We start from the raw sequence: 57,671 nt of genomic DNA, 5'->3' as shown, positions 1-57,671 counted from the left end.
TCGAAGTTCAGGGTGAACCCGATGGCGTGACCTCCATGCATAACGCGTGGAGTGCGGACAGCCGCCACTTCTTCACGGTGGACCGTGTCGACAACCGGATGGTGATCGTGGACACGCAGGACTGGAGCACCGTCAAAGTGGACTCGCCCAGCGCACCGCATTATCCGGTCCCGAGCCCGAATGGGGAGGAACTCTGGCTCGTTCACGAGGGCGATGACGAGCACGGGCCCGGTGTTGTGGTCTTCGATCTAACCCAGGATGGTTATCCGGAGCTTACCCGGCTGTCCATGCCGCTGACCGGCGAGGAAGTCGAGGAGGCGCACCACGGCAACTTTACCCAGGACGGCAGCCTGTTCATGGTCCTGAACCGCGGCCCGGGCGGGGACGCCAGGGGACGCGAGGTGGCGTTCTTCGACGCGGAAAGCAAGGAACTCGTCCACCGGGTGACCACCGCGAGCAATGGCGTGGGACATTCCTACAATAGTCCTGATGGACGTCACGTGGTGGTGACCAACTATGGCAACAACGTCATCACCATCATCGACCTCGAAGAGATGCGCACGGTGGCTGACCTGACCATTGGGGAGGGGCGCATGGGGCATGTCGCCTTCACCGAAGACGGTCGCTACGGGTATGTCTCCAACGCGGGTGACGGCAATCTTCACAAGGTCGACATGGAGACCTTTGAAGTGGTCCGCGAGATCGAGACGGGGGGTCGCTCGGGTGGCGGCCAGGTACTGAACGTCTGGACTAACGTCTTCGAGGAGCTGCCTCGGTAGTGCCCGGCTCCCGCAGCCTGCGCAAGAATGGGGTGCCGGAAAGGCCTTTCCGGCACCCCTTCTTTTCCCGCGTCTTCGGCTGCCGAGGAAGCGCTGAACATGGCTCAGGCCTCGATCATCGGGTGTGGCCCCTGTTGCGTACCCCGTTCCTGGCGCAGAGGCAGCCGAATCCTCACCTGTCCCCCTGGCCCCGGACCCAGCTCGATATCCCCATTGTGCGCGCGGACCACCCGCAGCACGCTGGCCAGCCCCAGGCCCGTTCCACCCTGCTTCGTGGTGAAGAACGGCTCGAACACCTGCTCGCGTTCGTTACTGGAGAAACCGGGGCCGTCGTCCAGGACCTCGATCCGGCAATCGCCGGGAGTTTCTGCGATCCGCACGCGAATAGAGCCTTCCGGCGACGCCTGGGCGGCGTTGTCAATGAGGTTGTCGAGCATTTGCTCGGTCAACACCGGATCCAGTTCCACGGTTGTCTGGGCACCATCCGCCTCGGGCTCAAGGTGAATGGGGATCTGCCAGCGTCGGGCCTGGCGCGTCACGACCCCTGCGACCAGGGCATGCAGGTCGACCTGCTGGAGCCGGGGGCTCACGGGCCGCCCGTATTCCAGCAGTTCCTGGACCGTGCGCGAGCAGCGTTCGGTGTGATGGTCAATCATGTCGACCATTTCGCGCTGTTGCTCGCTCAGCGTACCGTCGCGCTGCAGGGTCGCCGTTACACTGCTGATCACGGTCAGTGGGTTGTTGATGTCGTGCGCCACCCGGGCGGCCACTCGTCCGATCGCAGAAAGCTGCTCCTGATGCTGCATGCGGCGCTCAACGTCGCGCAGGCGAGCCAGGTCCTGAGACATCTCGTTGAAGGCTTGCACCAGGCGGGAGAACTCGCCGGAGCGCCGTGGCAACGGTGCCTGATATCCAAACTCCCCGCGGGCGATGCGCCCCAGATGCTCGACAAGGGCCCCGACCGGGCGCAGCTGGATACGCAGTACCACCACCAGCGCAAAGGCCAGCAGGACGGCAGCTATCGCCAGGGTGATCGTGAGCAGGGTCTTGACCTCGTCGAGCGCGCGCGCAACCGTATCCGGCGCCCGGACGTCCAGGGCCGCTTGCGAGGGATCCGGATCGCCGGTCAGTTCGATCCGCCGGGTATCGGACCCCACCGAAGTACCAGCGGCGCGATCGATGCGTGCCGAGTGCGTTTCGCGCAGGGAGGTCACCAGTTCCTCAAGCGGGGTGGCCGTTACCAGCCAGGCGATATCCACGTTATTGTGTTCGATCGGGGCCTGGGCGACGAGCCAGAATGCGCCTTCCTCGAACACCACGGAGGCACCCGCGCCGTCGGCATGTGGAACGAAGGCCGTGGAGTCGGAGGGGCGGCTGGACGCGATCTCGCGCTTGTCGCTCGCCGCCCAGAGGGCTACGCGCTTGAGCTCGAATGCATCGGCCTGCCGGCTTACTGCTGCCGCCGGGTGATGCCGTTCACCTTCCAGATAGAGGTGATAGTAGGTGCTGTTGATCAGGTCGGCGTCTCGGGCCAGCAGTCCGGTCAGGCTGGACAGGCGCCGGAGTTCTTCCTGGATGCGTCCATCGACTTGATCCGCCAGTCGGTCAAGCCGTTCCTGGTGCAGGTCATCAAACTGGCGGCTTACGACCTGATCAATGCCCAGGAACAGGGCGCTGTGGATGATCGCTGTGACCGTAATGACCCCCAGGATCACGCGGATCAGCAGCGATCGCCGGCGTGTGGGTCGGCCGCCTTTGCCGCGAGTGATCATCGACCATCGGCCGCGAATGACGCCTTCCGCCATAGTCAGTCCTCACCGCCCGGGTGCTTGCCGGGCAGGCCCTGCGTTGTCTGAATCCCGTATTGCGTCACCAGGCGGCTCGCTCAATGACTCAAGCTTGACTCAAGGAGTCAGATCGGTTGCGGAAGGCGATACCCAGCCTCTTGTGCCGATACCGGAATCAGCCTGCGGGCCACGACCGACTGCCCGGCAGGGCTGTACAGGTAGTCGAAGAACGGGCGCATCACCGCTTCCTGCCACCGATCGGACACTACCGCCAGCGGCCCATACAGGGGGTAGTCGCCAGCCTGAACTGCGGCCGCGGACGGATCCACACCATCGATTTTCAGGCTGCGCAGTTCCCCGCGCTCGACTCGATCCGCCGCGAACACCCAGCTCACCACCGCGATCGAGGACTCGAAGCGCGCCAGGGTGTCGGTCAGGTGCTCGTCGGTGTCGATACTCATGCCGCGGGGGGACCACTGCTGTGCGTTATCGAACAGAACGTCCCGAACCGGCTCGCGGTAGTCCGGACAGTGATCGCGGTAGAGAACCGCGATTGGGCGGTCCGGCCCGCCCACTTCCGACCAGCGTCGAATGCGGCCCGCCATGATCGCCTTCAAGTCATCCATCGACAGCCCGTCAATCCCGACTTTGGGGTGCGTTACCACGACCTTCAGGTCCCGGGCGACCAACAAATGGAAGAAATCGCGAGCCCTTGTCTCTTCCACCGGGCAGCAGAGCCCGCCCAGATGGGCCGTACGGTGCTGAACTGCCCCGATGCCATCATCGCATCCACCACCGTAGACGATGAACGGACGACCGGTGTCGTCGCGATAGTGCTCGGCCAGTTCGCGGAACGCGCCGTAGGTCAGAAGGTGGGTACCCTGGTAGACCAGTTCGCCATCCGTACGATGTTCGACCGGCTGGGGCGCGCCCCGCGAGCCGGCGCAATTGCATCCGCCCTGAGCCAGGCCAGCCTGCCAGTCGGCGCTTTCGGGGCTCAGCGCGCGCGCGATGCCATGACCCAGCAGCGGCCCGAGTACGGCCACGGCAGCCGCATTGCGGATGAACATGCGACGATTCATGCATAGACTCTTTTCAAGCGTTGAGCTTTTGTTCTACACCGTTTCCCAGTCGCACGTCCAACCCAACCCGGAACTCCGATGCCTGAATCTCCATCCATCCCCCTCAATGAATCAACGTCCGCATCGCCCATCCACCATGGGGATGCGGCAAGGCCGATCCGGGTCCTCGTACTCGAGGACGAGCCTGATGTGGCCCGCATGCTGAGCTGGGCCATCAAGGACAGTGGACGCTACGAGGTGACACTGAACAGCGACGCGTCTGCTCTGGAGGACTCGCTGGAGGAGGTGGAGCCGGATCTGGTCCTGACCGATCTCATGATGCCGGGTCGCGATGGCTTCGACGTGATCCAGACCGTCAAGGAGCGCGACCCCGACCTCCCGGTGGTCGTCATCAGTGCCTACGCCAGTCTGGAAAATGCGGTCGAAGCCGTGCGCATGGGTGCCTTCGACTTTCTCCCCAAACCGTTTCGGCCCGAGAACATCGAGCTGATGCTGGCGAAGGTGCAGCGCACCCATGACCTGCGACTGCGCGCCGATCGAGCCACCCGCTCAGCCCAGTCCTGCGACCCCTGCCTGAGTGCGTTGCGCGGTTCCAGCCCGATCATGCAGCGCCTGCGCGAATGGATCCTCAAGGTCCGTGACACCCAGGCCAACGTCGTGATCGAAGGCGAGAGCGGCACCGGCAAGGAACTCGTGGCGCAGGCGCTGCATGCGGGGCGTGGGCCCTTCGTGGCCATCAATGTGGCCGCGATTCCCCAGGACCTGGCCGAGGCGGAGCTGTTTGGGTATCGACGCGGCGCATTCACCGGGGCCGACCGCGATCATCCGGGGTTGCTGGTCGAGGCCTCCGGCGGCGTCCTGTTCCTCGACGAAATCAACGCCATGCCCCTGGGCCTTCAGGCCAAGCTGTTACGGACCCTCCAGAACCGCAGCGTGCGGGCGCTCGGCTGCACCGAGGATCGCCCGCTGGATTTCCGGCTGGTTACCGCCACCAACCAGCCGCTGGAACAGGCGGTCGAGGAGGGAACCTTCCGGCGCGACCTGTTCCACCGGATCAATGTCCTCGGCGTGCAGCTGCCGCCACTGCGGGATCGCACGGAAGACATCCCCGAGCTGTCCGAGAGCTTCGTGCAGCGCTATGCCCGCACCCACGGACGACCGGTAGTGCGGCGCCTTGCCCCAGAGGCCATCAGCGCCCTGCTCGGCTATGAGTGGCCGGGCAATGTGCGGGAACTGGAGAACTTCATCGAACAGGCCGTGATCCTGTGCCCCGACGGGCTGACCAGCCTGCCGCTGGGCGTGTTTCCCGATGCCATTGGCGGCGGAGGCTGGCGGGCCGGCGCGGAGCCCGGTCTGCCCGACCCCGGCGATACGGGTGCAACGCTGGCCGCCGTCGAGCGCCGCTACATCGAGGCGGTGCTCCGCGAGACCGGCAACAACAAGGCCCAGGCCGCCCGGGTGCTGGGCATCGACTACAAGACCCTGCTGCGCAAGCTCGCCGCGTGGAAGGACGATCCGCGTGGCGCTTCCCCGAAGGACCCGTTCGAACCACCGCTCTGAGATTGTGCGGACCCGGGCTTTTGGGTCTGGAATCTCTTGCGTATGTGATGGGTGGGCCACTGTACGGATGACGCCCCGCCTGTGGGGCATTTTGCCCCAGGCGCCCACCATGGGCACGGGCTAAACGCCCCGAATGCCGTCCGCGCTTTCCTCTTCCGACCGCATTCTCGCTGGAATTCATTGATTGGCACGCGCCCTGCAATGGGTGACGTTGGGCCGGGCGCCGCGTCCGTGCGTCATGCGGGCCCAGACGAAACCAAAAACAACAGGAGAAACCCACCATGATGAGGAGCGCGCTGTTTCTGGCCGGCGGTCTGACAATGCTGGCCGTGCCATTCGCCGTAGCTGATACGCCGGACTCGATTTCGGGACTTCCGGGTAATGCACTGATCGATGAAGGCTTTGACGTAAAAACGGCCTGGCCCTATCCGACCGAAAACGCGGGGACCTATGAACTGCGGGAGCACGGGCGTGATCTGCGCCAGTGGCTGACCCTCAGCTATGACGATCACCGCGGTGTGCCGGAGCCGACCGAGGTCGAGTTCGAGGGCCCGGTGGACGGAGATGCGGAGCGTGGCGAGGAGATCTTCAAGACGACCGCCGAGGGCAACTGCGTAGCCTGCCATCACGTTGAAGGCGTCGCTCAGACCGGGTCGGTCGGACCGTCACTGGCGGATTACGCCGCCCGCGGCCTGCCTGACGAGTACACCTACCAGATGCTCTACGACGCGCGCGTGTTCTTCGAGGGAACGCTGATGCCGCCATTTGGTGCCTTCAAGAACCTCACCGAACAGGAAATCCACCACGTGATGGCGTTTATGGCCACCCTCAAGTAATCCGGCATCGGAGGAACTCAGAATGAAACAAAAACAGATTGCGACCGCTAGTGCAGCGGTGCTGACCCTCGCCCTCTCCGGGGCATGGATCGTTCAGGCCATCGCCGACGAAACCGTATACCGCGAATACCAGCCCATGCTGGACTATGGCGATGACCCGCATGTGTCGGACGATCACACCGGGACCTACACGTACTGGAAGGACCGCGGGGCAGTTGATCCCGACATGGTCTCGTCCGAAAGCGAGCAATGGAAGACCAACTGGAAATTCATGGATCCGCCGTTTGACCAGTCCTTCCACGGAGGGCATCTGGCCGAAGACCGTGGTGCCGACCTGTTCGCGGGACTCAACGGCAACGGCGACTTCGCAGCCTGTCTCGGAGCAGAGGACGGCGACCTCACCGGCCTGCGGGCCAACCATTACCCACAGTTCAACGAAGAACTGGACCGGATCATGAACCTCGAAATGATGATCGAGCACTGCGCCGCCGAGCAGGGCAAGACGCTCAAGCATGGCAGCTACGACAATTCCGCGATCTCGGTTTATGTCACGACCTACAGCAACGACATGCCCATTCGTATCGACGTCAGCGAAGGCGAGCTCAAGGAGGCCTACGAGCGAGGTCAGGAGCGCTTTCATCTACGCACCGGACGGATGAACATGGCGTGTGCAAGCTGCCATACGACAACAGCCGGTGAGCGTCTACGCGGGCAGGCGCTGACCACCCACTACGGTGATGCCTCCCACTGGCCCACCTACCGCACCAAGGATGAACTGCAATCCCTTCAGGTGCGTTTCACCGAGTGCAATCGCAATTCGGGAACGCAGCCCCTGGAGCTGGGGGCCGACGCCTACAACGACATCGAGGTCTTCCTGAACGCACTCAGCAACGGCTACGAGGTCGCCGTACCCAGCGCGCGCGACTGAACAAACCTCCTCGCAGGGAAGCCAGACCCCCTCACACGGGTCTTTATTTCGGGCCAGCCATCGTGCTGGCCCTTTTCTTTGCTGGCTGATAGGCCATTTTATATGTGCCCGGCTACGCGAGGCGTGGGAGGGCTCAAGCCCCGTCACTTGCATTCCCGGCAACCGTCGATATGGGCTGGCGGTTCAGCCAACGGCCGCCTCGAAAGAGGTTGCCAGGCCTTGTCCGCGCTCAATCCCAGCGGCTGCGGGCGTCCCGGTAAAAGCCGGGGTCGTCGCTGGTGGCGCCCTGCAGGGTGCAGACGGCTGCCGCGAAGACCAGCGCGCGTTCGAGGGTGGCAGGCCAGTCCCAGCCTTGCCGCATGCCCAGCAGGACGACACTGGCGAAGGCATCGCCGGCACCGACCGCGTCGCGGAAGCCTTCGACCGCAGGGGCCGGAGCCTGCCTGGACTCGCCGCCGACGGTGTGGATCGCAGCGCCGTCGGCACCGTGAGTGAGGATCAGGGCCGAGCGGATGCGGGCGCGTTCCAGCAGGACGAAGGGGCGGTCTTCGGCCGCTGCATCCGGTGCCAGGATCGCGGCTTCGTCGGTGTTCAGCTTGACCACGTCGGCACCACGTATCAGGGCCAGCACGTCGTCCGTTTCGTACCAGGGCGCGCGCAGGTTGGCGTCCACAAAACGGCTCTGGGCGCGTGCCTGCAGCCGCTCCAGCAGGTCGCGATTGCCGGAGCGTAACGCCAGGGTGCCGTGGTACAGGAGTGGGCTGGTGTCGGGCAGTTGCTCGGCCCAGTCCGCCGGTACCGCGTCGTAGGCCTGGTCGGGGACGATCGTGTAGGCGGGCTCGCCGTCTTGAAGCTCGACTCGCACCTGCCCGGTGGCGGCCGAAGGGTGCCGGTACAGGCCTTGGTCATCCATGCCGATGGCGGCCATCCGCTGACGGATCTCCTGGCCTGCCCGGTCGTTTCCGATGCCACCTACGAAGCAGGCAGCCTGGCCCAGTTGATGCAGGTTCCAGGCGACGTTGAAGGGCGCGCCACCGAGCACCCGGGTGCCGTCGGGGAAGACATCGAACAGCGCCTCGCCAAAGATCAGGCTGGGGGCCTGCGTGCCGCTCACGGTCCGGCCCTTTCGATACGGTCCCGACCCCGCTTCTTGGCCTGCAGCAGGGCGTGGTCTGCCGCATCGAAGATGGCCTCCGGCGTATGGGTGGGATCGACCCCGGCCAGACCGGCCGAGATCGTGACCTTGAGCCGCTTCTTCCCGGCGCGGACGATCAGCCGATCCACCGCCTCGCGGATGGTGTTGGCCTGGGTCTCGGCGACACCGGGTTCGTGGTGGATGATCATCACGAACTCCTCCCCACCGTAGCGCGCGACGAAATCCGGCTCGCGGACGCCTTCGGCCAGGATCTCGGCGACCGCCCGCAAGACCTTGTCCCCTGCCGAGTGGCCGTATTCATCGTTGATAGACTTGAAGTGGTCGATGTCCCAGACGAGCAGCGAGGCCGATCCGGAACGTTCGATCTCCCGGGGGAGGTCGCGTAGACGCTCTTCAAACGCGGTGCGGTTGGGCAGCCCGGTGAGGCTGTCCCGTGTGGCCTCGGCGCGCGCTTGTTCCAGCCGGTTGCGCAGCGCTTGCACTTGCGTTTCCAGATTGCGGCCCTTGGAGCGCAGGAGGCGGTTGCGTTCCAGCGCAGCCAGAAGCTCACTCTCTTGTGTGTCACGGAAGGCGCTAACGCGCTCGACCATGCGATCCAGTCCGCGGGTGACTTCGGTGCGCAGGGTGGGCAGGTCATGGACGTCGACCACCCGGCCCTTGATGTGCTCCACATCTCCGGAGATCCCGGCATGCAGCTCGGACACCGACTCGCGGGCCCGCTGGCCCCTTGCCTCGTCCTCGGACAGGGCCGTGTCCACATCCTCCAGCCGGTGCCAGATCTCGCCCACCACTTCCGTGAGCTCTTCGCGCTCGGTCATGGCCTGCTTGCATTTGTCGTGCAGGACCGAGAACAGGCGGCCCAGGGTGCGTTCGATTTCGGCCTTGTCGCGGCGGTCGGCGGCGCGAGCCAGGGCCTCCACCTCGGGATCGAGGAACTCGAACCCGTTCAGACCCCGCCTTACGACCTCCAGGATGCCCTCCGCCAGGTCCTGACGATGATCGCTGGAGCGGACGGCATCCGCGAGCTGTCCGCTCAGGCGGTCCAGCCAGGCGGTATCGCCGGGATCGGATTCGATCGCCCGGGTCAGATCCCGCACCGCGCCTTCCAGGGCGGGTGCCTTGGCGGCTACAACGGCGAGAGACCGCAACGCTACACGGCGGGTGGCATCTTGTACCGCACGTTCCCGGTCCAGCGATCGTTCCAGATCGATGATGGTCTTGCGCAGGTCGCTGTCGGACATCGGGAAATCCCGGAAAGGTGGCGCGTCAATTTAAACGCGGAATTGGGTTGGATGCTACTGCTTCAAGCCTACTGCTATGTCTTGATCGGTTTAGTGCGATGGATCATGAAGGGCCTGGCGTTGAGGTAACTCGATTTCGATGCCGACCGGAAGATGGTCGGACAGCGCTACGTTGTAGACCCGGACATCGCTTACATGAAGGTCGGGCGTAAGCAGGATGTGGTCGAACACCAGGCGCGGATCCCAGGCGGGATAGGTCGCGGGGCAGGCCATGGGCTCCATCAGACCGGTGCGAGCGATGAGTTGGCGCAACTCCACGCTGTCCTGCTGGCAGTTAAGATCGCCCATCACCACGGCATGTGGCAGGTCCTGAATATGCTCGGCGACGTAGGCGAGCTGCGATTTTCGGGTGCGCTTGCCCAATGCCAGATGCAGCAGGAACAGTACCAGCTCCTCGCCATCCCCCATCGCGTAGCGGGCCTCAATGGCCCCGCGTCCGGGCAGAGCGCCGGGCAGCCGATGCATCTCGACGCGATCCGGTTCCAGGCGCGAGAACAGCGCGAGGGAGTGTTTGGCGAACTGGCCCAGATCGCGGTTGATGCGGTTATAGGTATGGGGGAACTGAGCCCGTTCGGAGAGATAGGACGCCAGATCGACGAAGTTGCTGCGCAGGCTCCCGCCATCCAGCTCCTGAACGCCCACGATGTCGAATTCGGATATGAAGCGCGCCACGCGGTCGAGATTGTCCATCCGCCCCCCGTAGGGCAGCACGTGTTTCCAACTATTGGTTACGTAGTGGTGCAGGCGGGAGGAGTGAATGCCGACCTGGGCATTGAAGCTCAGTAGCCTCAACCGCTGGTTGCCGGGTTCGTGCTGGTAGCCCAGCTGTTCGGGGATGGTGTTGTTAGTCGAACCGGAGACGTCGGACGCAGGGTCCGATGCGTGGTCATGCGTGGGCGCGATCGAACTCATCGCGGGTGTTCTCCTGCTGGCGGGAAAGTCCGTGTTGTCAGAATGGACAAACGAGCTCGCCCAAACGTTCCGTCAGCTTCATGTTCTCACTGTAGTCGACCGGGCAGTCGATGACCGTTACGCCGGGGCTCACCAGGGCCTCGCGCAGCGCCATCTCCAGGCTGTCGCCGGGTTCGATGCGCACGCCCTGGGCTCCGAAGGACTGTGCCAACTGGACGAAATCGGGGTTGCCGAACTCGACGAAGGCCTTGCGGCCGTACTCGCGGACCTGCTTCCACTCGATGAGGCCGTAGGCGTTGTCGTTCCAGATCAGTACCACGAAGTTCAGGCCCAGGCGTACCGCGGTTTCCAGTTCCTGCACGTTCATCAGGAAGCCGGCATCGCCGGTGACGGCGACCACCTGGCGTTCCGGGTAGAGTTTCGCGGCCGCGATGGCGCCCGGCAGTGCAATCCCCATGCTGGCAAAGCCGTTGGAGATCAGGCAGGTGTTGGGCAGCTCGCAGCGGAACATGCGCGCCATCCAGAGCTTGTGCGCCCCCACATCGGTGATCATGATCGCGTCGAGATCTGCGGCGGTGCGCAGGTCCCAGATCAGCTTTTGCGGCTTAAGCGGCACCTGGGTATCGTCGCGGTGCTCGTTCATGTCCGCGATCAGGCTCTGGCGCAGTGGCCGCAGGATGGTCTCCTCGCGCGGGCTCACCTGCTCGGCCAGTCGGTGCAGGCAGGTCACCAGGTCGCCCAGCACCTCGGCGGTCACATTGTAGTGGCCGTCAATCTCGGCCGGGGCCGAATCAATATGGATCAGGGTACGATCCGCGTCCGGGTGCCAGAAGCTGGGCGGATATTCGACCAGGTCGTAGCCGATACAGACGATCACATCCGCCTTGTGGAAGCCGAAGTTCACAAAGTCCTGGCTCTGCAGGCCCACCGAGCCCAGCGCCAGCGGATGTCGGAAGGGCAGTACGCCCTTGGCCATGAAGGTGTTGGCGACGGGGATATTCAAGGCGCTGGCGAGCGCCGCCAGGGCGCCACTGGCGCCGGAGCGGATGACGCCGTTGCCGGCGAGGATCAGCGGATGGTGGGCCTCGTTCAGCAATCGCGCAGCCGCTTCCAGGGAGGCCTCGGCGGGAACAGCGGCGGGGCCCGAATGCACCGGTAGTGGCGGATTCGGGCACGGCATCGACGCGATGTTCTCCGGGAGCTCGAAGAAGCTGGCGCCGGGCTTGCCGCCTTCGGCCCACTTGAAGGCCTTGCGCACGATCTCCGGGAGGATCTCCGGCTCGACAACACTGGAGCTGTATTTGGTGATTGGCTGAAAAAGCCCCTTCAGGTCCAGGACCTGGTGGGATTCCTTGTGCAGCCGGTGGGTGCTGGCCTGGCCGGCAATGGCGACCAGGGGCGCATGATCCATGTTGGCGTCCGCGACGCCGGTGATCAGGTTGGTCGCTCCCGGTCCGAGGGTCGCCAGGCAGACCCCCGCGCGACCCGACAGCCGACCGTGCACGTCGGCCATGAAGGCCGCGCCCTGCTCGTGGCGGGTCGTGACGAATTCAATGGGGGAATCGGCGAGGGCATCGAGAACCGCCATGTTCTCTTCGCCTGGGAGACCAAAGATGCGTTCAACGCCCTCCTGTTCCAGGCATTCGACCAGGCGTTGTGCAGTGCTGGGATCGTTCATGGCCGCGTGGCCAATCGTGTGCCGGCCACGCGGGATGTAGCCCCGTTAGCCGCGGGCACGTTCGATCAGGTAGTCAGCAACCTCCAGCATCTCGTCGTGACCGCCGGCCATGCTGGCGGAGACGATGGCCTCGCCGTTGATGACCAGCGTGGGCACGCCGCCCACTCCATAGTCCTGTACGGCCTCGGTGGCCTGCACGACACGGCGCCGGATCTCGTCCGAGCGCATGGTCTCGCGGAACTCGTCCGCGTCCAGGCCGCGCTGGTTGATGAAGCGCAGGATCGCGCTCTCCGAGCGCATCTGTCGACCCTGGTCGTGGATGGCGTCGTAGAACGCCTGGTGGACGTCGTCCAGCACGCCCAGTTTTTCGGCGGCGTAGAACACGCGGGCGTGCAGGGCCCAGACGTCGTTCATCGGCGCCGGCAGGTATTCAAACTGCACGTCGTCGGCCAGTTCGGGCTTCCAGGCCTGGACCTTGGGCTCGAAGGAATAGCAGTGCGGGCAGCCGTACCAGAAGACCTCGACGACCTGGATCTTGCCGTCTTCCAGGCCGGTGTCGACCGGCGGCTGGATGGCTCGGTAGTGCTGACCTTCGCGGAATTCCGCGGCCAGGCTGGTGACGCTGGCGAGCAGCAGGCCGGCCCCACCCAGGGCCCCCATGAATTCACGACGCTTCATTTACAGCTCTCCGTAGGAATGCAGCCCGGACAGGAACATATTCACGCCCAGGAAGGTAAACGTGGTCACGAACAGGCCGATGATGGCCCACCAGGCCATGACCGGACCGCGCCAGCCCTTGGTGAAGCGCATGTGCAGCCAGGACGCATAGGTCAGCCACAGGATCAGGCTCCAGGTCTCTTTCGGGTCCCAGGTCCAGTAGCCGCCCCAGGCCTCGGCCGCCCACATGGCACCGAGCACCGTGGCGATGGTGAAGAAGGCGAAACCGATCGCGATTGCCTTGTACATCACGCTATCCAGCGCGTCCTTGGAGGGCAGCCGATGGGTGATCGGGGCGTCCGGACGGGTGCGTTCGAAGCGGTGCTTGACCAGGTACGCCACGCCCAGCATGGCCGCGATGGCGAAGCCGCCGTACCCGACGAAATTGGTGGGCACGTGGATCTTCATCCACCAGCTGTTCAGAGCGGGCACCAGCGGTTCGATCTCTGCGGCCCCTCGATCGTAGGCGTACCACAGCAGGAAGGTCACCGATGCGGCAATCACCAGCATCACGAACGCGCCCATGGTCCGCTGACCGGTGCGGCTTTCATAGTACAGGTACATCAGCGTGGTCATCAGCGCGAGCAGGATGAACACCTCGTAGAGGTTCGCCACCGGGATGTAGCCCCAGCTCGGGTCGGTCAGGTAGATCTCGCGCCAGCGAACCAGCAGTGCCATCAGGCCGGCACCCGAGCCGACCCAGGCGAAGGCCGCGCCGGCGCGGCTCGGGAAGGTGGAGCTGGAGAACAGACCCATTACGTAGGCCGCGGTGGCCAGGTAGAGCATCACGCTCATCCACATCACCCCGGCCTGACCGGAGCCGATGTAGTTCAGCCAGAAGTTGGTTTCTCCTCGCGTGAGGTCATCGCCATACATCCAGATACTGAACAGTGCGAGGGACCCGACGATGATCGAATATGCCTGCCAGGGCCGCCAGAACCAGCCCATCCAGGAGCTGGCGACGACCGCTAGGATCAGGCCTCCAACGTCGTAGCGGTCCATCATGTGACCGTATAGCGAGTAGGCAATCACACCCGTGGCGACCATAAGGGCGAAGTACGCCCAGTCGCGCAGCTGAATGCGCCGGAAGATGCTCGGCCGTTCGAAATCCAGGGCCTCGTGGGGTACGGACATGGGTAGTGCTCCTCCGACTTCTCGCTGACTCAGTCGTTCTTGTTGGTGTTAGAACCGGTGGTTTTTTGGCCATCGTCCGCGTTCTGCTGATCGATGATCCACCGCTTAAGATGCGCGAAACGCTCTTCAAATTCCACTTTATGGCGATTGCTGGTGCCTGCCATGGTGACATGGGTTCCTTGGCCATCCTCGCGCCGTCGCGCGATGATCCACAACCGTTGATACGACACGTAGAACAGCAGGAAAATCCCGACGATCAACATTACGCTGCCGGTGTAGACCGTGCTTTGTCCAGGAGCCCTTGCGATCTGCAGGCCCGAGGCCTCGCGGTGCTCGAAGTCCTTCAAGTGGAAGAAGAACGGCGACTGGTACAGGCTGATCGCATTGATTGCCGAGATGGTGTCTTCCAGGAAGCGCTGCTCTTCTTCCTGGATCGAGACTACACCCTCGTCCTGCAGGACTTCCATGTAAAGCCCCTGGAGGCCCGCGTGCAGGATGCGGATCATCAGGTCACGCACGTCGTCCAGACGCTCGGCCGGGACTCGGCGTTCAATCTCGTTGTGCACGGCCGTGTAGCCGCCTTGAGCGAACAGGCCCATCAGCTCGGCGGTGGTGCTCGCGATCGCCTGAGTCTGCTCATTCGGGACGGTTTCGTCGTCGCGGGCCACCTGGCGGGCGATTTCGTTCCGTACCTCGGGCTTGTGCAGCATGGCCAGGTAGGTGCGGAAGCGGTCAAGCGAATCATCGGCGTCCGCCGGCAGGAACAGGTAGTGGAACTCGTCTGCCGGACTCTCGCGTACGCCGCTGAGGAAGTACATGGCGCCTTCCTGCAATGCGGGGCGCTTGTAGTTGCGGTAGTACAGACCGTGGCCGGTGCGGTCCATCAGGCGGAAGTCGAAGCTCGGCCCCATGTGCCGGTTCTCGCGCACACCTTCTTCGTTGAGAAGCTGGATCACGTTCTCCACCTGGAAGTTGATGAACTCGATCGTGCGGGTGTTACCGTCCGGGGTCGGGATATCCATCTCCTGGAACACTCGGCCGGGCACTTCCAGTTCGCGCAACGCCTCGGCACCCAGCGGGATTGCATCGATATCCAGCCGGGTTCCGCCGTCGGCAAAGCTCGCCTGGTAGATCGCGAAGCCCTTGTAGATCAGCGGGTGGTTGACCGAGATGGTGTGGCGCAGGGGTTCGTCCCGGTCCGGGTCGTGGATGATCAGGTCGGATTCGTAGGAGCTTTCGGCGCCCGTGGAGAAACGCTCGATGCGGAATTCTTCCAACTCGATACGGAACGGCAGCTCCTGTACGAAGTAACCCTCGCGCATGGGCAGGAACACGACGTTGGCTGAGGCGCCCTCGGGGATCTCGACCGATCCACGGAAGGACGGATTCCATTCCGGAATCCAGGCCGAGCGCGGGACCTCGGAGATCGGCACGCTGCGGGTCTCGATCTCCAGATTCCCCAGCCACTCGTTAATCTTGAGCAGGGTGGTGCCGTCGGCCAGTGCGCCGACACAGATGACGACGATGCCGACATGGGTCAGCAGGTAGCCCATGCGGTTCCATCGCCCGCGCATCGCGGCAATCACGGTCTGGCCGTCGGAGTTCTTTTCGCGCGCCTTGAAGCCTTGGGCCTTCAGCACCCGGTGGGCGTGTTGGACAAATTCATCCTGGGGCTGGTCCAGGTCGCCGGCTGCACTCGAATGGAACGAGAGCAGGGACTTTTCCTTTACCTGAAGGTTGTAGCGGCGCAGGTCTTTTAGCAGGCCCGGGGACTGGCGGTAGACACAGAACGAGGTGGAGACGACCAGAAAGCCCACCACCAGAAGGAACCAGGTCGCCGAATACACCTGATAGAGGCCCATCCCGGCAAAGATTTCGTGCCAGAACGGCCCGAAGTCCATCAGGTACTCGGTGTAGGGTTCGTTCTGCACCAGGACGGTGCCGATTACCGACGCGATGGCCAGTGCCACCAGCAGGGTGATCGCCAGGCTCATTGAGCCCATGAAGTCGACAAGAATGCGGCTTCGCCGCGGCTTGCGCGCGGTTTTCTGGCGGGATGCGGGGACCGTTCCGGTGGTCGCGGCCTGATCGTTATTCGACATTCTTAAACCTGCTTTAACCCTGGCGACTATGCGAAGCAACCCGACGGGGGTTCAATTTCCACGATAAACAGCGCGGGCGTTGCCCGGCGCACTGGATGGACCCATGACGAGCCCGGGAGTTCGTCATGCCCCACCATGACGCACGCGGTTGCAGGGGCATTCCCGCACAGGCCATTTTTTGCCCAATGAAAAGGGGCGGCCGAAGCCGCCCCTTCCCTGGGTCCTACGCGCCGCCAGTCCAGCGCGGCGCTGCACTGCGGTCCGTATCAGTTGCCGGACTGCAGGCCAGCCATGTACTGGGACACGGCTTCGATGTCGGAATCGGACATGTTGCGCGCGACATTGCGCATCATGCGGCCGTTGTCATTGGCGCGGTCGCCGCTGCGGAAGTAGCGCATCTGGTCAGCGCTGTACTGCGCATGCTGACCGGCAACGGCCGGGAACATGGCTTCCGGGTTGCCCTGACCGTTCGGGCCATGGCAAGCGATGCAGGCGGCAACGTTCTGCGACGGGATGCCGCCGCGGTAGATCTGCTCGCCGCGCTCGACGACGTCTTCGTCGGCGGTTTCACCGGACATCTCCTGTTCGGCGTAGTAGGCCGCCAGGTCACGCATGTCCTGCTCGTCGAGGTCGGCGACCTGGCCCAGCATCAGGCTGTTCTCGCGGCGCTCGGACTTGTAGTCCTGCAGCTGCTTGACGGTGTACTTCGGATGCTGACCCGCGAGCTTGGGCCACTCCGGGTTGGTCGAGTTGCCGTCAGCCTGGTGGCAGGCCGCGCAGGACTGGGACAGTTCCTGGCCGCGCTGAGGATCGCCCGCCTGGGCCGCCGACAGCGGGAGCAGCAGGGATACGGACAGGGCAGCAAAGAGAGCGGAAAGCTTGTGGTTCATGATGGAAGAATCTCCTGCTTGTAAATGCGTCCCGGGTTTCGACCCGTTCCTTGTGCCCTGTGGCAGGGCGATCTGTACCCGCGCCCCATCGGCACGGCGTGCAACATAAGGGGCGCAGTTTATAGCACAATGCTAAATTGCGCTCAAAAATATCCCTAGCCCTGTACTCGGCCAAAGACCCCTGTGAGCCTTCTATGCAGCCCCGATTCCGTGAGACCGCCTTCCTTCAGGGCGTAGCCCAATTGCATCAGTTGCCGGCGGATACCGGGGTCGAGATCGCCTTTGCCGGGCGTTCCAATGCGGGCAAATCCAGCGCCCTCAATGCCTTGTGCGGCCGCAAGGCGCTGGCGCGGGTCGGGCGCACGCCTGGGCGCACCCAGGAGATCAACCTGTTTGGTTTGCCGCCGAACGAGAATTCGCGCCTGGTGGATCTTCCGGGCTACGGCTATGCGAAGGTCTCGGCGGGCAAGCGCGCCGAGTGGGATCAGCTCCTGGGCGGCTATCTGCAGAAGCGCCAGTGCCTGATCGGACTCGTATTGATCATGGATATCCGCCGACCCCTGACCGACCTGGACCGCCAGCTCCTGGACTGGGTCCCGCTGGAGCGCTGCCGGTTGCACTGCGTGCTGACCAAGGCGGACAAACTCTCCCGCCAGGAGGCCGACAAGCAGTTGCGCAAGGCCCACGGTGAGCTGGAGGCGATGGGCATCGAGGCCTCCCTGCAGACGTTCTCCTCTCTGAAGAACCAGGGTGTCGATGACTTGCGCGGCCTGCTGGGCGACTGGCTCATCGAGCATGCGGCCGGAGATCTTGCAGCCGACTGAAGTCCGCCTCGGGAGCTGGAGGGGCGTAGACAAAAAGAAGCCCCGGCCTTGGGGTAGGACCGGGGCTAACTTCGGCCTCTACAGGGGGGGGAGAGGCCTATTTGCCCGCTCAGGGAGAAAAGCGGGCCGCGCTGGGCTAGAGCGCTTACTGGATGAGAAAGCGGCGCACGGGCAAAGTTCCGGCGGGTTTCGCTGCAAATGCGATTTTTTTCACAGTTTCCTGCTTCGTCCGCGCCGAACACGTTTCGCGGCGCCCCCGGGCGATTCATTCCTCTTCCGATTCCGCGTTCATGTGGGCTTTGAGTGACTCCAGCAGTTGGGCCGACGACGTCCCGTGCGGGTAGATCTCCAGTAGTTCGCCGTCCGGGCCGACCAGGTAGGTCGACGAGCTGTGGTCGATTACGTAGCCCATCGCCGAATCCGTCTCCGCCCGCTCGAAGAACACGCCATAGCTCTGCGCCGCCGCGTGCACCTGGTCTTCCGGCCCGGTCGCGGCGTGAATGGCTTCGTGGAAGTGGCCGACATAGTTGGCCAGGTGGTCGCGCGAATCCCGCTCGGGGTCCACGCTGATCAGCACACCGTTGACCTGGCCTCGCAGGTCATCCGGCAGTTGGTTCAGGGCGCCGCTGATCCAGCCCAGGCTGGTCGGGCAGGCATCCGGACAACTGGTGTACCCGAAGTACAGCCATACGTACTGGCCCTTGTAGTCGTCTAGATCGAAGCGCTCGGCATGAGTGGCCACTGGCAGCTCGATGGCCCCGCCGCGGACCTCGTCCGCCACCGGCAGCTGTGCGTGGCCCGGTTGCGGGTGAGGTGGCTCCCCAGGGTTCAGGGTGACGAATACGAGCAGGGCCCCGGCTGCCAGAACGGCCAGACCCCAGAAAACACTGCTGATCGGGATTCGTTGCATCGTGGTTATGGCTGATGATCGCGGGCGGTAACGAAGCGGAATTGTACGAAGGATGCCTCGGGCGTGCCGGCCGGCATGGCCGTGGCGGCCCAGGTCATGGATTCGGTGGTGCAGATCGGCAGTGTTGTGGTGCCGCGGTAGAGGCCGTCGCCCGCGTGTTCCAGGCGGGGGCGCTGAAAGCCCATGTACATCTCCACTCCGGCCAGGTCCAGTTCCAGCGCGTCCGGTTCCTCAAGGGCCTCGCGGGCGGTGGTATCCAGCTCCAGCTCCAGTGTCAGCTCCCGCAGCATGGGTACGGGCCGCGGAGTGATCGCCAGGCGGACCTCACCTCCCAGCGGCAGGACGGTGCTACAGGCGCCGGTGTTCAGGTCGCACTCTTCCGGTTGCACGACGGCGAGGTCGGTGGGTGCGCCGGTGTCCAGGTAGCGCTCGGCCAGCATCCAGGCGGTGGCGACCAGCAGGAGCGCGACCAGCCAGGCAGCAATGCGGTTGAAACGGGTGGCAAACATTCGGGTCACCGGATCAATGGGCATCGTCCCAGTTGGGGCCGGCGCCGACATCCACCACCAGCTCGACGTCCAGCTCTGCGGCGCCGCCCATCGCCTCGCGAGCGAGACCAGTCAGCGCCTCGATCGCGTCGTCCGCCACCTCGAATACCAGTTCGTCGTGCACCTGCATGATCATGCGGGCATCGATCCCGGTCTCGATCAGGGCGTTCGCCATACGCACCATCGCGCGCTTGATGATGTCGGCTGCGGTGCCCTGCATCGGAGCGTTGATCGCCACGCGTTCGGACTGCTGGCGGCGGGCGCCGTTGCGGCTGTTGATCTCCGGCAGGTACAGGCGACGACCGAACAGGGTCTCCACGTAGCCATTCTCGCGCCCGCTGGCGCGTGCCTGCTCCATGTAATCGTGCACCCCGGGGTAGCGGTTGAAGTAGCGGTCGATGTACTCGCGCGCCTCGCCCTGCTCGATGCCGAGGTTGCGTGCCAGGCCCCAGGCGGACATGCCGTAGATCAGGCCGAAGTTGATCGCCTTGGCGGCACGCCGTTGGTCGCTGGTGACGGCGTCCGGCTCATACCCGAAGACCTCGGCGGCGGTGGCGCGGTGGATGTCCTGGCCCTCGGCGAAGGCCTTGAGCAGGCCCTTGTCCTGCGACAGGTGCGCCATGATGCGCAGCTCGATCTGAGAGTAGTCGGCCGCCAGTAACTGGTGACCCGCCTCCGCGATGAACGCTCGGCGGATGCGCCGCCCGGCCTCGGTGCGCACCGGGATGTTCTGCAGGTTGGGTTCTGACGAGGACAGGCGCCCCGTCGCTGCTCCCGATTGGTGGTAGGAGGTGTGCACCCGTCCGGTCTCCGGGTGGATGCGGCGCGGCAGAGTCTCGGTGTAGGTGCTGCGCAGCTTGGACAGGCCGCGGTGCTCCAGGATCAGGCGCGGCAGGGCGTAGTCATCCGCCATCTGCTCCAGCACGTCCTCGGCGGTGGAGGGCTGACCTTTGGGCGTGCGCCGCAGTACCGGCAGGCCCAGGCGTTCGAAGAGGATCTCCTGGATCTGCTTCGGCGAGCCGAGATTGAACTCGGTACCTGCCTCCTCGAAGGCCTCGCGCTCGAGGCGTTCCATCTCGGTCAGCAGTTCCTGGCTTTGCTGGCCAAGCAGGTCCGGGTCAACCTTCACGCCGACGCGCTCGATATCTGCCAGCACCGGGACCAACGGCATCTCGATCTCGCGGTACACGGAAGCGGGGCCTTCCGCTTCTTTCAGGCGAGGCTGGAAGACTGCGTCCAGTTGCAGGCAGATGTCCGCGTCCTCGCCGGCGTAGTCGGTGGCGATGCCGATATCCACTTCGGCGAATGGAATCTGCTTTGCGCCCTTGCCGGCTACATCCTCGTAGTGCGTGGTCTTGTAGTCCAAGTGGCGCTCGGCCAGGGAGTCCAGGTCGTGGCGGTTGGCGCCAGCATCCAGGCAGAAGGACTCCAGTAGGGTGTCGTCGACAATCCCGCGCAGGGTGATGCCGTGATTGCCCAGCACATTGCGGTCGTATTTCAGGTGATGGCCCAGCTTGCCGTGCTCCGCTGATTCCAGCCACGGCGTCAGGCGCTCGAGTGTGGCCTCCAGCGGGAGCTGCGGGTCGGCATCCGGTCCAGTATGTGCCAGCGGCAGGTAGTACGCGGTGCCCGGTTCGAACGCGAAGGACATGCCGACCAGCCGGGCGCGCATCGCGTCCAGGCTGGTGGTCTCGGTATCGAAGGCGACGCGGTCGGCCTTCTCCAGGCGCTCCAGCAGTTGCGCGAAATCCGGCTCTTCACGGACGGTCTGGTAATCGCCCTGGGTCTGCGAGGGGCCGGGGTTGTCGCCCGCGGCCGCGGCGTCTCCCCCTTCCAGTTCTGCGCGCCAGCGGGTGAAGCCGTAGCGGCGCACCATCTCCAGCAGGCGGTCATGGTCCGGTTCCTGGATGGTCAGGTCGTCCGGGCCGACGTCCAGCTCGACGTCGCGCTTGACGGTAATCAGCTCGCGCGAGGTCGGGAGCCGTTCGGCGGCGGCGCGCAGGTTCTCGCCAATCTTGCCGCCGAAGCGATCAGCCTGATCGAGGATCGTGTCGAGATCGCCGTACTGTGCAATCCACTTGGCGGCCGTTTTGGGCCCGACCTTCTCTACCCCAGGGATGTTGTCGACCGTGTCGCCCATCAGGCTGAGGTAATCGACGATCTGCTCAGGCGCAACGCCGAACTTCTCCTGCACGCCGTCCGGGTCCAGAGTGACCCCGCTCATGGTGTTGACCAGCGTGATGCGGTCATCGACCAGCTGCGCCAGATCCTTGTCGCCGGTGGAGATCACCACGTCGTGGCCGGCCTTTGCCGCCTGGTCGGCCAGGGTGGCGATGACGTCATCGGCCTCGACCCCCTCGACAGACAGAAGCGGCAGGCCCATGGCCCGCACGAGCTCGTGCAGGGGCTCGATCTGGGCTGCGAGCTCCTCTGGCATGGGCGGGCGAGTCGCCTTGTATTCCGGGTAGAGGTCGTCACGGAAGGTCTTGCCCTTGGCGTCGAAGACCACCGCCATGTTCTCGGGGCCGTAGTCCGCTCGCAGCTTGCGCAGCATGTTGGCCACGCCGATCATTGCGCCGGTCGGGGCGCCATCCGGTGCGGTCAGGGGGGGCAGCGCATGGAACGCGCGGAACAAATATGACGAACCGTCGACCAGGACGAGGGGCGCTTGCGACATGAAACGGAATCCAGACGGGGGACGCGCGCCATTCTACAGGGCTGATCGGGGCGCGCCCATTCGTGCGGCCCATTTGTACGGACCCAGGGCGGCCGTTACGCTACGCCCAAAGCCCACCGAGACCCCCGGATGAATAACCGCGAACGTGCCGAACACCCGGGCCTGCGCCCGATCGATGACTCCGCCCTGACCCGAGAAAGCTGGAAGATCTTCCAGATCATGGCGGAGTTTGTGGAGGGCTTTGAGCGCCTCGCGCATATCAAGCCGTCCGTAAGCATTTTCGGCTCGGCCCGTTTTCCGCCGGAGCACCGCTACTACCAGCTGGGCGAGACCGTTGCGCGCCAACTGTCGGATGCCGGATTCGCAGTGGTCAGTGGTGGCGGACCCGGGATCATGGAGGCGGCCAACAAGGGGGCCTTCGCCGGCCGATCGCCCAGCATCGGCCTGAACATCCAGTTGCCACACGAGCAGAGCGCGAACGACTATCAGGACATCGGCCTGGGTTTTCGCCACTTCTTCTCGCGCAAGGTGATGTTCGTCAAGTACGCATCCGCTTACGTGGTACTGCCCGGGGGGTTTGGCACCCTGGACGAGATGGCGGAGATCCTGACCCTCGTGCAAACCGGCAAGACGCGCCGGATCCCGATCGTGCTGGTCGGTAGCGAGTTCTGGAAGGGATTGCTGGACTGGTTCCAGGACACCCTTGTGGAGCAGGGCACCATCGACCAGGAGGACCTGCAGCTATACTCGCTGGTAGATTCCCCGGAAGATGTGGTGGACGTGATCTTTGAATACTACGAGGCCCGCAGCTTCGAGCCTTCCGCGGAAGAAAAGAAACGACTGATGGAGCTGTGATGATGCCCCTGTCCCGCATGACCCTGTCCCTGACGTTGAGCGCCAGCCTTATGCTGGCGTTTGGGTCGGTGTCGGCGCAGCAAGACCGCGAGTGGGATGACGCCCCGCCGCCGCCGGAACTGGAAGAGGGGGCCGATCCGCCGCCGCCGGTGCTGGATGAACGTGCCCGCGAGCAGCGCTCGCTGGAGGACGCGGACATCATCATCATTGAGCGCGATGGTAAAACCCGGCGTGAATATCGCGTGGGCGGCGAACTCGTGATGGTCGAGGTCACCCCGGCGGTGGGTCCGACCTACTATCTGATCGATACCACGGGCGACGGCACTCTTGATGGTCGTCGTAACGAGCTCGACCCCAACTTTGTACCCCCGTCCTGGGTGATTTTCCGATGGTAATGAATGATTTCGAGATCCAGGCGTGCAGCGCGCTCGCCCATCTGACACTAAGTGTCGGCCCCGAGGGCGCTGAACTCGAGGGCCGGCCGGTGCAGTGTCTGCGTCTGTCGGACGCTGCGGCGCCAGCGCTCGAAAAGGCGCTCGCCGAGGTGCCGGTTGGCTGCGGACGCGTCGTGGGTCGAGGGATCGACGAGGCCCAGCAGCAGTTCGTCCTGGTGCTTGAGCGAGGCCGGTTCCTGCAAGACGCGGCCGCAGACGAAGGCCCCGGGAGTATCGAGGCGCTGGGCGAGCGGGCGGCCGATTGGCAAGGCCGTCACACCGCTGCCGTCCTGCCAGCTGGCGAGGGATACCGCCGCGGCGTGTTGCAGCAGCAGATGCGCGAGCGGGCGGATGCCCTCGTGGCTACGCTCGACGATGGCACGCGCGCGATCCTGGATGCCGAGTTGCACCATCAGGGACTTTATCGGTTCGAGGATCTGCCCTTGGCCGGGAGCTATTGGCAGTCCGTTCGGGTCTACCCAGAAGGAGCCGGACTCGCAGATCTGGTGGTTCCCCCGGCACCGGTGCCGGCGTTCTGGCAGCTGGCGCGCATCGCCCTGGCGGTGGCCGTCGATGCCGAAGGTCGGCCGGACGCCACGCGTTATCGCGCGCTGCTAGATGGGTACAACGGGCGACGCCCTCTGACGGCTATTGAGCGCGGGGCGGCCCCCACGATGCTGCGCCTGGCGGCCCTGGATGACTGGCTTGCTGTACTCGAGGGCGGTTCTGGTGGTGAAAGGGAGCGGGATCGACTCGCGAACTTGCAGGCCGAGGCCGCTCGTCTGCAAGGCGTATGGATTCGCGCAGCCGCCTGACTCGGGGCAGGTCGCCCGCGGCGGCTGGATATGGATCAGATCGGGGTTCCGGTCGCCGGCCATACCCTGGAGACGGGTCCACGGAGCCGTCGCTACACGGAGGAAAGTCCATGTTCCGCATCTTTACCCTGCTGGCCTTGCCGGTGGCCGCCCTGCTGCTCCCGGCGCTCCTGAGTGCCGATGTCTATCGCTGGACCGACGACCAGGGCAACGTGCACTTCGGCGACCGGCCGCCCGAGGGGAGTGCAAGCGAGTCCGTTGACGTCCGCGAGCCCATGCGCGCGGTTCCGCTGGAGGGCGCGCGCGAGATCCTTGAGCGCCCGGTTCGGCCGCGAGGTCAGCCCGAGGCGGAGGGTGATTATCAGCGGGTCGTAATCACGCGCCCGGAAGACGGCCAGGGTGTGCGGGCTAACGATGGCAACGTGACCGCCGAACTGGACCTGGAACCTGGGCTGGATACTGACGCCGGCCACCGTGTCGTGTGGCTGCTCGACGGTGAGGCGGCCGGTGAGGGGCCGTCGGCCAGTGCGACCTTCGAGGGTCTGAGCCGCGGTGCCTACTCCCTGCAGGCTCGGATCGTGGACGAATCCGGTAATGAATTGGGTGTCAGCGACACGATTGAGTTCAACGTGCTGCGAATGGCCATTCCCCGCAGCCAGCAACAGCAGCAACGTCCCCAGCAGTTCCCCTCGGGTGGCGCCCCGCAAGCTCCCCAGGCTCCGCAGGCGCCTCGTGCCCCTCAGCCGGTGGCACCTGGTCCAAACTGACCCGGCACGCATGCACCTAAGTGGTGCGACATAAGCCCCATATTGGTGCTATTATTGCACCAATATGGGGCGTTTTCGTTTTGAGGCGGTCGGTAGTGGGCCGGTTTCTTTAGTGCGGTCCCCTGCTTCGGCGCTTCGCCAGACGATTCGTCCTTGGCGCGATTCCTGCTTGAGGCCCTTTAATGAACACGTCCTCCGCTAATCTCGACCCGACCACGCCTCCGTGGTGGGACGATCTCTCCACGGCCGTCCTGGTCACGGATGCGGACCTTTGCCTACTCAGCATGAACAGTGCTGCGGAGGTTCTGCTCGGGCTCAGCCGCGAGCGCATCATCGGGCACCCGCTGGGGCAGTGGCTCAAGCTGGACCGAAACTTGTCCTCGCGCCTGCGCTCGGCATTGACTCTGGATCAGCCCATCACCTTGCGCGCCCGTCAGATGGAGCCCCTGCGCGCCGATCGTTTTCTAGCCGATGTGATCATTACGCCGTTGCACGGCGGCATCAGTGAACGGCCGGGTCAGCTCTTGTTCGAGCTCAATGCGATCGACCGGCACGAGCGCATCAGCCGCGAGGAACAGTTGCAGAAGCAGCAAGCCATTACGCGCGCGGTGACCCGCGGTCTGGCCCACGAGATCAAGAACCCGCTGGGTGGGTTGCGCGGCGCGGCGCAGTTACTCGCAAGCGAGCTGGATGACTCGGGCCTCAAGGAATACACCCAGATCATCATCCGCGAGGCCGACCGCTTGCGCAGTCTGGTCGATCGCATGCTGGGGCCGAACAATCTTCCCCGACGCGAGGCGGTCAATCTGCACGAGGTGTTGGAGCACGTGCGGGGCCTGGTTAGCGTGCAGCTGCCGCTGGGATTGAAGATCCGCGGCCACTATGACCCCAGCATTCCGGATGTGCAGGCGGACCGCGACATGCTGGTGCAGGCGATCCTGAATCTGGTGCAGAACGCAGTGCATGCATTGGAGGACGGGGGAGAAATCACCCTGCGGTCGAGCATCCTGCGTCAATACACGATCTCCGGGAAACGTCACCGCCTGGTGGCCAAGCTCAGTGTCTGCGACAACGGCCCGGGCATCCCCGAGGACATCCGCGAGCGCATCTTCTTTCCGATGGTCACCGGGCGCGCGGCCGGTACCGGACTGGGATTGCCGATCGCCCAGAGTCTGATCCAGCTGCATGACGGACTGATCGAGTGCCGCTCGCGGCCCGGTGCGACCTCGTTCGACATTCTTCTTCCGATCGACTCCCCGAAGGCCCAGGAGGGCACAGGCTGATGGATCCGACTGTCTGGATCATCGACGACGACGACTCGATTCGCTGGGTGCTGGAGCGCGCCCTGCAGCGTCAGGACATCGCGGTCCGTGGTTTCGAGACTGCGGATGCCGCCTGGGCGGCTCTGGACCACGACCCGATGCCGGATACCATTGTGGCGGATATCCGCATGCCGGGGCTGAACGGTCTGGATTTCCTCGCACGCATGCAGACCCGTCCGGATCCGCCGCCGGTCATCATCATGACCGCCTTCTCCGATCTGGAAAGTGCGGTTGGGGCCTATCAGACCGGGGCCTTCGAATACCTCCCCAAGCCGTTCGATGTGGACGAGGCCGTGGCCCTGGTGCAGCGCGCACTGGAGGCGCGGCGCGCCGGGCAGGAGAATGGCGCCAGCGGACCCGAGATCGAGGAAACCCCGATCATCGGTGAAGCGCCGGCGATGCAGGAGATGTTCCGCGCCATCGGTCGGCTATCACGCAGCAACATTACCGTGTTGATCAACGGCGAATCCGGTACTGGCAAGGAGCTCGTCGCGCGGGCCCTGCACCAGCACAGCCCGCGTGCCGATCAGCCGTTGATTGCCCTGAACACGGCGGCCATCCCCAAGGATCTTTTGGAGAGTGAACTCTTTGGGCACGAACGCGGGGCGTTCACTGGGGCCAACCAGAGCCGCAAGGGACGCTTCGAACAGGCCGATGGCGGCACGCTGTTTCTCGACGAGATCGGCGACATGCCCTTCGACCTCCAGACTCGGCTCCTGCGCGTCCTGTCCGACGGGACCTTTTATCGAGTCGGTGGGCACACGCCACTCCGGGTGGATGTTCGCATTATCGCCGCGACCCATCAGGACCTCGAGGAACGGGTACGTGCCGGGCTATTCCGCGAGGACTTGTTCCACCGCCTGAACGTAATCCGAATCCATGTGCCCTCGCTGCGTGAGCGCCCGGAGGATATCCCGCTATTGGTGCAGCACTTTATGGCCGAGGTCGCGCAGGAGCTGGGGGTGGAGTCCAAGACCATGCGGCCCGAGGTCGTCGCGGAACTGCAGCGTCTGCCCTGGCCAGGCAATGTCCGTCAGTTGGAGAACACCTGCCGTTGGTTAACGGTTATGGCGTCCGGTCGTGAGGTCCACCTGGACGATCTGCCCGCCGAGCTGCATCACGAAACCGAGACCCGCGCTGACTCGGGCAGTGCCCCGGCCAGCGTTGCCGCCGGGCCGAGGGACTGGACGGCGGAGCTGGCCCAGGTCGCGCGCCAGCACTGGCAGCGCGGCGACCACGACCTGCTCGGCTCGGTCCTGCCACAACTTGAGCGTACCGTGATCCGCGAGGCCCTGAACGCCACCGGCGGTCATCGCCAGCAGGCGGCGGCCCTGCTCGGCTGGGGGCGCAACACCCTGACCCGCAAGATCCACGAACTCGGCCTTGATGACCACTAGGTTGATTTCACCACGAAGCACACGAAGGCACGAAGAAGGGCCAGGTCAAAAACGTTTGCACCACAGAGCGCACAGAGGACACAGAGAAAAACAAACCATCTTCTAGAGCCAGGATGTGTTCCGCGAAGAGGAACACATCGACGTTGTGCCGGTACGTGACGTCAAAGTGATTCGCTACAGCTCATCGGCAGTTTGCGCACTTTGAGGCCATTCTCGGTTTTCTCCGTGTCCTCCGTGATCTCTGTGGTTAACCCGCCCTTGCCCTTCTTCGTGCCTTCGTGTGCTTCGTGGTGAAAAAGGCCTTCAGGTGGTGGGGTCCTGCGGCGCGGGTGGGGCGCAGGCGGAGATGGCACCGTTCAGTTCGAGGGTGCCGGTCAGGTCGCGTACGTGGGTGTAGCCGTGGCGGTCCATGTAATCGCTGATGCCGTGCAGGATCTTGGGCAGACATAACGCGTCGTAGAAAAGTCCCGTCCCTACACCCACGGTGCTGGCGCCGGCGATCAGGAATTCCAGGGCATCGGTCGCGTTCATGACGCCGCCCTGCCCGATGATCGGCACGTTGTGCGGGGCGGCGACCTGGTAGACCTGCTGCACCTTCAAAAGCGCGATCGGCTTGATCGCGGGACCCGATAGTCCACCCTGGTTGTTGCCGATCACGGCGCGGCGGTTCTCCACATCCACCGCCATCCCCATCAGCGTGTTGATTACCGCGAAGGCATCGGTGCCTGCTTCGATACAGCGCCGCGCATTCTCCGCGATGTCGGTCTGGTTCGGGGACAGCTTGGTGATGATGGGCTTGGACGTCACCGCGCGGCAGGCCTCGACCACCCGTGCGGACATGTCGGGGTCGTTGCCGAAGGCGACTCCGCCTTCCTTCACATTGGGGCAGGAGATGTTGATCTCGATAGCATCAATCGGCGAGTCGTCGAAGCGCCGGGTCACCTCGATGTATTCCTCAATGGTGGAACCGGACACATTGGCGAAGAACCGGGTCTCTTCGAAATCCAGCTGCGGCAGGGTCTGGTCCACCACGTGATCAACGCCCGGGTTCTGCAGGCCGATCGCGTTGAGCATGCCGTCCGGGGTTTCGTAGACCCGGTGCGGTGCGTTCCCCAGCCGGGCCTGACCGGTCGTGCCCTTCAGGCAGATGGCGCCGGCGTCACGGTTGGAGAAACCGGCCACCCGTGTGTACTCCTCGCCGAAGCCGACGCAGCCGGACAGCAGCACCAGCGGCGTGTTCAAATGCAGACCGCAGAACTCCAGGGCCAGCCGCGGATCGGTGCGCGAATCACTCATGCTTCACATCGTCCTTTATGAACCGGAAATCCCGCCGAACACGGGTAATATTATTCGTCTGGCGGCCAACACCGGGGCGGCGCTGCATCTGATCCATCCGCTCGGTTTCGAGCTGGACAGCGCGCGGGCGCGCCGCGCCGGGCTCGACTATCACGAGCTGGCCCGGGTGCAAGAGTATGACAGCCTCGAACAGTGGCGGGAATCGGTACGGCCCCGGCGGGTCTTCGCAATCACCACGCGTGGGCAGGTGCGCTTTGATGCCCCGTCCTTCCGCGATGGCGATGCCCTGTTGTTCGGGCCGGAGACCCGCGGCTTGCCGGACGCCGTGCTGGCTGGGCTCCCGCAGGAACAGTGCCTGCGCCTGCCCATGCGCGAGGGCAGCCGGAGCCTGAACCTTTCCAACGCGGTGGCCGTCGTGGTCTACGAGGCCTGGCGCCAGCAAGGGTTTCCGGGCGGGGCCTGACCCGTCCCGGGCACGCCTTGCAGGATTGTTCTATCCTCGGAAGAAAGCCCTGTCTCTCGCCGTCTCTCATTGGAACGGCCCGATACCCCGCACGAGGTTCATTCCATGTTCTCCGTCCTTCGCTCGTTCTGCCTGATTGCTGCCACGACCCTCATCGCCGCCCCGCTGCCCGCGGATGAGCCCACCGGTTCCGACAACTGGTGGTGGGACGACGACTGGTGGGAAGACGGCCAGATGTATTCCGACCTGGAAAACCACGACGTTGCGGTCGACGAGCTCGAGTACGAACGGGACGGGATCGGCATCCCGGCCATGGTCGCGCGTCCGGCAGATGGCGAGTCCTATCCGGCGATCCTGTGGGTGCATGGTCGTCGCGGGCTGGACGACTTGGCCCGGCTGCACGTAAAGCGCCTGGCGGCCCGCGGGTTCGTGGTGCTGGCGCCCGACCTCTACACCGGTCGTTTTCTCGACTCGCATCCGTTAGACCACGACTACGAGCTGGAAGGCGATCTGAACAGCGGGCTCGATGTCCTGCTGGCGCGTGACGACATCGTCGGTGAGCGCGCTTGCCTGGTCTCGATCACCCGCGGCGGCTACAAGGCCCTGAAGGTGGCCGTGACGTTCGAGCGTCAGGTCGAGGACGTCGCCTGCAAGGCCGGTTATTACCCGCACCTGCAGGACCCCAACCTGGGCGAGCCGCACCAGGTGTATCGCTACGCCAGCGAGGTGAACCAGCTCGAGATCCCGATGATGGTCTTGATCGGTGACGAGGAGCAGTACCAGCGTCATCGCACCGCGCGCATGGCGGCCGATGGGCTGGAAAGCCGCGGCGGCGAGGTTCATTGGATCGAATATCCCGGGGTGGGGCGTGGCTTCGACTTCCGCAATGGCAACAACCGTACCTTCGCGGATGACCTGGCTTCCCGTGACGCAATGATCCGAGTCACACGTTTCGTCAATAAGAACCTGCGCGACTGAATCCTTCCACCGCCTCTCCCTCTGCGAACGCGCCGCCGCCATCGACTCTCTGGATGGATGGCGGCGCCAGATCGAGCGCTTCGGTGTAATTAATAAGCCTTTGATAATACGATTAAATGCTTCCGTGCGAAGGGTGCGGAATTTGCTATCTTCGGGCTTTACGTCATCGAGCTGCCCCGGTCGTTGCGCGGCCGGTTCACGGTTTGTACGCACAAATGTCGCAATAGGAGGATGAAGATGGCCAAGGTTCTGATCGCACAGGGTGGAGGCCCGACGGCGGTAATCAATCAATCCATGGTGGGTGCGGTCCTTGAGGCTCGTAAGTTCACTGACGTCGATTTGGTGTACGGGGCCTTTCATGGGGTCCGCGGGATCATCGACGAGGAGTTCCTGGATCTGACCCAGGAGACCACCCACAACCTGGAGATGGTTGCACGGACGCCGTCGTCGGCACTGGGCTCCACGCGCGACAAGCCGGACCTGGACTACTGCAAGGAGATCTTCAAGGTTCTCAAGGCCCACGAGATCACCTACTTCTTCTACATCGGAGGGAACGATTCCTCCGACACGGTGCGGATCGTGAGCGAGGAGGCCCGCAAGGCCAACTATCCGATGCGCTGCGTGCATATTCCGAAGACCATCGACAACGACCTGGTCGAGAATGACCATACGCCGGGCTTTCCGTCGGCGGCGCGTTTCGTGGCCCAGTCGTTCATTGGGGCCAACCTGGACAATTACGCCCTGCCGGGTATTTATCTGGCCGTGGTCATGGGGCGTCATGCGGGGTTCCTGACCGCGGCCTCCGCCCTTGGCAAAAAATTCCCGGACGATGGTCCCCACCTGATCTACGTGCCGGAGCGCGTGTTTGAGGTGGATCGCTTCCTGCAGGATGTGAAGGCGACCATGGACCGCTACGGCCGTTGCGTGATTGCGGTCAGTGAAGGCATCCACGATGCTAATGACGAACCCATCGCGACCAAGCTGGCCAAGGATGTCGAGAAGGACGCGCACGGCAATGTGCAGCTCTCGGGTACCGGTGCCCTGGCCGACATGCTGTGTGGCGAGATCCGCGACAAGCTCGGCGTGAAACGCGTGCGCGGGGATACCTTCGGTTATCTGCAGCGGGCGTTCATTGGCTGCGTCTCGGACGTCGACCAGCGCGAGGCCCGTGAGGTGGGCGAGAAGGCCGTGCAGTTCGCGATGTGGGAAGGCCGGGACGGCTCGGTGGCGATCAAGCGCACCGGCTTTTACTCGGTGGACTACGAATACGTCCCATTGGAGGCCGTGGCGGGCAAGACCAAGGTGATGCCGGACGAGTTTATCGATGCCTCTGGCACCGATGTTACCGATGCCTTCCGCATGTACCTGCGGCCTCTGCTGGGTTCCGGTATGCCGGATGCCTACCGTCTGCGACAGAACAAGGTGACCAAGGTGTTGGGTCGCTAGCGCAGTAAAGGCAGGAGACGGGTCGCCTGGTACGGCTGACCCTGTAACGCAGTACCCGTAACGCAACAGGCCCGCCCGGCTTTCCGGGCGGGCCTGATTGCTTCCAGGGCGGCGCCTTTCAGCGTCCCCCGGCGTGGGTTTAGCCCAGGGCCTTGAAGATCTGGTCGCGGATGTCTTCCACCGACCCCGTGCCCTTGATATGCACGCATTTCGGCGCTGCGGCGTCACCGCTTTCCGACCACTTGGCGTAGAAGTCCACCAGCGGCTGGGTTTGGCTATGGTATGCCTCGAGGCGCTTGCGCACCGTTTCCTCGTTGTCGTCCTCGCGCTGGATCAGGTCCTCGCCGGTGACATCGTCCTTGCCCTCGACCTTGGGCGGATTGAATTCGACGTGATAGGTGCGCCCCGAGCCCGGGTGCACTCGCCGCCCGCTCATCCGTCGGATCACTTCTTCGTCCGGTACGTCCACTTCCACGACAAAGTCGAGCGGTACGTCCTGATCCTTCAGGGCCTCGGCCTGCGGGATGGTGCGCGGGAAGCCGTCGAACAGGAAGCCGGTATCGCAGCAGTCGGGCTGCTCCACTCGTTCCTTGACCAGGCCCAGGATCAAGTCATCGGAGACCAGGCCGCCGGCATCCATGACCTCTTTGGCCTTGAGGCCAAGTGGGGTGCCCGCCTTGACTGCGGCGCGCAACATGTCACCGGTGGAGATCTGCGGGATGTTGTACTTTTCGCAGATGTACTGGGCTTGCGTGCCCTTGCCGGCGCCGGGCGCCCCCAACAAAATCAATCGCATGCTCTCGCTCCTATGAGGAGTGGATGGGTGTGCTATGGTCGCGGCAGGCACTCCTGAGCCGCGCAAGTTACAGTACAGGTATTGTGGTTGTAGGTACAACCCTGCCCTGTGTGCCCGGAGCTGCACCGCCCGCAAGGAGCAAATGACCGTTATGCAAACCGGCCCCCGCGAGATCACCACGCCGTTTCGGCCCATCCCCCTGGATATCCCGGAGGGCATGAAGCCCAACGAGTTCTTCAACAGTACAGAGAACCTCGCCGACCTGGTCAATAACAACGGCCTGCTGGTCAACCCCGAGAACCTGCTGCTCTATCGCAAGGCGTTGGGGCACAGCAACGAGTTCGACTGCTCCATCATCTACAACACCTCGCAGACCATCCTCGACCCGATGGGCCGCCCGGTGCGGCGGACCCAGGTTCCGGAGCCGGTACGGCATGTCTGGAACCGCATGAACGGGGTGATCATCGAGTACATGCTGGAGCAGTACCCGGACCCGGCCGAGGCCCTGGTGCTGGCGGGGGAGGCGAGTCTCGACGCGACCTGGCCGCTGACCGCACCAGGCGTACCCAGCATCCGCATGTTGCACAACCACTTCATGGTGTTCCCGATGGCGACACTGGCCGACGCACCGCTGGCGGATACGGCCAATCCCAACCTGACCGATGGTGGCCAGCACAGCCTGTTTCAGGCCTACATGCGCGATGTCTATCGCGAGTTCTTTACCCGGGCGCTGGATCTGCGCATCCTCCGCCCGGCGTCGGATCACGAAGCGCGCCTGGGTCTGACCGGCTATCCGCATGGCCTGCCAAGCTGGGAGATCCAGGGTGGGGTCGACGCATTGAAGGACATCCGCTTCTGGCGTGAATACGATGCGGTCCTGCAGGGCTTTCTCGATTTCTACCGCACGTTTTTCTCTCAGGTCTCCACGCGCAACGCGCCGATGCCCGAGGGCGTACATTTCCCTGACGCTGTGGAGGAAGTGCTCCTGTTCAACAACGACTTCCTGAAGACCGCGAAGAAGGTGCGTGACCGCTGCTTTACCGATGCCAAGTACGCCCATGCGATCCGTTGGCAGCCGGCCTTCAAGCAACTTATCTATCGCAACGATGAGGGCCGCCTGATCGTCACGATCAGCCAGAACTCGATCGGCAATGCGATCACCGAGCTATTGGGCGTGGTGGTAAACCGGGAGCCGGACGCCGAGGCCTACGAGCGGGTCGAGCCGGCCCTGGTCGAGAAGTTGCTGGAGGTACGCCGTCGCCTGATCGAGGTGGACCTGGGTGAAGGGATCGCCACCGACCACTGGTCGGCCGCCTGAAGGCGGTGCGAGGTTGGTAACGAGGGGCGAATGAATTCGCCCCTCGCAAGGTTTCAGCCGACTGACTGGTAATAGATGTTTTGCGGATGATTCGCCTGCGCGAAGAAGAACCACCGTTCCGCGACCAATCCCAGATACTGGATCACGAAGGCGGCGATGAGGACGCCGACGGGGTCGATACGCGTCACGAGGACGATGGCCAGCAGCAGAGCCGGGATCACGAATGCCCCGAGCAGGAAGATCCACTTCATGGCTCGCAGGAACGCCGCCGACATGTGGTGGAAGAACTCCCGGGTGTTGAACGACCCGCCCATAAAGCCCTGGGACTTCTGCTGGATCCTCGGATGCTTCACGCCGATCGCGGTTTGTACGGTGGATTTGGCCTTGATGCGCGAGTTGCGTACGAGCGACGCGACCCGGGTGGCCAGTCCCAGCAGGGTCAGAACGACCGCTATGGTTGCCGTGAACGTCACCAGGGGTACGCCGGCCCAGGCCGAATAGGCGGCCGCCAGGGTGAATCCGGAGGCGGCGCCGAGAACCGTGTAGTTGACCACGGTCAGTGGCGAGTGCCACTCCTGCAGGAACTTGATGCAGGCGTAGATCATCGCCGTGGTGACATACAGCACGACCGCGAGTAGTGCCCCGAGGGACCCAAGCAGCATGGTGGCCAGGATCGGGTATTCACCCGGCAGTGTGCCGAGGGCCGGGTTGACCCCGAACCAGTGGGCGGCCCCATACAGGAACACGAGGCCCATGAATGCGGGCAGCACAATCACCTCGCGCGATAGCCAAGAGGTGCGCCACTTGGTGGCCGTGCGCCAGGCACGTTCCGGACGCCCCAGGTGGAAGAACGAGGCGACCAGGCCGAGCACCAGGAATACCAGGGCGAGTACGGACCCCAGCGCCAGGAATTCGGAACTGGGGGCCGGCAGCACCCCCAGCAGGCCCAGGGCCTCGGCACCAAACAGCGCCAGGAACAGGCCCTGGCCGGCCCCGATCAGGGTGGTGAGGAAAATAACCGAGAAGGCAGGATGCATAGTCTGTTCGTCCCTGATTACCAGCTGGTGACGTCGTCGAGAGAGGGTTCTTCCTGTCCGGGCTTGGGTAGCTGGCTGTCAATCTTGAGCGGATTGTCAGCGCGTTCCACCTCGTCCTCGCGGATCGTGAGTTGGGTCTTGCGTCGCGGCAGGTAGTGATTGGCCGGCTTGCTGCCCCATTCGGGCATCAGTTGGTAGCCCCCCGCCTCGCGTATCGCCTTCGAGACCACCGACTCGGGGTCATGGATGTCGCCGTACAACCGCGCATTCGTCGGACAGGCGCGTACGCAGGCCGGCTTGCGGTCCCATTCCGGCAGCTCCTCGTTATAAATGCGGTCTACGCACAGCGTGCACTTGGTCATCACCTTGCTTTCGGCATCCACTTCGCGCACGCCGTAGGGGCAGGCCCAGGAGCAATACTTGCAGCCGATGCACTTGTCGTAGTCGACCAGCACGATACCGTCCGACTCGCGCTTGTAGGACGCCCCGGTCGGGCAGACGGGCACGCAGGGTGGTTCCTCGCAGTGCAGACAGGACTTGGGAAAGTGCACCGTCTCGGTGTTCGGGTACTCACCGACTTCGAAACTCTGCACTCGGTTGAAGAAGGTACCGGTCGGGTCCGCATCGTAGGGGTTCTGGTCGACCAGCGGGCCGGCATCGCCGGAGGTGTTCCATTCCTTGCAGCTGGTGACGCAGGCGTGGCAGCCCACGCATACGTTGAGATCGATGACGAGGGCGAGTTGGGTCATTTCTTGCCTCCTGGGGGAACACTGCACAATGTGCGCACTCGCGCTCGAGTCGCTTTTGCGTGCGAACAAGGCGCGGTGACTGCCGTGCAGTCACTCTGCATAAGGGAGCCGCAACGCCGTGCGCATGCCCGTTTCTGATAACGACGGGCGGCCGAGCCCCTGCTTTTCAATGGTTTGTGGGGTTGGTACCCCAGGTTCCCCGATCCTGCGTTGCGGCCCTTGCCGGTAGAACCACTACCGGCTGCGCACCGCGCCTTGTCTCGGAAACCCTGGGGTGCCAACGCGAGTGTGTACATTGTTCAGCGTTTCCCCAGGCCCGCAAAGAAGTTCACTACACGAGCCCGTGTGGATTGGCCGGGATAGGGTTTGAGGGACTTGAACTGGGGCGAAGTCTCCTTCGGCTCCCCTTCTTCGGCCTTGTAGATGCGAACGCGTACGTCGTACCAGGCGGCCTGGCCGGTCACCGGGTCGGAGTTGGAGATCGGGCCTTCATCGCCCGGGAGCTCCTCGGAGATCAGGTGATTCAGCAGGAAACCCTTGCGCGACTCGTTCGCTTTCGGCGTCAGGTTCCAGGCGCCTGCGGCCTTGCCGATCGCGTTCCAGGTCCAGACCGTGCCGGGCTCGACCGCTTCCGAGTACTTGGCCATACAGCGCACCCGGCCCCACTGACTTTCCACCCAGATCCAGTCTTCGTCGTGGATCCCGGCCGCCTTGGCGGTACGTGAATTGACGTACAGCACGTTGTGCGCGTGGATCTGACGCAGCCAGGCATTCTGGGAGTCCCAGGAGTGGTACATCGCCATCGGCCGTTGCGTGATCGCGGCTAGCGGGTAGGTGTGCTTGTTGGTGGACTGGTATTCCAGCGGGTCGTAGTAGAACGGTAGCGGGTCGAAGAAGGTCTCGACACGCTTGGCCAGGTGGGCCGGCGCCTTGCGCGAGGGGCCCTTGCCTTGGGCGGCGGCGCGGAACTTCATTAGCACCTCGGAGTAGAGGTGGATCAGGATCGGCTCGCCAAAGCGCGTGATGCGGTTGCGCTGAGACCACTCCAGATACCCCTTGTTCCAGTTGCGCATGTACTGGTAGCTGCGCGGCAGCTCGTACTGGAACACGCAGTTGTTCTGGGCGTACATCTCCCACTGGTTGGGGTTCGGTTCGCCGCGCAGGGACTTCTCCCCGCCCTTGCCGCGCCAGCCGGCCAGGAAGCCGATGCCGGAGCCCGGTTCGGTCTCGTAGTTGACGACGAAGTCGGGGTAGTCGCGGAACTTGCGTTCGCCCTTGTCGTTCACGAATGCCGGCAGCTTCAGGCGCGAGCCGAGTTCGATCAGCACCTCCTGGAACGGCTTGCACTCGCCCTTGGGCGGGACGACGGGAATGCGCACCGAGTCCACCGGCCCGTCGAACTCGGAGATCGGACGGTCCAGCATGGACATCACGTCGTGGCGCTCGAGATAAGTGGTGTCCGGCAGGATCAGGTCGGCGAACGCCGTCATCTCGGACTGGAAGGCATCCGCCACGACCAGGAACGGGATCTTGTATTCCCCGTTGTCGTCCTTGTCGTTCAGCATCTTGCGGACCTCTTCCGTATTCATGGTCGAGTTCCACGCCATGTTGGCCATGAAGATCAGCAGGGTGTCGATCGGGTAGGGATCCCCGCGCCAGGCGTTGGTGATCGCGTTGTGCATCATGCCGTGCACGGCCAACGGGTACTCCCAGGAGAAGGCCTTGTCGAGGCGCACGGGCTCGCCCTTGTCGTCCACGAACAGATCGTCCGGGCTGGCCGGCCAGCCGAGTACCATGCCGTCCAGCGGCTTGCCGGGCTGTACGCCTTCCGGCCCCTTCGGGGTGCGCGCACAGGGCGGAATCGGGCGTGGGAACGGGGCTTTGTGGCGGAAACCGCCAGGCCGGTCGATTGTGCCCAGCAGGGACATCAGGATCGATAGCGAGCGGATCGTGTGAAAGCCGTTCGAGTGCGCGGCCAGGCCGCGCATCGCGTGGAAGGAGACCGGGTTACCGGTCACCGACTCGTGTTCCTCGCCCCAGGAATCGGTCCAGGCGATCGGAAGTTCGATGCGCTGATCGCGAGCCGTTACACCCATTTCATGGGCCAGGCGGCGGATATCCTTGGCCGAGATGCCGGTGATCCGTTCGGCCCATTCGGGGGTGTATTCGGCGACCCGATCCTGCAACAGCTGGAACGAGGGTTTGGTGCGGGTGCCGTCTTGCAGGGTGAACTCACCCAGCAGGTACGGGTCGGCGCCTGGGGTATGGGTCGTTACCGGGCGGCCCGTCTTGCGGTCCCACCAGAGCTGGTTCTGTGCGTCGTAACAGCCTTCTTCCGGCGGTGCTTCCTCGCGCAGGAACATGCCGAAGGCATCGCTGTCCTCGTCCATGTTTACCAGCTGGCCGGCGTTGCTGTAGCGGACCAGGAAATCGCGGTCGTACAGCCCCTTGTTCATGATCTCGTGGATCAGAGCCAGCAGCAGGGCGCCGTCGGTGCCCGGACGAATCGGGACCCATTCGTCGGCGATCGCAGAATAGCCCGTGCGCACCGGGTTGATGGAGATGAAGCGTCCGCCCTGGCGCTTGAATTTCGAGATCGCGACCTTCAGCGGGTTGGAGTGGTGATCCTCGGCGGTGCCGATCATCACGAACAGTTTGGAGCGTTCGAGATCGGGCCCACCGAACTCCCAGAACGAGCCACCGATGGTGTAGATCATGCCGGCGGCCATGTTGACCGAGCAGAAGCCGCCGTGGGCCGCGTAGTTGGGGGTGCCGAACTGCTTGGCGAACAGGCCGGTCAGCGCCTGCATCTGGTCGCGTCCGGTGAACAGGGCAAAGCGTTTCGGGTCGGTCTCGCGGATGTGGCCGAGGCGTTCGGAGAGGATTTCGAAGGTCTCCTCCCAGGAGATCGGCTCGAATTCGCCATCGCCGCGTTCGGCGCCCGCCTTGCGGCGCAGTGGCTGGGTCAGGCGTGCCGGCGAGTGCTGCTTCATGATGCCGGAGGCACCTTTCGCGCAGATCACGCCTTCGTTGATCGGGTGGTCGGGGTTGCCATCGATGTAGCGAACCTCCCCATCCCGCAAGTGCACCCGGATGCCGCAACGGCAGGCGCACATGTAACAAGTGGTGTTCTTGATTTCCTGCGAGGGGGTCTGTGCCATAAATCGTTAGCGCCTTAATGGTTTAGACAATCACGATATAATTGTTTCCCCCTGTCGCGTTCTCACAGGGTTGCCCCCACTATGCAGTTCCGGGGTGACCGACACAAGACACTTCGATCATCCCGATTGTGACGAGAGACGCGGGTAAATTAACGCGGCCATTCTTGATTAAAATAGGCAGATTTGCGGCATTAGGGTTCGGTAATGAAGCTCGAACGCCCTTTGCTCGCCGCGGATTGTCAGCAAGTAAAATCGACTCGTGCGTGAAGGCAGTCTTCAATTAGAATGTGATTAAATTACGGAAGCCAGCTGGTTGGTCATCGATCCCGAAAACGCGGGTCAACGCTCCTGTGGCGGTTCATGCAGTAGGCATCACAAATCAACCCGATCGACGACAAAAAGGTCTGCGAATCCTATGAAGGTATGTATTGTTTCCGACAGCCATGACCGCGGCCCTATGCTGGCGCGGGCGATCGAGGCCGGTATTGCCGAAGGGGCCGAGGTGGCGATCCACTGCGGTGACCTGATTGGCGGGAATACCCTGCGCGCCTCGCTGAAGCTCGGTATTCCGATCCACGCGGTGCATGGCAATAACCTGGGTGATCCGGTGGCGATCTCGCGCATTGCCCACCAGTCCGATGGCCTGCTGACCTACTACGGGCAGGATGCCTCGATCACCCTGGGCGGGCGGCGCATCTTTGTCACTCACTACCCTCACCATGCCCACGCGATGGCATGCACGGGTGACTACGATCTGGTCTGTTGCGGTCACAGTCACGAAACCGAGATCCGACAGCAGCCTCATGTCCAGAATGGCTCGACCTGGCTGGTAAATCCCGGGACGGTGGCGGGGCTCGGTGCGCCCGAGGCGACCTGGGCCATTGGCGACCTGGACAGCATGGCCTTCGAGATCCGGACTACGCCGGAAGAATCGAGTGTGGTCGCGGCTCGGATGTGAGCCCTTGGCGGACTTCACCCTGGGGCTGAGGCCCTGGAATGGTGCGCTCGTTAATTCGCGGGTCAGATTTTGGCTTGTCCGCAGACGCCAAGCAGTGCATCGTCTTAGGGACCTTCCCTGGATGGAGAGAGCACGATGACCGCAGAAAGCCCGCACAAGCCCCTGCCTTCCCACAAGGCCAACCTCGGAACCGGCCTGCAGCAGGTGACCGAAGAGGCGCCTCAGGTGACGATGGCCTCCTCGGCGCTTTGTGTGATGACCGATTTTCGCAAGGTTCCGGTCGCCACCATTGGGCCCGATGCGACGCTGGGTCAAGCGACCGAGGAGATGATCGCCAAGGGCGTCCGCTTGCTGGTTGTGGTCGACGAGTCGCGCGTCCGCGGCCTGATCACGGCGCGCGATACCCAGGGCGAGCGCCCGATCCAGATGGTGAACGAGCGGGGCATGAAGCATGAGGATCTCCGGGTCCGCGACCTGATGGCCCCCGTGGAGGATATTGACCTGCTCGACATGCATCGGGTGATGCGGGCCGACGTAGGTGACATCATCGCGACCCTGAAGAACTGGGGGCGACAGCACGCGCTGGTGGGTCAGACCAATCCGGAGACCGGGGAGACCTGCATTCGGGGGATATTCTCGGCGACTCAGATCGGCCGTCAGTTAGGGCTGGAGGTCCAGACCTTCGACGTTGCCCGGACCTTTGCGCAGATTCAGTCCGCGCTGACCAAGGCGTACTAACCAAAAAATTACCGCCAAGGCGGTCCGTTCCGGCCGGCCTTGGCGGTTTTTCGTTTGATCGGCGCCTTGGAGACGGGGCCGGCCCGTTCCGGGCTTAGCCCCTAACCGCCCTCTACTTCTGGTTGAGCTGCTGGTAGTAGTCCATCAGGATCTCCGCCACTTCGGGGCGGGAGAATTCCTGCGGGGGTGCCTCGCCACGGCCCAGCATCTCACGCACCTTGGTCCCGGACAGGAGGACAAAGTCTTCCTTGGCGTGGTCGGGCGCGTCGCACATCATCACGACCCGGTTGAGCTTCTTCGAGTAGGCCGTGTGGTCGGCGCGGAAGATCTCGATCTCCAGGGCGTCGTCCGGTACCTCGGTATCGAAGATGGTCTGGGCGTCGAATGGCCCGTAGTAATCCCCGACCCCGGCGTGATCACGCCCGATGATGAAATGCGTGGCTCCCATGTTCTGACGGAAGAGGGCGTGCAGAACCGCCTCCCGCGGGCCTGCGTAGAGCATGTCGAAGCCGTAACCGGTAATCATCACGGTGTTCGGCGGGAAGTAGATCTCGGCCATCTTGCGGATGGCGGCATCGCGCACCGGCGCCGGAATGTCGCCGGGCTTGAGCTTGCCCAGCAGCATGTGGATCACCACGCCGTCGGCCCCAATCTGCTCCATCGCCATGCGGCAGAGCTCTTCGTGGGCGCGGTGCATCGGGTTACGGGTCTGGAATGCCACCACCGTATTCCAGCCACGTTCCGCGATCTCGTTGCGGATCTCGACCGCAGTGCGGAAGGTATCCGGGAAGTCGTCCTGGAAATAGGAAAAGTGCAGGACCTGAATCGGCCCGGAGACGCAGATGCGGCCGGCGCTGTTGAAGGCGTCGACACCCGGGTGTTCGCGGTCGGTCGTGCCATAGACCTTCTGGGTCATGGTCTCCATTTGTTCCGGCGAGAACTCTTCGATCGCCTCGACGTCCTGGATGGCCAGGACCGGATTGCCCTCCATGTTGGGGTCGCGTAGGGCGACCCGCTTGGCTCCGCGGATGGCGTCGGCGTTCTCGATCAGGTTGACGACCGGCACCGGGAAGAACAGGCCGCTGGTGGTCCGCATGTTCTCGGCACAGCTCATGGCGTCGGCGACATTCATGAAGCCGGTCAGCGGGGTGAAATATCCCCCGCCCATCATCACCGCGTTGCCCGCGGCGGCCGAGCTGATCATCACCGAGGGGAGGTTTTCCGCCTCCTGCATCAGGGCGTGATGTTGTTCGGGGTCGTAGACAAACAGGGGCTTCAGGGTGTCTGCACCGTGTGGTTTGATCATGGGGCTTTTTCTCCTGCCGACGCTGGATGTGGGCGTAAGGGTTGGGCGGACATGGCCGCCTTTTGTTGTGTTTGTTTCGCAAGCAGCCACGCCGATCTAAAGGCCGGGCGTGTCGCTTCGCCGATCCAGAACGTAGCACAAGATAGTCCATAAAGCGCCGGGTTTTAGATCGGCCCATTTGACCCAACCGCAAGACCCCAGTCCCGGTTTTACCCCCGCTTCCGTGTTTCTCAACGCCTGTGCGGCCCCTTCGGTATTCTTCTGGCGGTCGCGAATTCTGGCAGGATGTGTTTTCTTGCAATCTCTAAACTCAACCCGAGCCCGCATGGTCGACGAAGGCCTAATATTCGGCGTTAATAATGTTCTAAATTAGCGAACCCATAAATAAGGATATCGCCCCATTCATTAATCTTATGTTGTGACAGGTAAGATTGATTTGAAGCGAAATTAGCTATGACACAGACTCGTTGTGCTAATTGGACACACCAAGGAGGCCAGACACCGTGATCACTACCAATCCCTTCGCCGAACTCGCCGCGGTCATTCCACCGTCCGCCATGCAAGTGTACGTCGTGCTCATGGTCGTCCTGGTGGCCGCCGGCACGATCTTCGACATGATGCACAAGAAGAGTGCCAAGTACTTTTTCGAAAACTCCAAAAAGGCCCAGCAGAACGCCACGCGCTCCGTGGACGGTGGCGAGAAATTCTCGCTGGCGCTGAAGACCATCGGTAAGGAAGTCATCACCGCCGGTGAATTCGACAACCCTCAGCGCCGTATCTCCCACCTGTTCATCATGTACGGCTTCCTGGTGTTCGTGATCACCTCGGCCATCCTGATCTTCGCCCAGCCGGCCGCGACCGCCGCTCCGGTTACGTCGCTGTTGTGGCATCTGGGTGCGCTGTCGCTGGCCTTTGGTGGTTACTGGTTCTGGTTCTTCATCCGCGTCGATGTCTCCGCAGAGGGGCGTCGCTGGTATCAGCTGGTGCGGGCCGACCTGTTCATCCTCTCGCTTCTGGGCATGGCCACCTTTGGCATCCTGTGGTCGCTGACCCAGGGTGGCGCACTCGGCTGGCTGTTCTTCGCCCTGTTCCTTGCGGCTACTACGACCCTGTTCGCATCGGTCTACTGGTCCAAGTTCGCGCACATGTTCTTCAAGCCCGCTGCGGCCTATCAGAAGCGTCTCACCAAGGCCGATGGTTCCGCCGAGAACCTGCCGACCCTCTCGCGCGACGATCCGGAGCAGCAAAAGCGTCACTCGATGGAACTGCTGCGTGACGCGCCGATGGAGATGGGGCTGGGTATCAAGCGCGAACCGCCGCACCACTACTAAGCCATTCACCCGAACATCAGCATCGAACGAGGACAACCATGCCAACTTTCGTATACATGACCCGTTGTGACGGCTGTGGCTACTGCGTGGATATCTGCCCGTCGGACATCATGCACATCGACGAGACCACGCGTCGCGCCTACAACATCGAGCCCAACATGTGCTGGGAGTGCTACTCCTGCGTGAAGGCCTGCCCGCAGCACGCCATCGACGTGCGTGGCTATGCCGACTTCGCGCCGCTGGGGCACAGCGTCCGCGTCCATCGCGACGAGGAGCGGGGCACCATCGCGTGGCGGATCAAGTTCCGCGATGGCCGCGAGAAGAATTTCCTGTCTCCCATTACGACCAAGCCCTGGGGCAAGCACATTCCACAATTGTCGGACGTGCCCGGCCCAGACAAGTCGATGCGGGACAGCCAGCTGCTGTTCAACGAGCCGAAGTACATCCGCATGGATGAGGGGGGCCTGCACACGCTGGAGGCCGCGGGTCTCAAACTGAAAGAAGGGGTGTATTACTGATGGCCTATAAGACAGTCGTCGAAGACAACATCGACATTCTCGTCTGTGGCGCCGGGTTGGGCGGCACGGGCGCAGCTTGGGAAGCCCGGTACTGGGGCCAGGACAAGCGAGTCGTGATTGCCGAAAAGGCCAACATCGACCGTTCCGGCGCCGTGGCCCAGGGCCTGTATGCGATCAATTGCTACATGGGCACCCGCTGGGGTGAGAACAACCCCGAGGACCATGTCCGCTACGCCCGCATCGACCTTATGGGCATGGTGCGCGAGGACCTGCTGTTCGACATGGCGCGCCACGTGGATTCCACGGTGCACCAGTTCGAAGAGTGGGGCCTGCCGCTGATGCGCGATCCCAAGACCGGCGCCTATCAGCGTGAAGGTCGCTGGCAGATCATGATCCACGGCGAATCCTACAAGCCGATCGTCGCCGAGGCCGCGAAAAAGTCTGCCGACAAGATCTACAACCGCATCTGTGTCACCCATCTGTTGATGGACGAATCCAAGGAAAACCGGGTGGCCGGTGCCGTCGGCTTCAACGTCCGCACGGGTGACTACCACGTATTCAAGTCGAAGTCGGTCGTGGTCGCCGCGGGCGGCGCATCGATGATCTTCAAGCCGCGTTCGGTGGGCGAAGGTGCGGGTCGCGTCTGGTACGCGCCGTGGTCTTCCGGCTCTGCCTATGGCCTGCTGATCAACGCCGGCGCCAAGATGACCCAGATGGAAAACCGCATCGTGCTGGCCCGTTTCAAGGACGGTTACGGCCCGGTCGGTGCCTACTTCCTGCACCTCAAGACCCGTACCCAGAACTGCGTCGGGGAAGAGTACGAGTCCAAGTGGTGGCCGCAGCTGCAGGAAATGGTCGGCAAGGAATACCTGGATCCGGAGCTGTCGCACGCGACCCATCGTCCGATCCCGACCTGCCTGCGCAACCACGCCTTCCTCAGCGAGGTGAACGCCGGCCGTGGCCCGATCCACATGATCACCATGGAGGCTTTCCAGGATCCACATCTAGAAGAGGTGGGCTGGGAGAACTTCCTCGGCATGACCGTCGGCCAGGCCGTCCTGTGGGCCGCGACCGACGTCGACCCCAAGAACGAGAACCCCGAGTTGACCACCTCCGAGCCCTACGTGATGGGTTCGCACGCCACCGGTTGCGGCGCGTGGTGCTCCGGCCCTGAAGATGTCTCCCCGCCCGAGTACTTCTGGGGTTACAACCGAATGACCAGCGTCGAAGGCTTGTTCGGTGCCGGCGATGCCGTGGGTGGTACGCCGCACGCGTTCTCCTCGGGCTCGTTCACCGAGGGCCGTCTGGCGGCGAAGGCCGCTTGCAAGTACATCGACGATGGCAAGGCCGACGGCATCCGGGTCTCCGACTCTCAGGTCAACAAGCTGAAGGACGAGATCTACAAGCCGCTCGAGCATTACAAGGTCTACCGCAACGAGGTCGTCGCGGGTTCGGTCAACCCGAACTACATCAACCCGCGCCAGGGTCTCGACCGTCTGCAAAAGATGATGGACGAGTACTGCGGTGGCGTGACGGTCAGCTACATGACCAACGAAAAGCTGCTCAATATCGGCCTGAAGAAGATGCATATCCTCGAAGAGGACCTGGAAAAGCTGGCCGCGGAGGATATCCACGAGCTGTTGCGTGCCTGGGAACTCAAGCACCGTTTCCGTACGGCCGAGAGCGTCTTCCATCACACGCTGTTCCGTAAGGAAACGCGTTGGCCGGGATACTACTATCGCGGTGACTACATGAAGCTCGACGACAAGAACTGGCACCACCTCACCGTATCCCGCCGTGATCCCAAGACCGGCGAGTACACCATGGAGAAGGCGCCGTGCTATCACCTTGTCGATACGGACGAAGCCCCCGCCAAGAAGGCCGAGAAGGAAGAGGCCTAGGGTGTTAACGTGACGGGGTCGGCAATGACCCCGTCACGACTGCCGGAAGCAGCGAAGACCAACGGGCGAGCGCGTTGGTCTTCTTTTTCAACCGCCACATCCGGGAGCTTTTCCAACATGAACAACACAGCCGATGCACAGGCACTGCCGGAGACTTCGATGAATATCATCGATCACTCCGACGAAGAGATTCTCGAGGTTGCCCACCCCATGTGGAGCGATCTCATCAAGTATTCCAACAAGGGGCAGTTCGGGAACTTCGTGCGCAAGTTCTCTTATAACCTCCTGTTTGGTCTGAACGAAGTCGAAGTGGGCAAGCAGTTCGCACAGAGCGAATTGACCCGTAGCCTCAGCGACGATTGGGACTACCTCGGCATGATCCGTCGCGGCGAGCATGTCACCGTCCTGTACCGGGTCCGCAGTACCAAGAAGGAAGGCGAATGGCTGGGGCGCATGGTCCTCGGCTACGAAGAAGGCGAAATGCGAATCTTCGGCGCGTCCATTTTTTGATATGACGGAATTGGCAATGACAAAGAACGTGATCCAGGCCAACCAGTACGTCGAACTGACCTACAAGGTCATCGACCAGAAGTCCGGTGAGGTCCTGACCGCCGTCGAGTTTCCGCTCGGCTACGTCCACGGGGTCAACGAGATCCTGTCCCCCCAGGTCATGTCGGAACTCGAGGGTCGTGCACAGGGTGACACCATTGAGGTGCCGATCGACTGCAACGCCATCTACGGCCCGCGCGACGAGTCCCTGGTGATTACGGACTACATTGAGAATGTCCCCGAGGAATACCGCGAGGTCGGCACCGCCATCCTGATGGAGAATGACCGGGGCCAGACCAAGAGTTTCCTGGTGACTCGCGTCGATGAAAGCACGGTCACCATTGACGGCAACAATCCGCTGTGTGGACGGGAAGTCATCTTCAAGCTGGATATCACCCTGGTTCGGGATGCCTCCGACGAGGAAATCGCACACGGCGGCAAGGTGGAAACCGGCCCGGATATCGACACCGGAAAGGCAGTGCCCATCGACATGGTCAACGGGAATCCGTAGGCCGAACAAAGTCTGGCCAAGGCGACTGTGCGCGTGAAGTGTTTGCGCATGCGGCGGCCAGTGAAATGGCGCAAGCACCGACACAAACACCTGTCAGCAATTTGGGGGGCTGACGCCGGTAATTCCCTTCCCCCTCTTTCATCGAGACGAGGTGAAGCATGAGTGCACCAACCGACAAGAAGAAGCCCGAAGTGCCGGATGGCAAGTCCCAGTTCCTGACTACTCGGCAGCTTCCGCCCAACGAAAAGGGCTACGTGGGCTACGAAACCATCTGGGAACCCTTCCAGAAAGAGGCCGAATACCAGACCCCTAAGCGCCCGTAATCGTACCGGCCGCGCAACCGCGAGTCGCTTGCGCGGCCGTTTCTATGCGACCTGATCAGCTGAACCCGTCATGGATGCACGGGCAGGCATAGCTCGACAGGCGCGCGGGTGGGTTGTCCCTTCGGTACCGAGTTGCCCACGACGGTGGCCTGCGTTGTATGTGTCGCCTCCGCTTGTTTGGTGGGATATACGCAAGTCCAGCGGTATCGATGGCACTGACCATTTTAATAGTCCCCAGCTAGGCACCTCCCCCAAACCTGCGGCACGGATCGCCGAGGTCACAGCAACGGAATGCGCTCGTAAACCGCGTGACGCTCGCCGCGGGCTGCAGCTCTCCCCTTCCTGACGAAGCCGAATTCGATTTGGGCAACCTGTCCATGGCCGGGCGGACAACCTTGCGGCCGGAGGTCCTGGGCCGCATCGTGTCCGGCTTGCCGAAGAAAGCAATGGCTTACGAATCGCCTTTTGAGGCCCTGTGCTCCCGACAGAAAAAAGCCCCACCGGGGCGTAGACCGGCGGGGCTTGGTGAACGGGGCGGGCGGTCCTGGCCGCCGGCCCCGGTGGTGCACGATCAGAAGTCGTAACGCATCCCAATCGAGAACGCGGAGGCGTTTTCACCTGCGGCGCCACTCGGACCGGAGGTGCGTGCGGCACCCCATGGCGTCAGGGCCGAGGTGTCATCGTTGTCGACCATGGCGATGTTGCCGTAGAAGCGCAGATCGCTATCCAGGCGATACTCGAGACCCAGCGCGTACATGGTGGCGTCGGCGTCATCCAGATCGGAATCCAGCTGGAAGACGTGGCCGTTCAGGTACATGCTCGGGGTCAGGCGGAACTGACCGCCCAGACCGTAAATGTCGGCGTCGTCACCGTTTACCGTCTCGGAGTTCTGGTAGAAGGCGCCCATCCGGAAGGTCGGCGTGATGCGGTAGCCGACCGCCAGACGCCAGGCGTCCGGATTAACGTCACCGTCTTCCTGTTTCTCGTAGGCCAGGGCGCCGGTCAGGTCCCCCATGTTCAAATTCAGTGAGGTCGAGTAAGCCTTGTTGTCGGCGCCGTCGACCGTAGTGGCCCCTTCAGTCTCGTTCGAGTACTGAATGTTCCAGGTCAGGCCACCGAAGCTGGGGGTTTGGTAATGGATGCTGTTGCGGAAACGCTCGTCGAACCGACCGGTCTGGGCCGCCGAACGCGTCAGGTTACGCATGTCGCCGACCTGGTCGCCAAAGAAATTCGCAGGGCCACGCGCGCGCTTGAAAGGCGTGTCGAACTTGCCGACGCGCAGCATGCCCCAGTCGGAACCTTTCAGGCCCACAAAGGTGTCGCGCGTGGCGAAGTCCGTCCCATCGGTATCGAAGTCGATCTGCTGTTCGATCTGGAACACGCCAACGAGTTGTTCTCGGAACTCGCGCTCGCCACGGAAGCCCAGGCGGCTGGAGTTACTCGAAACGTTGAATTCGTTGTAGTCCGCGCCGTCGTCAAGGACGTCGGCGGAAACATGGGCACGGCCGTAGAGGGTCCAGTCGGCGGTGGCGATGGCCGGGGCGAGCAGGCCGGCGGCGATCAGGCTGGTCAGAAGGTGCTTGCGGTTCATGAGGTTCTCCCTGTTTGCATTGCGAAATTTGGCGGGACACGGGGGTGTACCGACAGGACGCAAGCATGGGGAGGCGGCGTGACGTTCCGGTTAAGCGGCTATGAAGATCGCGTTAAATGGCAACACTGTTGTAAATAGGAGACTTGGGCTAACGGGAACCCCTCGGACGTCCGCGAGTCCTCCTAAGGACGGGGTGTGGCCGACGAATCGCACCCTTTGCGGGGGCGGCAGGAGGGAGGTTGGCAATGCGACGATCTCAGTGGATGGCCCCTCGATCGGCGCCCATCGCGGTTGCGGCTCTGCTGCTGAGCCCGGCGCAGGCGCCAGCCGAGGACCAACCACCAGTATTAGATCCCGTGGAGGTCACGGTCACCGCACCGCGCTTGGCTACACCGCTGGCGGATTTGCCGGCCGCGGTCTCGCGGGTCGACGAGCGCCAGGCGACCGAGGGGCGCCAGGGCCTGCAGCTGGACGAGTCGCTGAACCGTGTGCCCGGACTGTTCGCCCAGAATCGCTACAACTTCGCGCAGGACGCGCGCATCTCCATCCGCGGCTTCGGCTCGCGCGCACCGTTCGGCGTGCGCGGGCTGCGTATCCTGCAGGACGGGATCCCCGAGACCACGCCGGACGGCCAGTCACAGGTGGATACGATCGACCTGTTGAACCTGCGCGACATCGAGGTGCTGCGCGGGCCCAGCGCGGCGCTGTACGGCAATGCCTCCGGTGGCGTGATCTCGGCACGCACCCGCGACGGGCGCGACCCGCGTGGCTTTGGCGGCGGGGTGCTGCTGGGCAGCTACGGCTATCGCCGCGCCGAGGCCATCGCCGAGCAGGATCACGGCACCCACCGCTACTCCCTGACCGCCCACGACTTCGCCATCGACGGCTACCGCGACCAGTCCACCGCCGAGAAGCGCTATCTGCGCCTGCATACCGCCTCGGAGCTGGAGGCCGGAACGCTCAACTTCCACCTGCGCTACTTGGACGCGCCACGCACCGATGACCCCGGCGGGCTCACGCGCGAGGAGATGCGCCAGAACCGCCGCGCGGCCGCGCCGCTGGCCACGGCCCTGGACAGCACTCAGGAAGCCGAGCAGCTCACCACGGGCCTACAGTGGGAACAGTCGCTCGGCCCCGGCGAGCTTCGCCTCGGCGGCTTCTGGACCCAGCGCGACTACGCGCAGCAATTGCCGTTCCCCGGCGACTCGCGGGTGGCCTACGAGCGGGATTTCTATGGCCTCAACGCCCAGTACGAGCAGGACATCGGGCCGACCCGAGTGCTGACCGGGATCGACCTGGAGGAACAGCGCGACGACCGCACCCGGCGCTGCACGGATATTCAGGGGCAGGCGAACTGTCCCGCCGGCACCCCCTCGATCGACGACCTCGCGCTGGACCAGCGCGAGCGCGCCCGTTCGCGCGGGGTGTTCGTGCAGACCGACACCGCACTGGGGTCGGACTGGAACATGGTGCTCGGCGCGCGCCACGACCGTATCCGCATGTCCATCGATGACCATTTCTCCGAGCGGGTGGGCGAACCGGATCGCTCCGATGCGCGGACCTTCCGCGAGACCAGCGCTATGGCGGGGCTGATCTGGCACTTCCAGCCGGACTACCGGGCCTACGTGAACGTGGCCACCAACTTCGAGACGCCGACCTTCACCGAGTTCGCGAACCCCGAAGGCGGGGGCGGATTCAACGACGGTCTCGACCCCCAACGGGCGCGCAGCATCGAGGTCGGGATCCGCCGCGAGACCGGTCGCCTGGCCTGGGATGCCTCGGTCTATGCGACCCGCGTGCGCGACGAGATCGCCCCGTTCGAGGAGCCCAACGTGGACGGTCGCACGTTCTACACCAACGCCGGCCGCACCGCGCGCAACGGCTTCGAACTCGCGGTCGACTGGTCCGCGACAGACCAGTGGACGCTGTCCAGCGCACTCAGCCTGAACGACTTCCGCTATCGCGATTTCGTGGACCAGCAGGGCGAGCGGCGGGATGGCAATCGGCTGCCCGGCCTGCCGCGTGAACAGCTGTTCGTGGAGGCCGACTGGCGCCAGGGGTCCTACTTTCTCACCATCGATGCGTTATATACCGGCGGACGTTACGTGAACGATGTCAACAATGAACGCGTGGGCGGGCAGACCACGCTGAACCTGCGCGCGGGCCGCCACTGGCAAGATGGCAGCACCCATGTCGAGGCCTTCGTGGCCGCAAACAACCTGCTGGACGCCGACAACGTCGACAACATCCGTATCAATGACGGCAATCGACGCTACTACGAGCCGGCCCCGGGCCTGACTCTGATGGCCGGCATGCGCATGACCTTCGGGCGTTAACGCGCACCACTACGTCGGACGCCGGCACCGTCATTGCGAGGAGGCGGAGCCGACGTGGCACAAAGGCGCGAAGCGCGTTGAACGGCCGCAGGCCGGCCCGAAGGGCGAGCGCAGCGAGTAATCTCCCTCCGGAAGCACCGCGTTGCCAGCGTTCGGAGATTGCCACGTCGGCTTCGCCTCCTCGCAATGACGGTGCCATGAAGAGGGGCCGTCGCCGCTACGTCGCGGGATGCCCCGACCGACGCGAGCTGCATTAAGGACGGGTGTTCGGCTAGTCGCGACGCCCGGGCCCCTCCAGCGGTTCTTTCGGCTCGATCTCGTCCAGTCGCCCCTGCTCGATTTTGCGCAGGGTCTCCGGATCCGTCCCGTCGTCCTCCTCCCAGGAGGGCCGTCGCGCGGGCGGTAGCGGGTCGCGCCGGTACAAGAACCAGCCGCAGATCGCACCGACCACGGCGCCGAACAGGTGCGCCTCGAATGAGACCCGGGGCGCGCTGGGGAATACGCCCCAGATCATGCTGCCGTAGAGGAACAGGATGATGATGGCGAGCGCGATGGACAGCGCGTCGCGCCGACGAATGCCAATAACTACGGCAAAGAACATCAGGCCGTGCGTCAGGCCCGAGGCCCCGATGTGCAGGCCTTCGCGGGCGAAGAGCCAGACGCCGAGGCCACCCATCAGCCAGATCAACGGGACCGCCACGCGCGTGGCGCGAGGGAATCCATAGAGGGTGAGCATGCCGAGCACCCAGAGGGTGGGCACGTTGGCCAGCAGATGTCCCCAGGAGCCGTGGATCAGCGGCGAGGTGATGATACCCAGTGCGCCCACCGCGTCGCGCGGCAGAATGCCCAAGCGAGCCCAATCCCCGCCGGTCAGCTCCTGCAGGGCATGGATCGCGATCAGGATGCCGGCCCCGAGCATGGGCCACGTCAGGGCGCGTCGAATGCGCTCGCGTTCGGCCCTGGGATCGGTCGGGGGTGCCGGCCGGCGAAGGTTCATCATGCGCCTAGCCTGCCACGCCCCGGCGTGCGGTCCAATCTCTCCAGTCCCCAGGCGCTGGTACCAGCGCCGTCATTGCGAGGAGGCGAAGCCGACGCGGCAACCTCCGAAAGCTGGAACCGACTCGGGATTCGATGGCTCCGGATGGAGGTTGCCGCGTCGCCTTCGGCTCCTCGCAATGACGGCCCCGAAGGCGAACGGCGGGGTCAGTGCCCGCCCGGCCCCAGGTCGGCGCCCTTGTCGTGCAGGGCCAGCTTGTCGTGCAGTTCGCCGCTTTCACCGCGCGGGGCCTTCACCGCGACCTCCATGCCGTTGCGGCGGAACTTGCCGACGACCTTGTCGATGGCGGCCACCGCCGAGCTGTCCCACAGCGAGGCGCGGGTCAGGTCGATCTCGATGTGATGGATGCCCTCGCGGTAGTCGAAGCTGTCGATGAACTTGTCCACGGCGACAAAGAACAGCTGGCCGCGCACGGTGTAGATGCGCGTCCGGCCGTCCTCCGACAGCGCACTGGTGACCTCGACCGCCTTGACCATCTTGCGCGCGAAGAAGATCGCCGAGAGCAGCACGCCGGCGAACACGCCCAGCGACAGGTCGTGGGTGATCACGGTGGTGCCAACGGTCACGATTAGCACGGTGGCGTCGGTGCGCGGCAGCTTGTGCAGGGTGGTCAGCGAGCCCCAGTCGAAGGTGGCGATGGAGACCATGATCATCACCGCGACCAGCGCGGCCATCGGGATCATCGAGACCAGGTCGCCGAGGAACACGATGAAGATCAGCAGGAAGATCCCCGCCGACAGCGTGGACAAGCGCCCCAGCCCCCCGGACTTGATGTTGATCACCGACTGGCCAATCATCGCGCAGCCCGCCATGCCGCCGAAGCAGCCGGTGACGACATTGGCGATGCCCTGGCCCTGGGCCTCGCGGTTCTTGCCCGACGGCGTGTCGGTCAGGTCGTCGAGGATGGAGGCGGTCAGCAGCGACTCCAGCAGGCCGACGATCGCCAGGGCGAAGGCGGTCGGGAAGATGATCTGCAGGGTCTCCCAGTTCAGCGGGATGTCCGGGAACAGGAACACCGGCAGGCCGTCCGGAAGCTCGCCCATGTCGCCGACCTCCAGGGTCGGCAGCCCCATGAAGTAGACCACGACGCTGAGCACGACGATCGCGACCAGCGGCGGCGGCAGCAGCTTCGGGTAGCCCGGGATCATCGGCAGGCCGTAGAGGATGATCAGCCCGGCGGTGACCAGCGCCCACATGGTGGTGTCGCCGTCCACCAGGTAGGGCACCTGCGACAGGAAGATCAGGATCGCCAGCGCATTCACGAAGCCGACGAGCACCGTGCGCGGTATGAACATCATGTAGCGCGCGAGCTTGGCCCACGCGAACAGGATCTGGATGATCCCGGTCAGGATGGTCGCGGCCAGCAGGTACTGCAGTCCGTGCTCGGCGATGAGTGTCACCATCAGCAGGGCCATGGCCCCGGTCGCGGCCGAGATCATCCCGGGGCGCCCTCCGGCGAAGGCGATCACCACCGCCATGGTGAAGGACGCGTACAAGCCCACGCTCGGGTCCACCCCGGCGATAATGGAAAACGCGATCGCCTCCGGGATCAGGGCCAGCGCGACCACGATCCCGGCAATCAGGTCTCCGCGCACATTGAACAACCAGATCTTGCGCTGGCGGGACAGGAAGTCTTGTAGGGTCTGCTGCACGATATGGTCCCCAATACCCATGCGCGCCGAAGCCGACATGCGTCGGGATCAACGGGTGAACGAACAGGTACCAGAGACTTGTGCGAAGTAGCCGGGCCCGGTTGCCACCAGTGGATGGCGCGGTTGCAAGCGGTTCAATGCCGGTACAGACTGAAACCGCCAGGAAAGGCGGCAAAGTCTAGCACTTCATAAGCCCGTCCTGAAGTTTGCCGCCCCGCTCAAGCCTTTGCCGGGGCTCTTCCATGCGTTCAATTGGGGATCTTCATGCTGCAGCGCGTCATCATCGCCGTCGACTTCTCGCCCGCCTCTGCCGCGGCCCTGGCCGTGGCCCGGCAGCATTGCCCGGGGGCGACGAAGCGGCTGCTGTACGTGATGAAGCCCGCCGAGGTGGCCAAATCCAGCGCGGCGGGTGCGTTCAGTGGTGCCGGGAGCTCGCCCCTGAATGCGAAGTCGATGCGCGACTCGGCGGAGGAGCAGGTGCGTGCGCAGCTGCAGCAATGGGCCGAGGAGGGTGACGAAGTGGCGATTGTGTTCGGCAGCGCCGCGGAGGAGATCTCCCGCCATGCCGAGGAATGGGGCGCGGACATGATCGTGATGGGTACGCGCGGGCGCAGCCAGATCTCCAACATGCTGACCGGCTCCGCCACCGAGTGGCTGGTGCGCCATGCCCGTCTCCCGGTGCTGGTGGTGCACGATGTGCCGCTGTCCGACTCGATGAAGGAGAAGCTGCCGCCGGAGGGCGCGGTCGACTGAGCCAACCCGCAATCCCGACACGCAGAAGGCCCGCTTTCCAGCGGGCCTTTCTTGTTCCTGCGGAATGCTCTCGCGGGGGTGGGGTCTCGGATGTGCAGCCGGTCAGCCCCTGAGCGATGGGGCGCTGATCAAGCCCCATCGCTCAGGGGCTGAGCTCCTACGAATAGCGGAACAGGGGCTGGAAGATCGCCACGGCGCTGAGCGCCTCGCGATGACGGGCCCGGTGGGTGAGCAGCTCGGGAGTCGTCAACCGCCGGTCATGGACATGAAGCGCAGGACCTTTTCCGGGCGTTCGGAGAACTCGTGGCGCTCCGGCTTCAGGTTGATGGCTTGCACCACCAGGTCTTCTAGTTCCGAGTCGGTACAGCCTTCGCGCAGGTAGGGGCGCAGGTTCAGGCTGTGCTCGTTGCCCAGGCAGGTGTAGATGGTGCCGTCGACGGACAAGCGCACGCGGTTGCAGGTGTCGCAGAAGTGCTGCGAGATCGGCGTGATGAAGCCGATGCGTACGTCGCTATCCGGGATCTGCATGTAGCGCGCCGGGCCGCCGCCCGGCATCACGCCGGGGACCAGGTTGTAGCGCGGCTCCAGCCGGGCGCGTACGTCTTGCAGGTTTACGTAGTGGCCTTCTTTCGCCTGGCGGCCGGTGTCGCCCATCGGCATGGTCTCGATGAAGCGCAGGGTGAAGCCATGCTCGATGCAGAACTCGACCATGTCTTCGACTTCTGGCTCGTTGATCCCGCCCATCACGACCATGTTGATCTTGATCGGGTTCAGGCCGGCGGCCTTGGAGGCCATTAGCCCGTCCAGGACCTTCTCCAGCTTGCCGCCGGTGATCTCCTTGAAGACCTCCGGCTTGAGCGAATCGAGGCTGACGTTGATGCGGGCCACGCCGGCATCCTTCAGCTCCTGGGCATGGCGCGCCATGCGCGTGGCATTGGTGGACAGCGAGATGTCGTCGATGCCGGGCAGGGCGTTCAGGCGCGCGGCCAGGTCCGGTAGGTTCTTGCGCACCAGCGGCTCGCCACCGGTCAGGCGTACGCGGCGGGTGCCGAGCCGCCCGAAGGCCCTCATCACACGTTCGATCTCCTCGAAGCTGAGCCAGTGTTCGGGCTCCTCGAAGTCGCGAAAGCCCTTGGGCATGCAGTAGAAGCAGCGCAGGTCGCAGCGATCGGTAACCGAGAGACGGACGTATTCGATGCGGCGGCCGAAGGCATCGACCAGGGCGTTCTCTTCCTTGAGGGGTTGTTCCATGGCGGCATCCGTCCTGCTGATCGGGGCGATATGTTTCATGAGACACATCGTAGACCATTTTTCCGGGAACGCCACAACAAGGCCCCAGATTCATTGATACAATAAACTTGTTCTATTGCAGATTAATATCACTTATTTATGGATAAGAACTTTTCGTTGTTCAAAAGGCCCCTTTATGGCCAGACTATCCCGTGAATAAGCAAACAATGATCTATGGGGTCGCCTGAATGAGTGCCTTGCCCGAATTTGAGAACCACAGTCAGCAGGAGATCAAGTACACGACCTGCTACATGTGTGCCTGCCGTTGCGGCATCAAGGTTACCGTGGAGGACAACAAGGTCCGCTATATCCAGGGGAACCGGCATCACCCGATCAACAAGGGCGTGCTCTGTGCCAAGGGCAACGCCGGGATCATGAAGCAGCAGTCTCCGGCGCGCCTGCGTCAGCCGATGCGCCGCAAGCCGGGCACCGAGCGCGGCGCCGGCGAGTTCGAGCCGATCTCCTGGGACGAGGCCCTGGACATGCTGTCCACGCGCCTGCAGAAGATCCGCGAGACTGACCCACGCAAGCTGGCGTTCTTTACCGGCCGCGACCAGATGCAGGCCCTGACCGGCCTGTGGGCGACCCAGTTCGGCACCTACAACTGGGCGGCCCACGGCGGCTTCTGCTCGGTGAACATGGCCACTGGTGGCCTGTACACCACGGGCTTTGCCTTCTGGGAATTCGGCGATCCGGACTGGGACCGCACCAAGTACCACATGCTCTGGGGCGTGGCCGAAGACCATGCCTCCAACCCGATCAAGATCGGGCTGGAAAAGCTCAAGCGCAGCGGCGGCAAGTTCGTCGCCATCAACCCGGTGCGCACTGGTTACCAGGCGATCGCCGACGAGTGGGTGGGCATCAAGCCCGGTACCGACGGTCTGTTCGCGCTGTCGATGCTGCACGTGCTCTTGAAGAACGACCAGTTCGACTGGGACTTCCTGGTGCGCTACACCAACGCCACCCAGCTGGTGGTGCAGACCCCGGGGCAGAAGGGCGACGGCCTGATCCTGCGTGGCGAGAACGGCAATCCGCTGGTCTGGGAGCTGGAACAGGAGGCGTTTGTCGACGGCACCCAGGTGGATATCAAGCCGGCCCTGTTCGGTGAGTACACCGCCCCCGACGGCCGTCCGGTCAAGACCGTGATGACCGTCCTGGCCGAGCGCTACCTGAGCGACGAGTACTCCCCGGAGAACACCGCCAAGGTTACCGGTGTGCCGGCCGACCAGACCGAGCGCCTGGCGCTGGAGATGGCGCACGTCGCCTTCAAGGAAACCATCGAACTCGACATCGAGTGGACCGACTCCTGGGGCCGCAAGCACGACAAGGTGTTCGGGCGCCCGGTGTCCATGCACGCGATGCGCGGCATCTCCGCGCACTCCAATGGCTTCCAGACCTGCCGCGCGATTCACCTGCTGCAGATCATGCTGGGCTCGGTCGACTGCCCTGGCGGCCACCTGGCCAAGCCGCCGTATCCGAAGCACGTCCCGCCGGGCATCAAGCCGGCCAAGGAGTGCGCGCCGAACACCCCGCTGAAGAGCCCGCCGCTTGGTTTCCCGACTGCGCCGGAGGACCTGGTCATTGATGACGACGGCAACCCGCTGCGCATCGACAAGGCCTTCTCCTGGGATGCGCCGATCTCGAACCACGGCCTGATGCATATGGTCGTGACCAATGCGGTCAACGGTGACCCTTACCCGATCGACACGCTCATCTTCTTTATGGCGAACATGTCGTGGAACTCCTCCATGAACACCGCCGAAGTGATGGACATGCTGCGGGCGAAGGACGAGAACGGCGAGTACAAGATCCCGTTCCTGGTGGTCGCCGACGCGTTCCATTCGGAGACGGTCAACTTCGCCGATCTGGTGCTCCCGGACACGACTTATCTAGAGCGCTACGACACCATCTCCATGCTGGACCGCCCGATCTCCGAGCCGGCCGCGGCGGCGGACTCCATCCGCCACCCGATCCTTGAGGTCGACCGCGATGTGCGCCCGTGGCAGGAAGTCATGGTCGAGCTGGCGGGTCGCCTGAAGTTCCCGGCGTTCACCAAGGACGACGGCAGCCGCAAGTTCTCGGATTACAAGGACTTCATCGTCAACTACGAGAAGGAGCCGGGCATCGGCTTTCTGTCCGGCTATCGCGGTAAGGATGGCCAGACCCACCTGCGCGGCGAGCCGAACCCGAAGCAGTGGGAGG

49 protein-coding genes (2 of these 49 running past the window's edge) are annotated in these 57,671 nt (G+C 63.7%); 26 read left to right on the top strand and 23 right to left on the bottom strand.

Translation table 11 applies throughout. The features are described from left to right. Positions 1-779 carry the 3' portion of a YncE family protein gene (locus D002_RS0112905; RefSeq protein WP_018142348.1) on the top strand. It extends 457 nt beyond the left edge of the window, so only the last 779 of its 1,236 coding nucleotides appear in the window; its start codon lies beyond the left edge, outside the window; it ends in the stop codon at positions 777-779. Between the two features lie 104 nt (positions 780-883). Here D002_RS0112905 and D002_RS0112900 read toward each other — a convergent pair whose 3' ends face one another. Both D002_RS0112900 and D002_RS0112895 read right to left on the bottom strand, forming a co-directional pair. Continuing rightward, a complete protein-coding gene (locus D002_RS0112900; protein ID WP_018142347.1) occupies positions 884-2,584 on the bottom strand; it encodes an ATP-binding protein in 1,701 nt (566 codons plus the stop codon). Between the two features lie 107 nt (positions 2,585-2,691). Continuing rightward, complete coding sequence (locus D002_RS0112895) at positions 2,692-3,648, bottom strand: substrate-binding domain-containing protein (RefSeq protein WP_018874233.1); 957 nt, start codon at positions 3,646-3,648, stop codon at positions 2,692-2,694. Between the two features lie 78 nt (positions 3,649-3,726). Here D002_RS0112895 and D002_RS0112890 point away from each other — a divergent pair, with 78 nt between their 5' ends. The 3 genes from D002_RS0112890 (at position 3,727) to soxA (ending at position 6,972) form a co-directional block, all read left to right on the top strand. Continuing rightward, a complete protein-coding gene (locus D002_RS0112890; RefSeq protein ID WP_081610857.1) occupies positions 3,727-5,208 on the top strand; it encodes a sigma-54 dependent transcriptional regulator in 1,482 nt (493 codons plus the stop codon). 281 nt (positions 5,209-5,489) lie between these two features. Then, the gene (gene soxX, locus D002_RS0112885; protein WP_018142344.1) at positions 5,490-6,044 is read left to right on the top strand and encodes a sulfur oxidation c-type cytochrome SoxX; all 555 of its coding nucleotides are present in this window, start codon (positions 5,490-5,492) and stop codon (positions 6,042-6,044) included. A gap of 22 nt (positions 6,045-6,066) precedes the next feature. Beyond that, positions 6,067-6,972 carry a sulfur oxidation c-type cytochrome SoxA gene (gene soxA, locus D002_RS0112880; RefSeq protein ID WP_018142343.1) on the top strand — a complete coding sequence of 302 codons (906 nt, stop codon included), beginning with the start codon at positions 6,067-6,069 and terminating at the stop codon, positions 6,970-6,972. A 229-nt stretch (positions 6,973-7,201) separates the two neighbouring features. Here the strand turns inward: soxA and D002_RS0112875 are convergent, their stop codons facing one another. The 8 genes from D002_RS0112875 to D002_RS0112840 all read right to left on the bottom strand — a co-directional run bounded on the left by D002_RS0112875 (position 7,202) and on the right by D002_RS0112840 (position 16,862). Then, entirely contained in the window at positions 7,202-8,086 is an 885-nt protein-coding gene (locus D002_RS0112875; protein WP_018142342.1) for a PfkB family carbohydrate kinase, read from the bottom strand. Then, positions 8,083-9,369, bottom strand: a complete 1,287-nt coding sequence (locus D002_RS0112870; RefSeq protein ID WP_018142341.1) for a GGDEF domain-containing protein — start codon at positions 9,367-9,369, stop codon at positions 8,083-8,085. The genes D002_RS0112875 and D002_RS0112870 overlap by 4 nt, the downstream gene beginning before the upstream one ends. A 90-nt stretch (positions 9,370-9,459) precedes the next feature. After that, positions 9,460-10,341 carry an endonuclease/exonuclease/phosphatase family protein gene (locus D002_RS0112865; RefSeq protein WP_018142340.1) on the bottom strand — a complete coding sequence of 294 codons (882 nt, stop codon included), beginning with the start codon at positions 10,339-10,341 and terminating at the stop codon, positions 9,460-9,462. A 37-nt stretch (positions 10,342-10,378) separates the two neighbouring features. Further along, positions 10,379-12,019: an acetolactate synthase large subunit gene (locus D002_RS0112860; RefSeq protein ID WP_018142339.1), complete on the bottom strand. Its 1,641-nt coding sequence runs from the start codon at positions 12,017-12,019 to the stop codon at positions 10,379-10,381. Between the two features lie 45 nt (positions 12,020-12,064). Beyond that, positions 12,065-12,697 carry a thiol:disulfide interchange protein DsbA/DsbL gene (locus tag D002_RS0112855; protein ID WP_018142338.1) on the bottom strand — a complete coding sequence of 211 codons (633 nt, stop codon included), beginning with the start codon at positions 12,695-12,697 and terminating at the stop codon, positions 12,065-12,067. Then, entirely contained in the window at positions 12,698-13,870 is a 1,173-nt protein-coding gene (ccsB, locus tag D002_RS0112850) for a c-type cytochrome biogenesis protein CcsB (protein WP_018142337.1), read from the bottom strand. It abuts the gene before it with no gap. Between the two features lie 29 nt (positions 13,871-13,899). Further along, entirely contained in the window at positions 13,900-15,972 is a 2,073-nt protein-coding gene (locus tag D002_RS0112845; protein ID WP_018142336.1) for a cytochrome c biogenesis protein ResB, read from the bottom strand. A gap of 266 nt (positions 15,973-16,238) precedes the next feature. Continuing rightward, positions 16,239-16,862, bottom strand: coding sequence for a cytochrome c (locus D002_RS0112840; protein ID WP_018142335.1), 624 nt, complete (start codon positions 16,860-16,862; stop codon positions 16,239-16,241). A gap of 194 nt (positions 16,863-17,056) precedes the next feature. Here D002_RS0112840 and yihA point away from each other — a divergent pair, with 194 nt between their 5' ends. Continuing rightward, complete coding sequence (gene yihA, locus D002_RS0112835; protein WP_018142334.1) at positions 17,057-17,686, top strand: ribosome biogenesis GTP-binding protein YihA/YsxC; 630 nt, start codon at positions 17,057-17,059, stop codon at positions 17,684-17,686. A 265-nt stretch (positions 17,687-17,951) separates the two neighbouring features. Here the strand turns inward: yihA and D002_RS0112830 are convergent, their stop codons facing one another. The 3 genes from D002_RS0112830 to polA are packed head-to-tail and all read right to left on the bottom strand — an operon-like array spanning position 17,952 to position 21,821. Beyond that, on the bottom strand, positions 17,952-18,596 hold the full coding sequence (locus D002_RS0112830) for an SCO family protein (protein ID WP_018142333.1): 645 nt from the start codon (positions 18,594-18,596) through the stop codon (positions 17,952-17,954). Positions 18,597-18,601: 5 nt separating this feature from the next. Then, on the bottom strand, positions 18,602-19,105 hold the full coding sequence (locus D002_RS0112825) for a hypothetical protein (protein ID WP_026181720.1): 504 nt from the start codon (positions 19,103-19,105) through the stop codon (positions 18,602-18,604). A gap of 13 nt (positions 19,106-19,118) precedes the next feature. Beyond that, entirely contained in the window at positions 19,119-21,821 is a 2,703-nt protein-coding gene (gene polA / locus D002_RS0112820; RefSeq protein ID WP_018142331.1) for a DNA polymerase I, read from the bottom strand. Positions 21,822-21,950: 129 nt separating this feature from the next. Here polA and D002_RS0112815 point away from each other — a divergent pair, with 129 nt between their 5' ends. From D002_RS0112815 to ntrC, 6 genes are all read left to right on the top strand, one after another. Then, entirely contained in the window at positions 21,951-22,676 is a 726-nt protein-coding gene (locus D002_RS0112815; protein ID WP_018142330.1) for a TIGR00730 family Rossman fold protein, read from the top strand. Further along, positions 22,676-23,071: a DUF2782 domain-containing protein gene (locus tag D002_RS0112810; RefSeq protein ID WP_018142329.1), complete on the top strand. Its 396-nt coding sequence runs from the start codon at positions 22,676-22,678 to the stop codon at positions 23,069-23,071. Before D002_RS0112815 ends, D002_RS0112810 begins: the two co-directional genes overlap by 1 nt. Then, positions 23,071-23,925 (top strand): hypothetical protein, encoded by an 855-nt coding sequence (locus tag D002_RS0112805; RefSeq protein WP_018142328.1) that lies wholly within the window; start codon positions 23,071-23,073, stop codon positions 23,923-23,925. The genes D002_RS0112810 and D002_RS0112805 overlap by 1 nt, the downstream gene beginning before the upstream one ends. 110 nt (positions 23,926-24,035) lie before the next feature. After that, positions 24,036-24,692, top strand: a complete 657-nt coding sequence (locus tag D002_RS0112800) for a DUF4124 domain-containing protein (protein WP_018142327.1) — start codon at positions 24,036-24,038, stop codon at positions 24,690-24,692. Positions 24,693-24,874: 182 nt separating this feature from the next. Next, positions 24,875-25,975 carry a nitrogen regulation protein NR(II) gene (glnL, locus tag D002_RS0112795; RefSeq protein ID WP_026181719.1) on the top strand — a complete coding sequence of 367 codons (1,101 nt, stop codon included), beginning with the start codon at positions 24,875-24,877 and terminating at the stop codon, positions 25,973-25,975. Further along, positions 25,975-27,411: a nitrogen regulation protein NR(I) gene (gene ntrC / locus D002_RS0112790; protein ID WP_018142325.1), complete on the top strand. Its 1,437-nt coding sequence runs from the start codon at positions 25,975-25,977 to the stop codon at positions 27,409-27,411. Before glnL ends, ntrC begins: the two co-directional genes overlap by 1 nt. 303 nt (positions 27,412-27,714) lie before the next feature. Here the strand turns inward: ntrC and D002_RS0112785 are convergent, their stop codons facing one another. Continuing rightward, positions 27,715-28,707 carry a dihydroorotate dehydrogenase gene (locus D002_RS0112785; RefSeq protein ID WP_018142324.1) on the bottom strand — a complete coding sequence of 331 codons (993 nt, stop codon included), beginning with the start codon at positions 28,705-28,707 and terminating at the stop codon, positions 27,715-27,717. On the opposite strand from D002_RS0112785, the gene D002_RS0112780 reads away from it, so the two are divergent. The 3 genes from D002_RS0112780 (at position 28,706) to D002_RS0112770 (ending at position 31,594) form a co-directional block, all read left to right on the top strand. Continuing rightward, positions 28,706-29,170 carry a tRNA (cytidine(34)-2'-O)-methyltransferase gene (locus D002_RS0112780; RefSeq protein ID WP_018142323.1) on the top strand — a complete coding sequence of 155 codons (465 nt, stop codon included), beginning with the start codon at positions 28,706-28,708 and terminating at the stop codon, positions 29,168-29,170. The genes D002_RS0112785 and D002_RS0112780 overlap by 2 nt on opposite strands. 105 nt (positions 29,171-29,275) lie before the next feature. Beyond that, positions 29,276-30,148 carry a dienelactone hydrolase family protein gene (locus D002_RS0112775; protein ID WP_018142322.1) on the top strand — a complete coding sequence of 291 codons (873 nt, stop codon included), beginning with the start codon at positions 29,276-29,278 and terminating at the stop codon, positions 30,146-30,148. Positions 30,149-30,385: 237 nt separating this feature from the next. Further along, positions 30,386-31,594: a 6-phosphofructokinase gene (locus D002_RS0112770; RefSeq protein WP_018142321.1), complete on the top strand. Its 1,209-nt coding sequence runs from the start codon at positions 30,386-30,388 to the stop codon at positions 31,592-31,594. 139 nt (positions 31,595-31,733) lie between these two features. On the opposite strand, the gene adk is transcribed toward D002_RS0112770, so the two are convergent. Further along, complete coding sequence (gene adk / locus D002_RS0112765) at positions 31,734-32,390, bottom strand: adenylate kinase (protein WP_018142320.1); 657 nt, start codon at positions 32,388-32,390, stop codon at positions 31,734-31,736. Positions 32,391-32,541: 151 nt separating this feature from the next. Between adk and D002_RS0112760 the strand changes: the two genes are divergently transcribed. Continuing rightward, positions 32,542-33,708 (top strand): hypothetical protein, encoded by a 1,167-nt coding sequence (locus D002_RS0112760; RefSeq protein ID WP_018142319.1) that lies wholly within the window; start codon positions 32,542-32,544, stop codon positions 33,706-33,708. Between the two features lie 53 nt (positions 33,709-33,761). Here D002_RS0112760 and D002_RS0112755 read toward each other — a convergent pair whose 3' ends face one another. From D002_RS0112755 to D002_RS0112745, 3 genes are all read right to left on the bottom strand, one after another. Continuing rightward, positions 33,762-34,745: a DmsC/YnfH family molybdoenzyme membrane anchor subunit gene (locus D002_RS0112755; RefSeq protein WP_018142318.1), complete on the bottom strand. Its 984-nt coding sequence runs from the start codon at positions 34,743-34,745 to the stop codon at positions 33,762-33,764. 17 nt (positions 34,746-34,762) lie between these two features. Beyond that, complete coding sequence (locus D002_RS0112750; protein WP_018142317.1) at positions 34,763-35,494, bottom strand: 4Fe-4S dicluster domain-containing protein; 732 nt, start codon at positions 35,492-35,494, stop codon at positions 34,763-34,765. 299 nt (positions 35,495-35,793) lie between these two features. Then, on the bottom strand, positions 35,794-38,655 hold the full coding sequence (locus D002_RS0112745) for a molybdopterin oxidoreductase family protein (RefSeq protein WP_018142316.1): 2,862 nt from the start codon (positions 38,653-38,655) through the stop codon (positions 35,794-35,796). A gap of 415 nt (positions 38,656-39,070) precedes the next feature. Between D002_RS0112745 and D002_RS0112740 the strand changes: the two genes are divergently transcribed. After that, positions 39,071-39,613: a metallophosphoesterase family protein gene (locus D002_RS0112740; RefSeq protein WP_026181718.1), complete on the top strand. Its 543-nt coding sequence runs from the start codon at positions 39,071-39,073 to the stop codon at positions 39,611-39,613. 135 nt (positions 39,614-39,748) lie between these two features. Further along, on the top strand, positions 39,749-40,351 hold the full coding sequence (locus tag D002_RS0112735) for a CBS domain-containing protein (protein WP_018142314.1): 603 nt from the start codon (positions 39,749-39,751) through the stop codon (positions 40,349-40,351). 112 nt (positions 40,352-40,463) lie between these two features. Here D002_RS0112735 and sat read toward each other — a convergent pair whose 3' ends face one another. Continuing rightward, positions 40,464-41,657 carry a sulfate adenylyltransferase gene (gene sat, locus D002_RS0112730; protein ID WP_018142313.1) on the bottom strand — a complete coding sequence of 398 codons (1,194 nt, stop codon included), beginning with the start codon at positions 41,655-41,657 and terminating at the stop codon, positions 40,464-40,466. A 557-nt stretch (positions 41,658-42,214) separates the two neighbouring features. Here sat and D002_RS0112725 point away from each other — a divergent pair. The 6 genes from D002_RS0112725 (at position 42,215) to D002_RS13815 (ending at position 46,790) form a co-directional block, all read left to right on the top strand. Beyond that, a complete protein-coding gene (locus D002_RS0112725) occupies positions 42,215-42,988 on the top strand; it encodes a hypothetical protein (protein ID WP_026181717.1) in 774 nt (257 codons plus the stop codon). Between the two features lie 38 nt (positions 42,989-43,026). Continuing rightward, complete coding sequence (gene aprB / locus D002_RS0112720) at positions 43,027-43,506, top strand: adenylyl-sulfate reductase subunit beta (RefSeq protein ID WP_018142311.1); 480 nt, start codon at positions 43,027-43,029, stop codon at positions 43,504-43,506. After that, complete coding sequence (gene aprA, locus D002_RS0112715; RefSeq protein WP_018142310.1) at positions 43,506-45,407, top strand: adenylyl-sulfate reductase subunit alpha; 1,902 nt, start codon at positions 43,506-43,508, stop codon at positions 45,405-45,407. Before aprB ends, aprA begins: the two co-directional genes overlap by 1 nt. A gap of 159 nt (positions 45,408-45,566) precedes the next feature. Next, positions 45,567-45,917, top strand: a complete 351-nt coding sequence (locus D002_RS0112710) for a hypothetical protein (RefSeq protein WP_026181715.1) — start codon at positions 45,567-45,569, stop codon at positions 45,915-45,917. Positions 45,918-45,933: 16 nt separating this feature from the next. After that, positions 45,934-46,467 (top strand): peptidylprolyl isomerase, encoded by a 534-nt coding sequence (locus tag D002_RS0112705; protein WP_018142308.1) that lies wholly within the window; start codon positions 45,934-45,936, stop codon positions 46,465-46,467. 158 nt (positions 46,468-46,625) lie between these two features. Beyond that, positions 46,626-46,790: a hypothetical protein gene (locus tag D002_RS13815; RefSeq protein WP_018142307.1), complete on the top strand. Its 165-nt coding sequence runs from the start codon at positions 46,626-46,628 to the stop codon at positions 46,788-46,790. A 571-nt stretch (positions 46,791-47,361) separates the two neighbouring features. Here the strand turns inward: D002_RS13815 and D002_RS0112695 are convergent. Next, entirely contained in the window at positions 47,362-48,381 is a 1,020-nt protein-coding gene (locus D002_RS0112695; protein WP_018142306.1) for a porin, read from the bottom strand. 263 nt (positions 48,382-48,644) lie between these two features. On the opposite strand from D002_RS0112695, the gene D002_RS0112690 reads away from it, so the two are divergent. Then, a complete protein-coding gene (locus D002_RS0112690) occupies positions 48,645-50,717 on the top strand; it encodes a TonB-dependent receptor (protein WP_018142305.1) in 2,073 nt (690 codons plus the stop codon). 271 nt (positions 50,718-50,988) lie between these two features. Here the strand turns inward: D002_RS0112690 and D002_RS0112685 are convergent, their stop codons facing one another. Further along, on the bottom strand, positions 50,989-51,717 hold the full coding sequence (locus tag D002_RS0112685) for a rhomboid family intramembrane serine protease (RefSeq protein ID WP_018142304.1): 729 nt from the start codon (positions 51,715-51,717) through the stop codon (positions 50,989-50,991). Between the two features lie 203 nt (positions 51,718-51,920). Then, entirely contained in the window at positions 51,921-53,426 is a 1,506-nt protein-coding gene (locus tag D002_RS0112680; protein ID WP_026181713.1) for a SulP family inorganic anion transporter, read from the bottom strand. Positions 53,427-53,690: 264 nt separating this feature from the next. Between D002_RS0112680 and D002_RS0112675 the strand changes: the two genes are divergently transcribed. Beyond that, the gene (locus D002_RS0112675; RefSeq protein WP_018142302.1) at positions 53,691-54,179 is read left to right on the top strand and encodes a universal stress protein; all 489 of its coding nucleotides are present in this window, start codon (positions 53,691-53,693) and stop codon (positions 54,177-54,179) included. Positions 54,180-54,425: 246 nt separating this feature from the next. On the opposite strand, the gene moaA is transcribed toward D002_RS0112675, so the two are convergent. Then, positions 54,426-55,430, bottom strand: coding sequence for a GTP 3',8-cyclase MoaA (gene moaA / locus D002_RS0112670; protein WP_018142301.1), 1,005 nt, complete (start codon positions 55,428-55,430; stop codon positions 54,426-54,428). 227 nt (positions 55,431-55,657) lie between these two features. On the opposite strand from moaA, the gene D002_RS0112665 reads away from it, so the two are divergent. Next, positions 55,658-57,671: the 5' portion of a molybdopterin oxidoreductase family protein gene (locus tag D002_RS0112665; protein WP_018142300.1), read on the top strand. 902 nt of this gene lie beyond the right edge of the window; the window shows 2,014 of its 2,916 coding nt (coding positions 1-2,014); it begins with the start codon at positions 55,658-55,660; its stop codon lies off the right edge, out of view.

The sequence above is a fragment of the Thioalkalivibrio sp. ALJ7 genome, assembly GCF_000376865.1.
Taxonomy (GTDB): Bacteria; Pseudomonadota; Gammaproteobacteria; order Ectothiorhodospirales; family Ectothiorhodospiraceae; genus Thioalkalivibrio.
This window is presented reverse-complemented; position numbering and strand designations above follow the sequence as displayed.

Bases quoted from the DNA above. Each gene is read 5' to 3' on its own strand.
- D002_RS0112900 (WP_018142347.1), bottom strand. From the start codon at position 2,584: ATGGCGGAAGGCGTCATTCGCGGCCGATGGTCGATGATCACTCGCGGC.
- D002_RS0112895 (WP_018874233.1), bottom strand. From the start codon at position 3,648: ATGAATCGTCGCATGTTCATCCGCAATGCGGCTGCCGTGGCCGTACTC.
- D002_RS0112890 (WP_081610857.1), top strand. From the start codon at position 3,727: ATGCCTGAATCTCCATCCATCCCCCTCAATGAATCAACGTCCGCATCG.
- soxX (WP_018142344.1), top strand. From the start codon at position 5,490: ATGATGAGGAGCGCGCTGTTTCTGGCCGGCGGTCTGACAATGCTGGCC.
- soxA (WP_018142343.1), top strand. From the start codon at position 6,067: ATGAAACAAAAACAGATTGCGACCGCTAGTGCAGCGGTGCTGACCCTC.
- D002_RS0112870 (WP_018142341.1), bottom strand. From the start codon at position 9,369: ATGTCCGACAGCGACCTGCGCAAGACCATCATCGATCTGGAACGATCG.
- D002_RS0112865 (WP_018142340.1), bottom strand. From the start codon at position 10,341: ATGAGTTCGATCGCGCCCACGCATGACCACGCATCGGACCCTGCGTCC.
- D002_RS0112860 (WP_018142339.1), bottom strand. From the start codon at position 12,019: ATGAACGATCCCAGCACTGCACAACGCCTGGTCGAATGCCTGGAACAG.
- D002_RS0112855 (WP_018142338.1), bottom strand. From the start codon at position 12,697: ATGAAGCGTCGTGAATTCATGGGGGCCCTGGGTGGGGCCGGCCTGCTG.
- ccsB (WP_018142337.1), bottom strand. From the start codon at position 13,870: ATGTCCGTACCCCACGAGGCCCTGGATTTCGAACGGCCGAGCATCTTC.
- D002_RS0112845 (WP_018142336.1), bottom strand. From the start codon at position 15,972: ATGTCGAATAACGATCAGGCCGCGACCACCGGAACGGTCCCCGCATCC.
- D002_RS0112840 (WP_018142335.1), bottom strand. From the start codon at position 16,862: ATGAACCACAAGCTTTCCGCTCTCTTTGCTGCCCTGTCCGTATCCCTG.
- yihA (WP_018142334.1), top strand. From the start codon at position 17,057: ATGCAGCCCCGATTCCGTGAGACCGCCTTCCTTCAGGGCGTAGCCCAA.
- D002_RS0112830 (WP_018142333.1), bottom strand. From the start codon at position 18,596: ATGCAACGAATCCCGATCAGCAGTGTTTTCTGGGGTCTGGCCGTTCTG.
- D002_RS0112825 (WP_026181720.1), bottom strand. From the start codon at position 19,105: ATGTTTGCCACCCGTTTCAACCGCATTGCTGCCTGGCTGGTCGCGCTC.
- polA (WP_018142331.1), bottom strand. From the start codon at position 21,821: ATGTCGCAAGCGCCCCTCGTCCTGGTCGACGGTTCGTCATATTTGTTC.
- D002_RS0112815 (WP_018142330.1), top strand. From the start codon at position 21,951: ATGAATAACCGCGAACGTGCCGAACACCCGGGCCTGCGCCCGATCGAT.
- D002_RS0112810 (WP_018142329.1), top strand. From the start codon at position 22,676: ATGATGCCCCTGTCCCGCATGACCCTGTCCCTGACGTTGAGCGCCAGC.
- D002_RS0112805 (WP_018142328.1), top strand. From the start codon at position 23,071: ATGAATGATTTCGAGATCCAGGCGTGCAGCGCGCTCGCCCATCTGACA.
- D002_RS0112800 (WP_018142327.1), top strand. From the start codon at position 24,036: ATGTTCCGCATCTTTACCCTGCTGGCCTTGCCGGTGGCCGCCCTGCTG.
- glnL (WP_026181719.1), top strand. From the start codon at position 24,875: ATGAACACGTCCTCCGCTAATCTCGACCCGACCACGCCTCCGTGGTGG.
- ntrC (WP_018142325.1), top strand. From the start codon at position 25,975: ATGGATCCGACTGTCTGGATCATCGACGACGACGACTCGATTCGCTGG.
- D002_RS0112780 (WP_018142323.1), top strand. From the start codon at position 28,706: ATGCTTCACATCGTCCTTTATGAACCGGAAATCCCGCCGAACACGGGT.
- D002_RS0112785 (WP_018142324.1), bottom strand. From the start codon at position 28,707: ATGAGTGATTCGCGCACCGATCCGCGGCTGGCCCTGGAGTTCTGCGGT.
- D002_RS0112775 (WP_018142322.1), top strand. From the start codon at position 29,276: ATGTTCTCCGTCCTTCGCTCGTTCTGCCTGATTGCTGCCACGACCCTC.
- D002_RS0112770 (WP_018142321.1), top strand. From the start codon at position 30,386: ATGGCCAAGGTTCTGATCGCACAGGGTGGAGGCCCGACGGCGGTAATC.
- adk (WP_018142320.1), bottom strand. From the start codon at position 32,390: ATGCGATTGATTTTGTTGGGGGCGCCCGGCGCCGGCAAGGGCACGCAA.
- D002_RS0112760 (WP_018142319.1), top strand. From the start codon at position 32,542: ATGCAAACCGGCCCCCGCGAGATCACCACGCCGTTTCGGCCCATCCCC.
- D002_RS0112755 (WP_018142318.1), bottom strand. From the start codon at position 34,745: ATGCATCCTGCCTTCTCGGTTATTTTCCTCACCACCCTGATCGGGGCC.
- D002_RS0112750 (WP_018142317.1), bottom strand. From the start codon at position 35,494: ATGACCCAACTCGCCCTCGTCATCGATCTCAACGTATGCGTGGGCTGC.
- D002_RS0112745 (WP_018142316.1), bottom strand. From the start codon at position 38,655: ATGGCACAGACCCCCTCGCAGGAAATCAAGAACACCACTTGTTACATG.
- D002_RS0112740 (WP_026181718.1), top strand. From the start codon at position 39,071: ATGAAGGTATGTATTGTTTCCGACAGCCATGACCGCGGCCCTATGCTG.
- D002_RS0112735 (WP_018142314.1), top strand. From the start codon at position 39,749: ATGACCGCAGAAAGCCCGCACAAGCCCCTGCCTTCCCACAAGGCCAAC.
- sat (WP_018142313.1), bottom strand. From the start codon at position 41,657: ATGATCAAACCACACGGTGCAGACACCCTGAAGCCCCTGTTTGTCTAC.
- D002_RS0112725 (WP_026181717.1), top strand. From the start codon at position 42,215: ATGCAAGTGTACGTCGTGCTCATGGTCGTCCTGGTGGCCGCCGGCACG.
- aprB (WP_018142311.1), top strand. From the start codon at position 43,027: ATGCCAACTTTCGTATACATGACCCGTTGTGACGGCTGTGGCTACTGC.
- aprA (WP_018142310.1), top strand. From the start codon at position 43,506: ATGGCCTATAAGACAGTCGTCGAAGACAACATCGACATTCTCGTCTGT.
- D002_RS0112710 (WP_026181715.1), top strand. From the start codon at position 45,567: ATGAATATCATCGATCACTCCGACGAAGAGATTCTCGAGGTTGCCCAC.
- D002_RS0112705 (WP_018142308.1), top strand. From the start codon at position 45,934: ATGACAAAGAACGTGATCCAGGCCAACCAGTACGTCGAACTGACCTAC.
- D002_RS13815 (WP_018142307.1), top strand. From the start codon at position 46,626: ATGAGTGCACCAACCGACAAGAAGAAGCCCGAAGTGCCGGATGGCAAG.
- D002_RS0112695 (WP_018142306.1), bottom strand. From the start codon at position 48,381: ATGAACCGCAAGCACCTTCTGACCAGCCTGATCGCCGCCGGCCTGCTC.
- D002_RS0112690 (WP_018142305.1), top strand. From the start codon at position 48,645: ATGGCCCCTCGATCGGCGCCCATCGCGGTTGCGGCTCTGCTGCTGAGC.
- D002_RS0112685 (WP_018142304.1), bottom strand. From the start codon at position 51,717: ATGATGAACCTTCGCCGGCCGGCACCCCCGACCGATCCCAGGGCCGAA.
- D002_RS0112675 (WP_018142302.1), top strand. From the start codon at position 53,691: ATGCTGCAGCGCGTCATCATCGCCGTCGACTTCTCGCCCGCCTCTGCC.
- moaA (WP_018142301.1), bottom strand. From the start codon at position 55,430: ATGGAACAACCCCTCAAGGAAGAGAACGCCCTGGTCGATGCCTTCGGC.